Origin of the sequence: Hufsiella ginkgonis, from assembly GCF_009834915.1 — a bacterium.
Lineage (GTDB): Bacteria > Bacteroidota > Bacteroidia > Sphingobacteriales > Sphingobacteriaceae > Hufsiella > Hufsiella ginkgonis.
Genome location: NZ_WVHS01000006.1, coordinates 115,343 through 173,013, shown reverse-complemented (window position 1 = coordinate 173,013; position 57,671 = coordinate 115,343). Strand labels below are relative to the sequence as shown.

At 50.3% G+C, this 57,671-nt stretch carries 45 protein-coding genes (2 of these 45 running past the window's edge); 26 read left to right on the top strand and 19 right to left on the bottom strand.

Annotated features, from left to right (window positions below):
• From rpoB to GS398_RS21280, 4 genes are all read left to right on the top strand, one after another.
• Positions 1–801, top strand: partial view of a DNA-directed RNA polymerase subunit beta gene (rpoB, locus tag GS398_RS21295; RefSeq protein WP_160908861.1) — the 3' portion only. The gene continues 3,009 nt to the left of window position 1, outside the view; only the last 801 of its 3,810 coding nucleotides appear in the window; its start codon lies beyond the left edge, outside the window; it ends in the stop codon at positions 799–801.
• An 83-nt stretch (positions 802–884) separates the two neighbouring features.
• Entirely contained in the window at positions 885–5,171 is a 4,287-nt protein-coding gene (gene rpoC, locus GS398_RS21290) for a DNA-directed RNA polymerase subunit beta' (RefSeq protein ID WP_160908860.1), read from the top strand.
• A gap of 213 nt (positions 5,172–5,384) precedes the next feature.
• A complete protein-coding gene (locus tag GS398_RS21285; RefSeq protein WP_160908859.1) occupies positions 5,385–5,624 on the top strand; it encodes a hypothetical protein in 240 nt (79 codons plus the stop codon).
• A 30-nt stretch (positions 5,625–5,654) separates the two neighbouring features.
• The gene (locus GS398_RS21280; RefSeq protein ID WP_160908858.1) at positions 5,655–5,966 is read left to right on the top strand and encodes a DUF3467 domain-containing protein; all 312 of its coding nucleotides are present in this window, start codon (positions 5,655–5,657) and stop codon (positions 5,964–5,966) included.
• Here GS398_RS21280 and miaA read toward each other — a convergent pair.
• The 6 genes from miaA to GS398_RS21250 all read right to left on the bottom strand — a co-directional run bounded on the left by miaA (position 5,950) and on the right by GS398_RS21250 (position 11,518).
• Positions 5,950–6,870 (bottom strand): tRNA (adenosine(37)-N6)-dimethylallyltransferase MiaA, encoded by a 921-nt coding sequence (miaA, locus tag GS398_RS21275; RefSeq protein ID WP_160908857.1) that lies wholly within the window; start codon positions 6,868–6,870, stop codon positions 5,950–5,952. The genes GS398_RS21280 and miaA overlap by 17 nt on opposite strands.
• 12 nt (positions 6,871–6,882) lie before the next feature.
• Positions 6,883–7,536, bottom strand: coding sequence for an IS1096 element passenger TnpR family protein (locus GS398_RS21270; protein ID WP_160908856.1), 654 nt, complete (start codon positions 7,534–7,536; stop codon positions 6,883–6,885).
• 69 nt (positions 7,537–7,605) lie between these two features.
• The gene (locus GS398_RS21265; protein WP_160908855.1) at positions 7,606–9,024 is read right to left on the bottom strand and encodes a CCA tRNA nucleotidyltransferase; all 1,419 of its coding nucleotides are present in this window, start codon (positions 9,022–9,024) and stop codon (positions 7,606–7,608) included.
• Positions 9,021–9,587: an L-threonylcarbamoyladenylate synthase gene (locus GS398_RS21260; protein ID WP_160908854.1), complete on the bottom strand. Its 567-nt coding sequence runs from the start codon at positions 9,585–9,587 to the stop codon at positions 9,021–9,023. Before GS398_RS21260 ends, GS398_RS21265 begins: the two co-directional genes overlap by 4 nt.
• On the bottom strand, positions 9,577–10,698 hold the full coding sequence (locus GS398_RS21255; protein WP_160908853.1) for a glycosyltransferase family 4 protein: 1,122 nt from the start codon (positions 10,696–10,698) through the stop codon (positions 9,577–9,579). Before GS398_RS21255 ends, GS398_RS21260 begins: the two co-directional genes overlap by 11 nt.
• Before the next feature lies 1 nt (position 10,699).
• Positions 10,700–11,518, bottom strand: coding sequence for a 2,3,4,5-tetrahydropyridine-2,6-dicarboxylate N-succinyltransferase (locus tag GS398_RS21250; RefSeq protein ID WP_160908852.1), 819 nt, complete (start codon positions 11,516–11,518; stop codon positions 10,700–10,702).
• A 63-nt stretch (positions 11,519–11,581) separates the two neighbouring features.
• Here GS398_RS21250 and GS398_RS21245 point away from each other — a divergent pair, with 63 nt between their 5' ends.
• On the top strand, positions 11,582–11,998 hold the full coding sequence (locus GS398_RS21245; RefSeq protein WP_160908851.1) for an RNA-binding S4 domain-containing protein: 417 nt from the start codon (positions 11,582–11,584) through the stop codon (positions 11,996–11,998).
• On the opposite strand, the gene GS398_RS21240 is transcribed toward GS398_RS21245, so the two are convergent.
• The 7 genes from GS398_RS21240 to GS398_RS21210 form a co-directional block, all read right to left on the bottom strand.
• Positions 11,922–13,091, bottom strand: a complete 1,170-nt coding sequence (locus GS398_RS21240; RefSeq protein ID WP_160908850.1) for a glycosyltransferase — start codon at positions 13,089–13,091, stop codon at positions 11,922–11,924. The genes GS398_RS21245 and GS398_RS21240 overlap by 77 nt on opposite strands.
• Positions 13,088–14,287: a glycosyltransferase family 4 protein gene (locus GS398_RS21235; RefSeq protein ID WP_160908849.1), complete on the bottom strand. Its 1,200-nt coding sequence runs from the start codon at positions 14,285–14,287 to the stop codon at positions 13,088–13,090. Before GS398_RS21235 ends, GS398_RS21240 begins: the two co-directional genes overlap by 4 nt.
• Positions 14,277–15,530 (bottom strand): hypothetical protein, encoded by a 1,254-nt coding sequence (locus GS398_RS21230; RefSeq protein ID WP_160908848.1) that lies wholly within the window; start codon positions 15,528–15,530, stop codon positions 14,277–14,279. Before GS398_RS21230 ends, GS398_RS21235 begins: the two co-directional genes overlap by 11 nt.
• 6 nt (positions 15,531–15,536) lie before the next feature.
• Entirely contained in the window at positions 15,537–16,352 is an 816-nt protein-coding gene (locus tag GS398_RS21225) for a glycosyltransferase family 2 protein (RefSeq protein WP_160908847.1), read from the bottom strand.
• A 166-nt stretch (positions 16,353–16,518) separates the two neighbouring features.
• The gene (locus GS398_RS21220) at positions 16,519–17,052 is read right to left on the bottom strand and encodes a YceI family protein (protein ID WP_160908846.1); all 534 of its coding nucleotides are present in this window, start codon (positions 17,050–17,052) and stop codon (positions 16,519–16,521) included.
• A gap of 121 nt (positions 17,053–17,173) precedes the next feature.
• The gene (locus GS398_RS21215) at positions 17,174–17,590 is read right to left on the bottom strand and encodes an OsmC family protein (RefSeq protein ID WP_160908845.1); all 417 of its coding nucleotides are present in this window, start codon (positions 17,588–17,590) and stop codon (positions 17,174–17,176) included.
• A gap of 1 nt (position 17,591) precedes the next feature.
• The gene (locus tag GS398_RS21210) at positions 17,592–18,761 is read right to left on the bottom strand and encodes a trans-sulfuration enzyme family protein (protein ID WP_160908844.1); all 1,170 of its coding nucleotides are present in this window, start codon (positions 18,759–18,761) and stop codon (positions 17,592–17,594) included.
• Between the two features lie 80 nt (positions 18,762–18,841).
• On the opposite strand from GS398_RS21210, the gene leuS reads away from it, so the two are divergent.
• Positions 18,842–21,649, top strand: a complete 2,808-nt coding sequence (gene leuS, locus GS398_RS21205) for a leucine--tRNA ligase (protein WP_160908843.1) — start codon at positions 18,842–18,844, stop codon at positions 21,647–21,649.
• Positions 21,650–21,816: 167 nt separating this feature from the next.
• Positions 21,817–24,321: a TonB-dependent receptor gene (locus GS398_RS21200; protein ID WP_160908842.1), complete on the top strand. Its 2,505-nt coding sequence runs from the start codon at positions 21,817–21,819 to the stop codon at positions 24,319–24,321.
• A gap of 77 nt (positions 24,322–24,398) precedes the next feature.
• Here the strand turns inward: GS398_RS21200 and GS398_RS21195 are convergent, their stop codons facing one another.
• Complete coding sequence (locus GS398_RS21195; protein ID WP_160908841.1) at positions 24,399–26,024, bottom strand: ABC transporter substrate-binding protein; 1,626 nt, start codon at positions 26,022–26,024, stop codon at positions 24,399–24,401.
• A gap of 85 nt (positions 26,025–26,109) precedes the next feature.
• Between GS398_RS21195 and GS398_RS21190 the strand changes: the two genes are divergently transcribed.
• Complete coding sequence (locus GS398_RS21190) at positions 26,110–26,784, top strand: HAD family hydrolase (protein ID WP_160908840.1); 675 nt, start codon at positions 26,110–26,112, stop codon at positions 26,782–26,784.
• On the opposite strand, the gene GS398_RS21185 is transcribed toward GS398_RS21190, so the two are convergent.
• The 4 genes from GS398_RS21185 to GS398_RS21170 are packed head-to-tail and all read right to left on the bottom strand — an operon-like array spanning position 26,762 to position 31,181.
• A complete protein-coding gene (locus tag GS398_RS21185) occupies positions 26,762–27,937 on the bottom strand; it encodes an MFS transporter (protein ID WP_160908839.1) in 1,176 nt (391 codons plus the stop codon). The two genes, GS398_RS21190 and GS398_RS21185, sit on opposite strands and share 23 nt — an antisense overlap.
• Positions 27,934–28,776 carry an HAD-IIA family hydrolase gene (locus GS398_RS21180; protein WP_160908838.1) on the bottom strand — a complete coding sequence of 281 codons (843 nt, stop codon included), beginning with the start codon at positions 28,774–28,776 and terminating at the stop codon, positions 27,934–27,936. Before GS398_RS21180 ends, GS398_RS21185 begins: the two co-directional genes overlap by 4 nt.
• A 5-nt stretch (positions 28,777–28,781) precedes the next feature.
• Entirely contained in the window at positions 28,782–29,822 is a 1,041-nt protein-coding gene (locus GS398_RS21175; protein WP_160908837.1) for a hypothetical protein, read from the bottom strand.
• Between the two features lie 3 nt (positions 29,823–29,825).
• Positions 29,826–31,181 carry a glutamine synthetase family protein gene (locus tag GS398_RS21170; RefSeq protein ID WP_160908836.1) on the bottom strand — a complete coding sequence of 452 codons (1,356 nt, stop codon included), beginning with the start codon at positions 31,179–31,181 and terminating at the stop codon, positions 29,826–29,828.
• A 473-nt stretch (positions 31,182–31,654) separates the two neighbouring features.
• Between GS398_RS21170 and GS398_RS21165 the strand changes: the two genes are divergently transcribed.
• The 3 genes from GS398_RS21165 to recO all read left to right on the top strand — a co-directional run bounded on the left by GS398_RS21165 (position 31,655) and on the right by recO (position 33,135).
• Complete coding sequence (locus GS398_RS21165; RefSeq protein WP_160908835.1) at positions 31,655–31,909, top strand: signal peptidase; 255 nt, start codon at positions 31,655–31,657, stop codon at positions 31,907–31,909.
• On the top strand, positions 31,906–32,253 hold the full coding sequence (locus tag GS398_RS21160) for a diacylglycerol kinase family protein (protein ID WP_160908834.1): 348 nt from the start codon (positions 31,906–31,908) through the stop codon (positions 32,251–32,253). The genes GS398_RS21165 and GS398_RS21160 overlap by 4 nt, the downstream gene beginning before the upstream one ends.
• 156 nt (positions 32,254–32,409) lie before the next feature.
• Positions 32,410–33,135, top strand: a complete 726-nt coding sequence (gene recO / locus GS398_RS21155; protein WP_160908833.1) for a DNA repair protein RecO — start codon at positions 32,410–32,412, stop codon at positions 33,133–33,135.
• Here the strand turns inward: recO and GS398_RS21150 are convergent, their stop codons facing one another.
• Entirely contained in the window at positions 33,136–34,458 is a 1,323-nt protein-coding gene (locus GS398_RS21150) for an asparagine synthetase B (protein WP_160908832.1), read from the bottom strand. It abuts the gene before it with no gap.
• Between the two features lie 232 nt (positions 34,459–34,690).
• On the opposite strand from GS398_RS21150, the gene GS398_RS21145 reads away from it, so the two are divergent.
• From GS398_RS21145 to GS398_RS21080, 15 genes are all read left to right on the top strand, one after another.
• On the top strand, positions 34,691–36,208 hold the full coding sequence (locus GS398_RS21145; protein ID WP_160908831.1) for a family 43 glycosylhydrolase: 1,518 nt from the start codon (positions 34,691–34,693) through the stop codon (positions 36,206–36,208).
• A 107-nt stretch (positions 36,209–36,315) separates the two neighbouring features.
• Entirely contained in the window at positions 36,316–38,205 is a 1,890-nt protein-coding gene (locus GS398_RS21140; RefSeq protein WP_160908830.1) for a rhamnogalacturonan lyase, read from the top strand.
• A gap of 47 nt (positions 38,206–38,252) precedes the next feature.
• On the top strand, positions 38,253–40,151 hold the full coding sequence (locus GS398_RS21135) for a rhamnogalacturonan lyase (protein WP_202406169.1): 1,899 nt from the start codon (positions 38,253–38,255) through the stop codon (positions 40,149–40,151).
• A complete protein-coding gene (locus GS398_RS22370; RefSeq protein WP_202406168.1) occupies positions 40,148–40,915 on the top strand; it encodes a rhamnogalacturonan acetylesterase in 768 nt (255 codons plus the stop codon). The genes GS398_RS21135 and GS398_RS22370 overlap by 4 nt, the downstream gene beginning before the upstream one ends.
• A gap of 17 nt (positions 40,916–40,932) precedes the next feature.
• Positions 40,933–41,715: a rhamnogalacturonan acetylesterase gene (locus tag GS398_RS22365; protein ID WP_202406167.1), complete on the top strand. Its 783-nt coding sequence runs from the start codon at positions 40,933–40,935 to the stop codon at positions 41,713–41,715.
• Positions 41,716–41,873: 158 nt separating this feature from the next.
• Positions 41,874–43,121: an L-fucose:H+ symporter permease gene (fucP, locus tag GS398_RS21125; protein ID WP_160908829.1), complete on the top strand. Its 1,248-nt coding sequence runs from the start codon at positions 41,874–41,876 to the stop codon at positions 43,119–43,121.
• Between the two features lie 13 nt (positions 43,122–43,134).
• A complete protein-coding gene (locus tag GS398_RS21120; RefSeq protein ID WP_160908828.1) occupies positions 43,135–43,965 on the top strand; it encodes an amidohydrolase family protein in 831 nt (276 codons plus the stop codon).
• An 8-nt stretch (positions 43,966–43,973) separates the two neighbouring features.
• Positions 43,974–44,762 (top strand): L-fucose dehydrogenase, encoded by a 789-nt coding sequence (locus GS398_RS21115; RefSeq protein WP_160908827.1) that lies wholly within the window; start codon positions 43,974–43,976, stop codon positions 44,760–44,762.
• A gap of 13 nt (positions 44,763–44,775) precedes the next feature.
• On the top strand, positions 44,776–47,214 hold the full coding sequence (locus GS398_RS21110; RefSeq protein ID WP_160908826.1) for a glycoside hydrolase family 95 protein: 2,439 nt from the start codon (positions 44,776–44,778) through the stop codon (positions 47,212–47,214).
• A gap of 96 nt (positions 47,215–47,310) precedes the next feature.
• On the top strand, positions 47,311–48,477 hold the full coding sequence (locus GS398_RS21105) for a glycoside hydrolase family 88/105 protein (RefSeq protein ID WP_237488274.1): 1,167 nt from the start codon (positions 47,311–47,313) through the stop codon (positions 48,475–48,477).
• A gap of 24 nt (positions 48,478–48,501) precedes the next feature.
• The gene (locus GS398_RS21100) at positions 48,502–50,136 is read left to right on the top strand and encodes a M28 family metallopeptidase (RefSeq protein WP_160908825.1); all 1,635 of its coding nucleotides are present in this window, start codon (positions 48,502–48,504) and stop codon (positions 50,134–50,136) included.
• A complete protein-coding gene (locus GS398_RS21095) occupies positions 50,133–52,631 on the top strand; it encodes a glycosyl hydrolase 115 family protein (protein ID WP_160908824.1) in 2,499 nt (832 codons plus the stop codon). Before GS398_RS21100 ends, GS398_RS21095 begins: the two co-directional genes overlap by 4 nt.
• An 85-nt stretch (positions 52,632–52,716) precedes the next feature.
• Positions 52,717–55,668 carry a glycoside hydrolase family 2 protein gene (locus tag GS398_RS21090; RefSeq protein ID WP_160908823.1) on the top strand — a complete coding sequence of 984 codons (2,952 nt, stop codon included), beginning with the start codon at positions 52,717–52,719 and terminating at the stop codon, positions 55,666–55,668.
• Positions 55,669–55,679: 11 nt separating this feature from the next.
• Complete coding sequence (rhaM, locus tag GS398_RS21085; RefSeq protein WP_160908822.1) at positions 55,680–55,988, top strand: L-rhamnose mutarotase; 309 nt, start codon at positions 55,680–55,682, stop codon at positions 55,986–55,988.
• A gap of 10 nt (positions 55,989–55,998) precedes the next feature.
• Positions 55,999–57,671: the 5' portion of a glycosyl hydrolase gene (locus tag GS398_RS21080; protein ID WP_160908821.1), read on the top strand. 1,078 nt of this gene lie beyond the right edge of the window; 1,673 of the gene's 2,751 nt are visible here — the first part of the coding sequence; its start codon is at positions 55,999–56,001; its stop codon lies beyond the right edge, outside the window.

The following is a 57,671-nucleotide window of genomic DNA, read 5'->3' as shown; positions in this document are numbered from 1 at the left end:
AAGCTTAACGAAGAGCTGGGTGCTTATAAGCGTGACAAGTTCGCAATCAGCGTGGGTGACGAACTTCCATCAGGTATCGTACAGATGGCTAAGGTGTATATCGCTAAGAAGCGTAAGCTGAAAGTGGGCGATAAAATGGCCGGTCGCCACGGTAATAAAGGTATTGTGGCCCGTATCGTAAGAGACGAGGACATGCCGTTCCTGGAAGATGGAACGCCGGTAGATATCGTGCTGAACCCGTTGGGCGTACCTTCCCGTATGAACCTTGGGCAGATCTATGAAACCGTATTGGGCTGGGCCGGTAAAGAGCTTGGAATTAAATTCGCCACACCGATCTTCGACGGGGCATCCCACGAAGAAGTGGAAGAATGGGTTTCCAAAGCGAAAGTACCGACATCCGGAAGAACATACCTGTACAATGGATTAACCGGCGAGCGTTTTGACCAGCCAACCACCGTAGGTATTATCTACATGCTGAAACTGGGCCACATGGTTGACGATAAGATGCACGCACGTTCTATCGGGCCGTACTCGCTTATTACACAGCAGCCGTTGGGCGGTAAAGCACAGTTTGGTGGTCAGCGTTTTGGTGAGATGGAGGTTTGGGCACTCGAAGCATTCGGTGCTGCCAACATCCTGCAGGAAATCCTTACCGTTAAATCCGATGACGTGGTAGGTCGTGCCAAAACTTACGAGGCGATCGTTAAAGGTGAGAACCTGCCGACGCCGTCAGTTCCTGAGTCATTCAATGTATTGGTTCATGAGTTGAGAGGATTGGGATTAGATATCACGTTAGATTAATAGGTTTTACGTTTCACGTTATACGTTGTACGCTCCGGCTGCACGTATAACGTCTAACGTCCAACGTATAACATAAAAGAGCTATGTCATATAAAAAGGATAATAAAATCAAGAGTAACTTCACATCGATCACGATCAGCCTGGCTTCGCCGGAGTCGATCCTGGAGCGTTCGAGCGGTGAGGTTTTAAAACCTGAGACGATCAATTACCGTACTTACAAACCCGAGCGCGACGGCTTGTTCTGCGAGCGGATCTTCGGTCCTGTGAAGGATTACGAATGTCATTGCGGTAAGTACAAGAGGATCCGTTATAAAGGGATCGTTTGCGATCGTTGCGGGGTGGAAGTGACAGAGAAGAAAGTACGGCGCGAGCGTATGGGACACATCAACCTGGTGGTTCCTGTCGCGCACATCTGGTATTTCCGTTCACTTCCCAATAAGATCGGTTACCTGTTAGGCTTGCCTACCAAGAAACTCGACCTGATCATTTATTATGAACGTTATGTGGTGATCCAGGCAGGTATCAAAGAAACCGACGGGATATCTAAAATGGATTTCCTGACGGAAGAAGAATACCTCGATATCCTGGATACCCTTCCTAAAGAAAACCAATACCTTGACGATAAAGATCCGCAGAAATTTATCGCCAAGATGGGCGCTGATGCCCTCGAGGAGCTGTTAAAGCGCCTTGACCTTGATCAGCAGTCTTATGACCTGCGTCACCAGGCTGCCAACGAGACTTCGCAGCAGCGTAAAAATGAGGCGTTGAAACGTCTGCAGGTGGTAGAAGCCTTCCGCGGTGCGAAAACAAGGATCGAAAATAACCCTGAGTGGATGATCGTAAAGATCGTTCCGGTGATTCCGCCTGAGCTCCGTCCGCTGGTTCCCCTGGAAGGTGGTCGCTTTGCGACTTCTGACTTAAATGACCTCTACCGTCGTGTGATCATCCGTAACAACCGTCTGAAAAGACTGATTGAGATCAAAGCACCTGAAGTGATCTTACGTAACGAAAAACGTATGCTCCAGGAGGCGGTTGACTCGCTGTTCGATAACTCACGTAAAGTGAACGCCGTTAAAACCGAAGGCAACCGGGCGTTGAAATCGCTTTCTGATATCCTGAAAGGTAAACAGGGGCGTTTCCGCCAGAACTTGTTAGGTAAACGTGTGGATTATTCTGCCCGTTCCGTAATCGTCGTCGGACCGAACCTGAAGCTGCATGAGTGCGGTTTACCAAAGGATATGGCCGCTGAGCTGTTCAAACCGTTCATCATTCGTAAGATGATTGAAAGAGGAGTGGTTAAAACGGTAAAATCTGCTAAAAAGATCGTTGACCGCAAAGATCCATTAGTTTGGGATATCCTTGAAAATGTGCTGAAAGGGCACCCGGTCCTGTTAAACCGTGCGCCTACGCTTCACCGTTTGGGTATCCAGGCTTTCCAGCCGAAACTGGTGGAAGGTAAAGCCATCCAGCTCCACCCATTGGTTTGTACCGCGTTCAACGCCGACTTTGACGGTGACCAGATGGCCGTGCATTTGCCGTTAGGTAACGCCGCTATCCTGGAAGCCCAGATGCTGATGCTGGCATCTCATAATATTTTGAACCCTGCCAACGGTACGCCGATCACCGTTCCTTCACAGGACATGGTTCTTGGCTTATACTATATTACCAAAGGCCGGAAAACGGATGCCGGACGCGTAGTAAAAGGCCAGGGCCAAACATTCTATTCTGCGGAAGAGGTGATCATCGCCTATAACGAGAAAATGATCGATCTCCATGCCTTTATTAAAGTGAAAGGCAAGATCAAGGAGAAAGACGGTTCTATCGTGAGCAAGATCATCGATACCACGGTAGGCCGCGTGTTGTTTAACCAGCACGTTCCTGAAGAAGTAGGATATATCAACGAACTTCTTACCAAAAAATCACTCCGTGACATTATTGGTGAAGTAGTGAAAAATACCGGGATGGCACGTGCGGCCCAGTTCCTTGATGATATTAAGGAATTAGGTTTCCAGATGGCGTTCCGCGGCGGTCTTTCGTTTAACCTGCTGGATCTTAACATTCCTGAAGCAAAAGTTACGCTGATCGGCCAGGCTTCGAAAGAAGTGGAGGAAGTAATGAACAACTATAACATGGGTTTCATTACCAACAACGAGCGTTACAACCAGATCATCGACGTTTGGACACGTATCAACAACAGGCTTACCGCCAATGTAATGGATATCCTGTCTAACGATAACCAGGGCTTCAACTCGGTATACATGATGCTCGACTCGGGTGCGCGTGGTTCCAAAGAGCAGATCCGTCAGCTTTGCGGGATGCGTGGCCTGATGGCTAAGCCGCAGAAGTCCGGTTCCGGCGGGGAAATCATCGAGAACCCGATCCTTTCTAACTTTAAGGAAGGCCTCTCGGTACTCGAGTACTTTATCTCTACCCACGGTGCGCGTAAAGGTCTCGCGGATACAGCGTTGAAAACGGCCGATGCCGGTTACCTGACCCGTCGTTTACATGATGTTGCACAGGATATGATCGTCGGAGAAACAGATTGCGGTACCTTAAGAGGTATTTTTACCACTGCGCTAAAAGATAACGAAGACATCGTTGAGCCGCTTTATGAGCGTATCCTGGGAAGAACTTCCCTGCACGACGTATACGATCCGCTTACTAACGAGTTACTGGTTGCGGCCGGGCATGACATTGAGGAGCATATCGGGCACGCGATCGCGAACTCGCCGCTTGAAGGTATCGAAATCCGTTCCGTACTGACTTGCGAAAGCAAACGTGGTGTTTGTGCACTTTGTTACGGACGTAACCTGGCGACAGGTAAACGTGTTCAGGCAGGTGAGGCAGTGGGCGTAATTGCCGCACAGTCGATCGGTGAGCCGGGAACACAGTTGACACTTCGTACCTTCCACGTGGGTGGTACTGCCTCTAACATTGCGGCTGAGTCTGTGATCAACGCCAAGTTTGATGGGGTGATCGAGTTTGAAAACATCCGTACGGTGCCTTTCGAAACCGAAGAGGGTCCGGTGGAAGTGGTACTTGGGCGCTCGGGCGAGTTCCGTATCCTCGAGGCAAACACCAATAAGGTGATCATGACCAACAACATTCCTTACGGTTCATACCTGTATGTGAAAGAAGGTCAGCAGATAGAACGCGGCACCAGGATCTGTAGCTGGGATCCGTACAATGCGGTGATCATCTCCGAGTTTGGTGGTAAAGCGGAGTTCGAAGCGATCATTGAAGGGGTGACTTTCCGTGAAGAATCTGACGATCAGACCGGTCACAAAGAGAAAGTGATCATCGATACCCGTGATAAGACTAAAAACCCTGTGATCAGGATTGTAGATAAGGGCGAATTTATTAAGGGATATAACATCCCGGTAGGTGCCCACATTGCGGTTGACGAGAATGAAAAATTAAAACCTGGTGCTGTAATCGCCAAGATCCCACGCTCTACAGGAAAAACAAGGGATATTACAGGTGGTCTTCCGCGTGTAACCGAGCTTTTCGAAGCACGTAACCCTTCAAATCCTGCGGTAGTAACCGAGATCGACGGAGTAGTAACACTTGGTGGTGTGAAACGTGGTAACCGCGAAATCTCGATCGAGTCGAAAGACGGTCAGATCAAGAAGTACCTGGTGCCTCTTTCTAAACATATCCTCGTACAGGATAATGACTTCGTGAAAGCGGGTATGCCATTATCAGACGGCTCTATTTCTCCTGCAGATATTCTTTCTATCAAAGGACCTGCCGCAGTACAGGAATACCTGGTGAACGGGATCCAGGAGGTTTACCGCCTCCAGGGTGTAAAGATCAACGATAAGCACTTCGAAACGATCGTGCACCAGATGATGCAGAAAGTACAGATCGAAGATCCGGGCGATACCCGTTTCCTTGAGAAGGATTCTGTTGACCGTTGGGACTTTATGCTGGAGAACGACGATATCTACGATAAGAAAGTGGTTACCGAGCCGGGTGATTCTACTAACCTGAAACCGGGTCAGATAGTGTCGCTGCGTAAGTTAAGAGACGAAAACTCGATCCTGAAGCGTAAGGACCTGAAACTGGTGGAAGCCCGCGATGCAATCGCTGCAACATCCAGCCCGATCCTGCAGGGTATCACCCGTGCATCGTTAGGTACGAAATCGTTCATCTCTGCGGCATCTTTCCAGGAAACTACCAAAGTGTTGAACGAAGCCGCCATCAGCGGGAAACGTGATAACCTGTTAGGCCTGAAAGAAAACGTAATTGTTGGTCACCTGATTCCTTCAGGAACAGGTCTCCGCAGCTACGAGCGCATCATTGTTGGTTCGCAGGAAGAGTACGACAGGCTGTTGGCTTCTAAACAGGAAGAAGAAGCTGAAGCATAGTTTCCAGGAAAAGTTACTATCGGCGAGAATTCGTAGAATAGTTGCTTAACCAGAGCTTGTCAAAATAAAGTGAGTCCCTCCAGTTAAGGAGGGACTTTCTTATTTTATCAGATAATAATTAAATTAAAAAGTTTATTAACCATTATTTAAAAAATAGTATATTTGAGGTATAATAGTAACGTGATGGTTTCAGAATTACAGTTATTTATGCTTTTGAAAAATAAACTTGGTGAAAAAGCAGCCGAAGATCTCATCACTTTTGTACGAACGGAAGTGAGCGGAGAATTTAATAAGCGAAAGGAGACGCTGGCAACAAAAACAGACATTACTGAGCTTAAGCAAAATTCCCATGACCTGGAGATAAGACTTACCAGGTCTATTTATATAATGGGCCTGGTCCAGTTCCTTGCCATTATCGATGCAGTACTTGCAATCATAAATTTTAAAAACTAAAGCTTTACAGGCTGATATTAACATACAACCATGGAAGAACCACAAGACAACCAACTGAACATAGAGCTTTCCGAGGAAATAGCAGACGGTATTTATTCAAACCTGGCCATTATCACCCATTCCAATACGGAGTTTGTACTGGATTTCATTCGCGTAATGCCGGGGATTCCCAAAGCTAGAGTAAAGTCGCGAATTATTCTCAGCCCGGAGCATGCCAAGCGATTGCTGATGGCTTTAGATGATAACATAGAGAAGTTCGAAACCGTAAACGGGCGTATCCGTGTCCAGGACGGCGGACCGGGGTTGCCATTGAATTTCGGCGGACCTACCGCCCAGGCCTGATAAGCTCTTTTTCTAAAAATGAACGTATTTCCGGTAATTGTCCGGGTTCAAACCACGTGATTTTATCATTTCTCCTGAACCAGGTTAGTTGTCGTTTTGCGAACCGGCGCGTATTTTGTTTAATGAGGCTGATCGCTTCGTCGAGTGAAACATATCCATCAAGGTATTCAAATATTTCCTTGTACCCAACGGTATTAAGTGCGTTGAGCGATCTATACGGCAGCAGCCGGGTCACTTCATTGATGAGGCCATCGCAGACCATTTGATCGACGCGGAGGTTTATGCGTTCATACAATACCTCTCGTGGCAGCGTAAGGCCAATGTGGATGACGGAGAAAGGTCGCAGGTTCCCCTGGTTAAGTCTCAATGCAGAAACAGGTGTACCTGTCGACCGCCAGACTTCCAGTGCCCTGATAATGCGTTGCGGATTATGTTTATCGACCAGGCTGAAGTACTCCGGGTCGGCATTTTCGAGTTCCTGTAATAATGGATCCAAACCTTCGGCGGCGTATTGGGAGTTAAGCTCCTCTCTTATGCCTTTCCCGGGTTTGGGAAGATCGTCGAAGCCTTTACAAATAGCGTCAATATACAGCCCGGAACCGCCGGCGAGAATAACGATATCTTTGTTTTTGAATAGTTCTTCCAGTAATTGAAGTCCCTGTTCTTCGAAATCGCCAACTGAAAAAGATTCGTGAATGCTGTGGGAATCTATGAAATGATGTTTTACGGCCGTTAACTCCGGGCCGGATGGTTTGGCTGTACCAATAGACATTTCCCGGAAAAATTGCCGGGAGTCTGCCGAAATAACATCGGTATCAAACTGCTGTGCGAGCTGTATGGCCAGGCTGGTTTTACCGATGGCAGTAGGCCCTGCCACCACAATTAATTTCTTTTCACCGGGCATCCGGACTCCTGGCTAATAATCGTCCTTGGAGTGCATGTCGTCTTTATCGTAGCCTTCATTGTCTGAAAATTCATCCATGAATTCGTCCTTGTCTTCTTCTTCCTCTTCTTCATGGTCTGCCGGCGCTACTGCACGGTCATCTACCTCGTCTACTTCCTCCAGGTCATCAGCGTCTTCGGGCGCGTATTCCAGGTCATTCAGGAAGTCGAAATCATCTCCTTCTGGTGCGGCTGCGGCGACCGGGACCCCGGCAGAGGCTGGTTTCGGGGCATCGCCAATGCTTTTGAACAGGCTGGGATACTCCTTCCCTTTTTCATCATCCAGCAGAATTTTGATCAATTCAACATGAAAATCGTAAGGACGTTCGAAATTGTAGGTATAGTAAAATTTTTGGTGCGGATCGTCTATAAAGCTGCTTAGTTTAGATTTTTCCATCAAGGCGATGCCCGCGTTAACTTTTCGCTGTGACGGTAAAAACGCGATCTCATCTCCTTTAAGCCACTGGTCGTTACTTACATAGAAGGAGGAGGATTGAGAGGGGGCGTACCCGGTACTTTTGTGAATGGCATAATGCAAATCCTCGAAAGTTTGGTTTGATTTTATATCAATCTCCCTGATAATATCGTCATAATCCTCAAAAGAGACCCTAAACCTGTAAATTGCCATTGCGCTAATATATTTTATATCGTTGATTGAAATTTTAAGTAAAAATAACGTTCTTATGCGGGATAAGTTTCAATCAATTATTAAATTCTGAACAGGAGACAGGCCGATAGCCGTTCCTTTCAGCAGTAGATATTCGTACGCTTCTTTACGATTGTTGGGAATCTCGCCTTCGAGTATCGCTTCGCGGATGTGATTCTTGAGTATCCCTACCTCTTTCCCGGCGCCGATCCCGAAAGTCTGCATAATGTCTTCTCCCGTAATGGGAGGCTGCCAGTTCCTCACCTTATCGCGTTCCTCAACATCCTTCAGCTTTTGTTGCACCAACTGGAAATTCTGGCGGTACTTCTTGATCTTATACTCGTTTTTGGTGGTGATGTCTGCATGACAAAGCATCATAAGGCTTTCAGTATCTTCTCCTGCATCGAACAAAAGCCGGCGAACGGCGGAATCAGTCACAATCTCCTGTGCAAGTACAATTGGGCGCAGGTGTAACTGCACCAGCTTTTGCACGAATTTCATTTTCTCGTTAAGCGGGAGTTTTAGCTGGGTAAAGATGTGCGGCACCATTCTCGCTCCCTTATCTTCGTGTCCGTGAAAAGTCCATCCGTGCCGGCCGTCGAATTTTTTCGTGGCGGGTTTTGCGATATCGTGCAGGATTGCGGCCCAGCGTAACCACAGGTCGCCGCTTTTTTCGGCCACATTGTCGAGCACCTGGAGCGTATGGTAAAAATTGTCTTTGTGCCCCTTACCGTTAATGATTTCTACCCCGTAGAGTGCGGTCATCTGCGGGAAGAATTCATGAAGCAACCCTGTATCGAACAGCAACTTAAACCCCACAGACGGCTTCGGCGATAAAATGATCTTGTTGAGCTCGTCGGTGATCCGTTCTTTCGATACTATTTTAAGCCGATCGAGATTCAGTTTTATCGCTTCTATCGCTTCAGGAACGATGGTAAAATTTAATTGTGATGCAAAGCGAACGGCGCGCATCATCCGTAAAGGGTCGTCGGAAAAGGTCTCCGCGGGCGGCAAAGGAGTTCTTATTAATCCCGATTGCAGGTTTTCCAGTCCGTTAAACGGATCGAGTAATTTTCCGAAGGATGCACTGTTAAGCGAAATTGCAAGTGCATTCATGGTAAAATCCCGCCGGTTCTGGTCATCCTGCAGGGTGCCGGATTCTACAATGGGCTTGCGTGATTCAGAGCGGTATGATTCTTTACGTGCGCCAACGAACTCGATCTCGAGGCCATGGTAGTGAAGCATAGCGGTTCCAAAGTTCTTGAATACCGATACCTTTGTATGCAGCATTGCAGCCGCCGCCTCGGCAAAATCTACTCCGTTTCCTATTACCAGGATATCAATGTCTTTGGATGGGCGGTTAAGAAAAAGGTCTCTAACGAACCCGCCAATCACATATACCTCGATAGCAAGGCTGTCTGCGAGGCCTGATAACCTGGAAAATATGGGATCACGGAGGTGTTGTTTCATCGTCTGATAAATGAAAATTGGCCTCCGGGTTCCAGCTTCATAATGATAGAGGATCGTTTTTGGGTAAGGTCATCCTGCTCGAGATCGACCACGTAGTCTACAGCGTTGATGATGTCGTCGCTTATTTGCATAAAGTTGGCCGGAGAGGGTTGCATACTGATGTTTGCCGATGTAGAAACGATCGGCTTACGAAATCGCTTGATCAACTCTGCACAAAACTTGTGTTTTACGATACGGATCCCGATGCTGCCGTCTGAATGTCCCACATTCGGCGCCAGGTTTTTGGCCCCCGAGTACACGATGGTTAACGGATGTTCGGAATACTCGATCAGGTCGTAGGCAATTTCGGGGACATCACGGACATAGCTATCCAGTTTATTAACATCATCAAGCAGTATGATCATGCTTTTTCCACTGTCGCGGCCTTTAAGCCTGAAGATCTTCTCTACCGCTGCGGCATTCGTAGCGTCACAACCTAATCCCCAGATCGTGTCTGTTGGGTAGAGAATGATCCCGCCACTTTTCAGCACCTCAAGGGTCTTGTTTACTTCGTCATTTAACATCGTTGATTGCTTTTTGGTACACTTCCATGATCCTTCCTGCGATCCTGTCGTCTTCGAAGTTTTCGACATGTTTCTTACCCATTTCGATCATTTCTGCCCGCTTACCCGGGTTGTTGATAACTAAATTGATCAGCTCTGCAAGTTGTGGAAAATTATCGGGATCGGTATACAATGCGCCCGGTCCGCCGGCTTCTTCCAGGCACGAGCCCGTAGCGGCAATTACAGGCACCTGCGATTGAATCGCTTCCACCACCGGGATACCGAACCCTTCGTAACGGGATGGATAAATGAAAATATCCGCCAGCTGATAAATTCCCGGAAGATCGGCAAATGGTACGTTTTTAAGAAAGTGCACCCGGGCTTCAAGTCTGTTTTCCCGAATGTGCTGTCTTACCAATTCTGTGTAGGGGGTTGTTTTCCCGATAACCACCAGGTGCACGTTTTTATCGACCAGGGGTAAAGCCTTTACGAGTAATAACAGGTTCTTGCGTTCCTCGATCGTGCCGACATTCAGGAGAAATCGTGCGGGCAAACCATACTTAGCGGTCAGCGACGACTTTTCCTCCGGTGTCCACAGCTTTTTAAAAATAGGGTCGCAGTTCATGTATACCACCTCGATCTTTTCGGCAGGGGTTCCCAGGAAGCTGGTAATATCCCGTTTAGACTGTTCACTTATGGCGATGATCCTGTTTGCGGCTTTGCAAGCGTAACGGACTTTAAACTGGTAAATCATTCGGTCGATGTATGGGTAGTAGGAAGGAAACTTCAGGAAGATGAGGTCGTGGATGGTAACCACCGATGCGATTCCCGAGGACGCCATCCCGAACGGAATTTCGTTACTTAACCCATGATAAAGATCGAGATTGTCCCTTTTTAAGGCTTTGATGATGCCGAAGCTTCTCCATAGTGAACGGCCGGCACGAACAGACGGTGTTCTCACCACCGTTCCCGCCAGGTTTCCCGGCAGTGATGCCGCCGGAGTGACCGGGGAATAGATGACCAGGCGATTGCCGGGAAACGATTTACGAAGCAGTCCTACAACATATCGGCTGTAGTTTCCCAGGCCCGTAAAGTTTTTAATTAACCGTTTCCCGTCAAAGCCTATGTGCATATTAAACCGCTACATTGTGTTCGCGCAGCGCGTTATTCAAAGACGTTTTCTTGTCTGTAGATTCTTTACGCTGACCGATAATAAGTGCGCAAGGCACCTGGTAATCTCCTGCCGGGAAAGTTTTTGTGTATGATCCGGGGATAACTACCGAACGTGCAGGCACTAACCCTTTATATTCAACCGGGGTATTTTTAGTGATGTCTATGATCTTGGTCGAAGCGGTAAGCACTACGTTCGCGCCAAGTACCGCCTCACTTTCAACATGTACGCCTTCCACCACGATCGCGCGGGAGCCGATGAAACAATTATCCTCAATGATCACGGGGGATGCTTGTACGGGTTCGAGTACGCCGCCGATGCCAACGCCGCCGCTTAAATGAACGTTCTTGCCAATTTGTGCACAGGAACCTACCGTAGCCCAGGTATCAACCATGGTGCCCTCATCTACGTAAGCGCCGATGTTTACGTATGATGGCATCAGGATCACCCCTTTTGCAAGGAATGCCCCATATCGTGCCACCGCATGCGGAACAACCCGTACACCAAGTTTCTTATACCCGGTCTTTAGCTTCATTTTATCGTGGAACTCGAAGGGGCCAACTTCTATTTCTTTCATCTCACGGATTGGGAAATAAAGGATCACTGCCTTTTTGACCCAATCGTTTACGTGCCAGCGCGCGCCAATAGGTTCAGCTACACGAATTTCGCCCTTATCAAGATGTTGAATCACTCTCTCAATCGCATCCCGGTACTCTTTAAAGTTAATCAGGTTGCGGTCTTCCCACGCGTCTTCTATCAGTTGTTTAAGCTCTTGAATCATTCTGTAATTTTTTTGGCAAAGTAAACGTTTTTTGAGGATTTTTGCTCCCACGTTCCTATCTATATGTCTGAAAAAGAAAAATTACGCATCGACAAGTACCTTTGGGCGATCCGTGCATTTAAAACGCGCAGCCTGGCTACCGATGCCTGTAAAGCAGGTAGGGTAAAGCTCGGCGGACAAACAATAAAGCCTTCACATATCGTGAAACTTGGGGAGGTTTATTCCGTTCAGAAAGGGCCGGACCGTAAAGTTGTCCGCGTTACCGGGTTATTGGAACGCCGTGTTGATGCCAGGACAGCAGTTACTTTTTATGAGGACATTACTCCCCGGGAGGAAACAGCATCGTATAAGTCCATGTTCCATGCACCGGTGCTGAACCGCGACAGGGGAACGGGACGCCCGACTAAAAAGGATCGCCGCGAGATCGATACCCTGCTCGAAGGGCCTTCGCCAGCAGAGGGTTGGTTTGACGAGGACTGATTGAGCCCGTTTCGGTACACCTTGCGGCAGCTAAGAGAAGCTCGTTCCACATATAAAGATAACTCCATGCTGAGATTACTGCAGCGTTCGTTTCATCTACCAGGTTGTTGTCCAGGCTAAGTGCATCGGGAATTGCACGTGTTAAAGCGTTTATATCTCCGGAAGGATAAATAAAGCCATTTTTGCCTTGTTTTACCAGGTCGTATGCCGAGCCCACCCGGTCTGAGCAAATGATCCGGCACCCGCCGGCAATTGCTTCATGCACCGAAACGCCCCATGGCTCATCTTTCGCCGCGTGGATAAAGATGGTAGCTGCGCGAAAAAGCGCTGCCAGCTGCGTGTAGGGAAGGTAGCCGGGGAACCTGATATCGAGCCACGGAAACCTGTTTGCATAGGCTGAAAGGGCAGGACCAAGTATGCCATCTCCAACCATTATCAACCTGAGATCTTTCCTGTTTAATGCACAAAATGCCATGAGGGCTTCCATCGGGTTTTCGCGCGGGATGAACTTTGCCACCACCAATAGGACAGGTATTTTATCACGCGGATGCGGGGAAGGCTGCGTTGAAGCGAACAAGGTATGATCGATGCAGTACCCGAATATGTTAACCAGGTTATGTGCAATCCCCATTTTTTCGAGATAGTTTTTTGATGCGTTTCCGGCTGCGAGGTAGTGATCAAATTGCCTGTAAACGTGGGGGAGCAACAACCGCCTTAGGAGCAGGTTAATTCGTGATTTGTTGAACAGGACAGTATCAAGCCTGAGTGCGGCCGGTGTATGGTTCCGCCTGCATAGCCTGACGAGATCCGCGTAAGCTCCCTGGTAACCGTTCAGTATCACCATGGCAAACCCGGCACTTAGCCACCCGGCGAAATCCCGCATCGGATCTGCCGGGTCAAGCAGGTGATGATCATAGCCGGCAAAGAGATCGATTCCCCAGTTACCAACGCAGTTCGTTTCGGGATCCCGGTAGCCGAGGCCGCTATCGAGGTAAAATACCTGCAAATGGTGACCGGTTTCTATCGTAGCTACAAAACGGAAGAACGGGGCTTCGAACTGGGTTGGCCGGGAAGCTACAAAAGCGAGGTTCATAACGACTGTTCCTCCAGGATGATTGTGAGGGCTTGCGCAACTCGCTCGTAGTAGGCCTGCCAACTCATGCCTTCCGCCTGTCTGCGCACCCGTCTTCGTAATGCCGTCTTGCTTTCTGGTGATGCATACCGGTAGTAATTAACCAGTTTCGCAAGCGCAGCCGGCGTATTTTCGGGCATGATAAGGATGTTGTTACCATGCTGTAATGTCTCTCCGGCGCCAACGTTGCGGGACACGATGTTGGGAATCCCTAAACTCATAGTTTCCGGGACCACCATTCCAAATGCGTCGAACCTGCTGGGCAGGATGTGGAGGTCGACCTGTTTGTTGAGCAGGAACGCAGTAACATCATTATGCTGGAGCGGCCCGGTAAGGTAAATATTGGTCTGATCTACCTGGTGGTTAATGCAAAATCGCTTTATCCATCGTTTATTGATCTTACCTACCAGGTAAAGCTTTTTGGGTGTATCCAGCTCCTTATAGGCCAGGAGCAGCGTATCGAGCCCTTTGCGCAATTCATTGTTGGCAATACAGGCTATTTTGAGCTCGCTGCGCTTTTCGGGAATAAACATCCCGGGGCCGTTATGCCGGTAGGTCCCGGGTGGTATCACGAAGCTTTTTTTCGCGGACGTCAGGTCCTGGTAAGACGCCTTAGCAAGAGACGAGCAGAAAAACGCGTAACTGATCAGCTGCCGTTCTTTCAGCTTCACCATCTTCCCAAACGCACTCTCGTCTATTCCGTGGATAGCTGCTTCCTCGTGGCTCATAGATGGAAAGTCCATGATGACCGGGATCCTGAATTGCCTGGCGTACTTAACCAGCGGCCAGCCTGCTGTTTCGAAAAGGGCAAGAAGACAATATTTTCGCTGATACCAGATAACAGGGATCATTAACCAGTTAAATACCATTTGCCAGAGGTAATCAGGATCATTATTACCAATACAAAATGCCGCGTTGATCTTCTTATGCAGCCGGAGACAAGCCTCGATCAGCAGGAAGTTATAAACCCGGACACCAGGAGTGATGGATTTCGCACGTTTCCTGAACAGGGGGAAGCGGCATAGAAAATGGGTATCCCGGATAAGGAATCCCGTGAACAGGTAAACGCGTTTAAACTGTCCCGAATAAGAGGCCGCATTGGCGAGCTGGTACGCATGTTGGGTACCAGGGTGGACCAGGATAAAATCAAACTTCATAACGCCGGGGATAAGGATACGCCTGGTTAACGAGACAAAGACCGGAGGCAATAAAGATCCCGCCGTAAATGTTAAACACGAACGAGCTGTATATGCCAATTACCAGGAAAAGATATAGTTTGAAGAAGAACGAAAACCGGAAGAATGACAACACGTAAGCAAGCAGAAGGAAGCGTAACAGGAGTAACACGATACCACCTTCTGCGACAAGCCGGAATAACTCATTTTCATAACCGATACCCGCAAGCAGCGGGGATCGGCCAAAGGCGGCGTTGGCCCCCTGGTAGGTCGCTCCCAGGCCGATACCGGCCAGTTTAAAGGAAAACTTCTTGGTGAACGGCTCAAGCGGTCCGCTGATGATGCGATTAATGCCTTCATCCTGGTTGGCTAATGTTCTCGTATTAAATGAGTCAAAACCCGCGGCTACGGCATACTGGATATGGAACGGATCGAGTAATGCGGAATTTACCAGGGCGAGTATTACTGACGACGTAACTAGCCGGACAATATGGCGGCGATAAAATGTGAAAGTAATTTCCGTAACCAGGAAAACGGTTATCGTTAGCAGGTAGAACAATAGTGCCGCCCGCGAGCCGCTGATCAGGCAATTATAAATTCCTGTAACCAGTAGCGGCAGGATCAATGGGCTACCTGGTTTTCTTTTGATATAGTAACACGTAATAAATGCCGCAAAACTGCTGAATGAGCTAAATCCTCCCAAATAGCTAAAGGTTCCCGTAACTCTTACCGACGCCCCCGCCATAGCGACCACGCCCACGCCCTCGCCCTCGGCATACCGGTTGATGAGCGATCCGGGGGGCGAGAAATATTGAATGCTGCCAAGCGCAGTTTCGATGAGACAAAGTCCGATGAAAATGAAAGCATATCTCCCTTCAATAGGAAATTGCGGGTGGTTGAGGTAAACAAACAGGATGGTCCAGAACAGCGCATGGATAAGTATCCCGGAAAAACCATGATAGATACTTACCTGCAGCGGATGGAACGCCAGCCCGGTTAATATTGACAGGTAAGCAATACCGGTTACCCATAATGTTTTCTTTCCGGTGTAATCTCTCCCCGAAAAATACAGGAGGGCAAGCGGGAGCAGCAAATTGCCGGCGAAGATTGCACTCTTGGCCGCGGCGCCGGTAATAAACCACTTTCGCAGCACTCCTGAAAAGACGGTATACAATAACAGGGCTATCCAGGTCCTGTTTAACGCCGGTTTTTGGTTTGTTTCCATACCCGCTTAGCGTTTAATAAGGTAGTAGATGTGGACGAGGTTATCTTCGAGGTAAACCCTGAAACCCTTGAACCTGAACCTCAGTAATACCGCAGTCCTTTCCCGTATCCCTTCAATAAACTTCAGCAGGTGCCGGCGCTGGTCGAGCTCTTTTTTTAAGGAAGGATGGCGCTGGCAAAGGATCCTGACCGAGTCGACCGATCGCAAGCGCGAGAGCAGGGACCTGCGCTTTGTCCACGGGTGACATACTTTTATTTCCGGCGCGAAATAAAGCGGTATATAGTGATTTCTAAGCGTCAGGTGAAAGTCAATATCTTCCAACGCCGGAATGGATAGTTCTTCGCAAAATCCCTGGATTCCCAGGAACAGGCTTCTCTTAATGATGAGGTTACCGGACCAGAGGTTATTCCCATGAAGATTAACCGGCGCTTCTTCATCGTAACGTCTTTTTTCCCGGTCGGTGTAGGTATACCCTTCTATTAATTGGATACTCGGGTGCTCGCAGATCACTTTCGCGATATTTGCAAGGTAATCCGGATCCGGGATACAGTGGTCATCTACAAAGGCAAGCCAGTCGCCATTTGAATGGATGGACCCATTATTCCTGTTGGCCGCAGGTCCGCAATGCGGGCCCCGGACCCATTTTACCGCCGGGAATCTCTTTTCAAGGCTGGTTTTTGTATGATCCTGCAACGCATCATCCGTTACGATCATTTCTACTGAGAAAGGGATATCGCCGTTGCCTTGCCTGTGAAGCGCATTCAGACACCGTAACAGCGCATCGGTATTGCCAGCCGTGGGAATAATAACACTGAGAAACATATATGAAATATATTTTCTCTAAAATTAATAAATGTTATTAATGATCAAAAATATAATTAAAAATGTTTCTTAAATTTCTTTCCCTGTCCTGGTCGCAGGCCAGCAGGTTTACAGTAACACAAAAAGCCCCGCATGTTATCATGCAGGGCCCGGAAATTAAGTATACTTACGCTTGTTTAGCGAACTGCACGTTAATTAATAGCTTAATGTCATCGCCTACTACGATCGCGCCCGCTTCGGTAATGCCGCTCCAAACTAACCCGAATTCCTTCCGGCTGATCTTTCCCGACACTTCGAAACCTGCTTTTAAGTTCCCGTAGAAGTCGGTGGCGGTACCGCCGTGCTCAACGTCGAGGGTCACCGGTTTGGTATTGCCATGGATGGTGAGATCCCCGGTCAGGCTGTACGTATCGTCACCTGTTTTAGTGAACGAGGTAGAAGCGAAATCAATGGTAGGAAAGCTGACGGCATCGAAGAAATCAGCCGATTTAAGATGCCCGTCGCGGTCTGCCTGGTTGGTATCGATGCTGTTCACGTCGATCGAGAAGCTGATCTTTGCATCGCTGAAATCTTCGTTTTCGGTTTCCAGGCTGCCTTCAAATACTTTGAACGTGCCGGTCACGGTCGAAATCACCAGGTGTTTTACTTTAAATTGTACTTCGGAGTGGGTTGGGTCCAATACCCATTTTGTAAGTGCCATATTGTTTTCTTTTTTCGTTTTCAGTTTACAACACAAAGATGAGACAATAGTTGTTTAAACATGTAATTAGATTGTAAACAATTTACTTGCTACGTGTTAAACCTCGATACGGCGTTAATGTTTAGTTAATCAGGAGACTATAGGTGATCTCTACACCGCCCGCTGCCAGCATATCGTGCACCGAGCAGTATTTTTTTACCGCAAGTTCTGCCGCTTTTTCGGCTTTGCCGGGATCGATCTCCCCGGAGAGGGAAAATACCATGTGAATATGTGTGAATATGGTAGGGACCTGCTCTCTTCTTTTGCCTTCTATAGCCACAGAGAAGTCGTGTATAACCTGCTTCTGTTTCTTCAAAATTGTCACCAGGTCTAATGAGCTGCAGGATCCCAGCGCCATCAGCACCAGCTCCATCGGCCTTGCGCCCAATCCAAGCCCGCCGATATCCGGTGACCCGTCGATGTTTATTTTTACGTTGGGTGCTACGCCTTCTCCCTCGAAATGCACGGCATCATTTACTCGTTTCAGCTCAACTTTCATGTTATTTTGATTGATCCAGTGCGCGGGTGATGTCGTCCAGGATGTCGTTAATATCTTCGAGACCCACGGAGATCCGGATGGTTCCCGGGTAAATGGCGATATGCGCTCTTTCTTCTTCCGAAAGTTTTGAATGCGTGGTAGAAGCAGGATGCGTGGCAATGGTACGGGCATCGCCCAGGTTAGAAGTAAGGAGGATCATATCCAGGGCATCCAGGAAACGGGTTGCCCGCTCATAACCGCCTTTAACAATAAAGGTTACGATACCACCGCCCTGTTTCATCTGTCTTTTGGCGAGCTCGTACTGCGGATGCGAAGGCAGGAAAGGATAACGTACCTGCTCTACTTCCGGGTGGCGTTCAAGCAGTTCGGCCACGCGCAGGGCGTTGCTGCAATGGCGGTCCATCCGTACAGGAAGTGTTTCGAGGCTTTTGGAAAAGATCCATGCATTGAACGCCGACATAGCCGGGCCGGTATGCCTGATAAAGAACATCATTTCTTTGATGAGCTCTTTTTTTCCAACCACGATGCCGCCCAATACGCGCCCCTGGCCATCCATATATTTGGTAGCGGAGTGGCTTACGATATCCACGCCGTATTTAATGGGCTTCTGCAGATAAGGGGTTGCAAAACAGTTATCCACATTTAAAATAATGTTCGGGTACTTGTTTTTAAACTTGCCGAGCCACTCCAGGTCTACCAGTTCCAAACCGGGGTTTGAAGGTGTTTCGAGGAATATCATGCGGGTTTCGGGACGGATGGCCGCTTGCCACTCTTCCGGATGAAGTGCGTCGACATAGGTGCTGGTGATCCCCCATCGCGGGAGCAATTGTGTTAATAACTGGTGTGTAGAGCCGAAAATAGAACGGCAGGACACTACGTGATCGCCACTTTTCAGCAATCCTGCGAAGGAAGCAAACACGGCTGCCATACCCGAAGAGAAAGCAAGCCCGTCTTCTGCGCCTTCCAGCTGGCATATCTTGTCGATGAATTCGGTGGTGTTTGGATTTGAGTAGCGCGAATAGATGTTCCCATCCTCTTCCTCTGCAAAAACAGCACGGCCCTGTTCTGCATCTTCGAAAATAAAGCTCGAAGTTAAATACAGCGGAACCGAGTGTTCGCGGTTATGCGAACGACCCGCTTGGGTGCGGATCAGTTTAGATTGTTCTTTCATTGCGCGGCAAACTTACGGAATATTTCTTTCTGCTCTCCGCATGGTTTTTCGTATTTTCGCACCTCACTTTAAGAAGCGGAATGGACTATCATTTTAGAGAAATAGAAGACAAATGGCAGCGGTTTTGGGCGGAAGATAATACGTACCGGGTTGAAAACACCACGGACAAGCCCAAATATTATGTGCTCGACATGTTCCCTTATCCTTCCGGGGCGGGGCTGCATGTGGGCCACCCGCTGGGTTACATTGCGTCTGATATTTTCTCGAGGTATAAGCGTTTGCGCGGTTTTAATGTGCTTCACCCAATGGGATATGATTCTTTTGGGCTTCCGGCCGAGCAGTATGCCATCCAAACAGGGCAGCACCCGGCCATTACCACCGAAACGAACATCAACAGATACCGTGAGCAACTGGATAATCTCGGCTTTTCCTTCGACTGGAGCCGCGAGGTGCGTACCAGCGATCCATCTTACTATAAATGGACGCAATGGATCTTCATGCAGCTGTTCAACTCGTGGTACAACCTCGAAACGGATAAAGCGGAACCCATCGATGCGCTGATCGCCAGGTTTAAAAGTGATGGCAACGGATCTGTAGGCGCTGTTTGCGATGATGACGTACCCGCCGTGTCGGCTGCAGACTGGGCTTCATTTTCGGAACGCCGGCAGCAGGAGCTGCTCTTAAAGTATCGCCTCACTTATCTTCGCGAAAGCAATGTGAACTGGTGTGCTGCATTGGGTACCGTGCTGGCTAACGACGAAGTAAAGGACGGTTTCTCGGAACGCGGCGGCTACCCGGTAGAGCAAAAGAAGATGATGCAATGGAGTATGCGCATCACTGCGTACTCGGAACGCCTGCTCCGGGGGCTCGACCACATCGACTGGCCCGACCCGCTGAAAGAAATGCAGCGTAACTGGATCGGCAAGAGCGTGGGCGCGATGGTGAAGTTTGCCGTAGAGCCGTCGGCCATCAGCCACCGGCCATCAGCGGACCTGTTTATCGAAGTATTTACAACTCGTGTAGACACGATTTTTGGGGTAACGTTCCTGGTGATCGCACCGGAACATGAACTTGTTAAAACGCTCACTACCGCCGGGCAAAAAGATGCGATCGAATCCTATATCAACCAGGCAAAAAAGAAATCGGAGCGCGACCGCATGGCGGATACAAAGACCGTTTCGGGCGCCTTTACCGGGAGTTACGCGGTCAATCCTTTTAATGGAGATAAAGTACCGGTGTGGATTGCGGATTATGTATTGGCCGGTTATGGAACAGGCGCAGTAATGGCGGTCCCTTCTGGCGACCAGCGCGATTACCTGTTCGCGAAACACTTTGAGCTGCCGATCGTCCCGATCATTGATATTCAGAACATTGAAACGGAAGCCGATCCGACGAAAGAGGGGCATTATATCAATTCGGGGCCGATCAATGGCCTTACCTATAAAGAAGCGATCCCGGTGCTTCACGCCAAATTGGCGGAGTTGGGTGCCGGGTATGCCAAGGTTAATTACCGCATGCGCGATGCGATCTTTGGTCGCCAGCGTTACTGGGGCGAGCCCGTGCCTGTTTACTTTAAAGACGGGTTACCTTACCTGATCGATGAAAAGGAGCTTCCGCTGTTGTTGCCGGAGATCGATAAATACTTGCCTACCGAAACCGGTGAACCGCCGCTCGGCAGGGCCGAAAACTGGAAATACCAGGATGCGTACGAGTACGAACTGAGCACCATGCCGGGCTGGGCGGGATCGAGCTGGTATTGGTACCGGTACATGGATGCAAAGAACGACGGTGAGTTTGCTTCGAAAGAGGCCGTTGCTTACTGGAAAGACGTAGACCTCTATATCGGCGGGTCTGAACATGCTACCGGTCACTTATTATACAGCCGTTTCTGGAATAAATTCCTGAAAGACCTTGGTTACGTAAACGAGGAAGAGCCGTTTAAGAAACTGATCAACCAGGGAATGATCCAGGGACGCTCGAATTTTGTTCACCGGCTGATCGACGAAGAAGGAAGAGGAACGAATACCTTCGTTTCCAACGGGTTAAAGGATACGTACGATACTTCGGCTATCCATGTGGATGTGAATATCGTGCAAAATGACGTGCTCGATCTTGAAAAATTCAAGGAATGGCGACCTGATTTCGGGAACGCGGAATTCATCCTCGAAAATGGCAAATACGTTTGCGGCGTAGAGGTCGAAAAAATGTCGAAACGCTATTATAACGTGGTGAATCCGGATGATGTGACAGCCCGTTACGGCGCCGATACTCTTCGCATGTACGAAATGTTCCTCGGCCCTTTAGAGCAAAGCAAACCTTGGAACACCAACGGTATCGAAGGGGTCTTTAAATTCCTTCGTAAATTCTGGAAATTGTTTCACAATGATAAACTGGAGTTTTCCGTATCGGATGAAGAACCTACGGGCGCAGAGCTGAAATCGCTGCACAAGATCATCCGCAAGGTAGAAGAAGACATCGAGCGCTTCTCATTCAATACCTCCGTGTCGAGCTTTATGATCTGTGTAAACGAATTAACGGAACTTAAGTGCAATAAGCGCAAGATCCTGCGGGACCTTGTAGTTACGCTTGCCGCTTATGCACCTCATATCACCGAGGAGCTGTGGACCTTACTCGGCAATGCGCCCGGCACCCTGTCCTACGCACAGTACCCTGCGTTTAACCCGGCATATCTCGTAGAGAATGAGTTCGCTTACCCGATCTCTGTAAATGGCAAGATGAAAATGAACCTCAACATTTCGCTGAGCCTCGACGAAACGGAGGTACGAAGCGTGGTTTTATCAAATCCTGATTTTCAGAAATACCTGGAAGGCAAAGAAGCACGGAAAGTGATCTTTGTGAAGGGCAAGATCGTAAATGTGGTAGTTTAGAGAACGGGGAACAGGAAACAGGCGGGTGCCGCCCCGCTTCTATTTCCTGTTTTCATTTCCCATTTCCCCCGTTCATCCCCCAAAAACTACCGTTCGTCGAGTTACAACTGCCGGCATGTAACAATTTCCGCTCTTTTCCGACTAATTCACAAAACACGACTAAAACAATGAAACGTTTACTTTTACTTATTGCCTTTATTTCAGTTGTTGCTTCTTCGCGTGCCCAGATGGGTGGCGGGGCGCCAACGGTAACCGGCAAGATCTCCGGAACCCTGATTGACTCGCTTACCAGGAAGCCGCTGGATTATGCTTCTATTACGCTTTATCGCGCTACGGGTAAGGTGCCGCTTACCGGTGTGGTAACCGACGAGAAGGGCGGATTTAAATTCAATAACCTAAACCCGGGCTCCTATAAGATTACCGTTACCTATATCGGTTATCCTACCAAAACCATTACGCCGGTAACTACTACGCCGGATAAACCCGACAATAACCTGGGAACTTTAGTGCTGGCGCCAAGTGCAAGCGCGTTAAAAGAGATCGCCGTTACCGGAACTGCCGCTATGATCGAGAATAAGGTCGACAAGATCGTTTATAATGCGGAAAAAGACGCCACCGTTTCGGGTGGTAATGCCGGCGACGTCCTTCGCAAAGTGCCTATGGTAGCGGTTGACCAGGATGGAAACGTTTCCCTTCGCGGGAGCCAGAACGTAAGGATCCTGATTAACGGCAGACCAAGCGGGGCCGTAGCAGCCAGCACAGCGGATGCCATGAAGATGTTCCCTGCCGACCAGATCAAGAGCGTGGAAGTGATCACCTCTCCGTCTGCGAAATATGATGCGGAAGGCACCGGCGGTATCATCAACATCATCACGAAGAAAAAGGACATTTCGGGTGTAAGCGGCTCCATCAGCGGAGGCGTAGGTACCCGCCAGAACAACGGGAACGCTAACCTGAATGTTAACCAGAACAGGCTTAGCCTTACCGGGAATTTCGGAACGCAGGTGGGCTGGCCGCAAACCAGCGAGATCTCTACGGGTACCAAAACTACTTCGGGAACGGTGATCGCCCAGCAGAATGGCACCAGCGAAACACAACGACACGCTTATATCGGCTCCGGAAATCTTGCGTATGATTTCAATGCCTCTAACAGCATTTCATCAGGCATCAGGTATAATACCACCCAGTTTTCTAATGATGGCTCGACTGTGAACACAGGCAACGTTGGTAATTTCACTCAAACCAACAATCAGACCGTTAAATTTGGCGGCTTTGACTGGAATGCAGATTTCACCCATAAATTTAAAAAGGAAGGCAGCGAGCTCACCTTTGCCGGCCAATGGAGCCATGGCATAAATACTACGGATCTTACGGCAAGCTATACCGCAAAAAATCCCAACCAGTCGACCAGGAACGATGGATTGAACGATGAGTTCACCGGGCAGATCGATTACGTGCTTCCGCTTAATAAGACCGTTAAGCTGGAGGCGGGTACCAAAGCAATTTCCCGCAAGATCAATAGCGACTACGATATTTACCGTCAGCTGACCGGCGACGTCTTTAAATTCGACAACGTGGCGTCAAACGATTACGATTATAGCCAGGACGTGTATTCAGGTTACGGCGTGCTGAGCATCCAGTTAAAACATATGGTCGGGCTGCAGATCGGTGGTCGTGTAGAGAATACGCAGATAGACGGCAACGCAAGCAGTGTGAGCGCAGGTTTACAGCCTTTCTCTAATTCATACACCAATTTCGTACCTAGCCTTGCCGTATCGAAGAGCGTGGGCAGCAATACTTTCCGGTTGAGCTATACAAAGCGTATCCAGCGTCCGAGCCTGCAGTATCTTAACCCGTTCCGTAATACCAGCAATCTCCAGTACCACATGATGGGTAACCCGGGGTTGTCGCCGGAAGTTTCTCAAAGTGCGGAGCTGAACTATTCTACGTTCATTAAAAGCACTATTATTAATGCCACCCTGTATTTCAGGCATACCAGCGACGCGATCGAAAGCTTCGTAACCCGCGAAGATTATACCTCTACAGATGCATCGGGCGCTTCGGTGATCATTCCTGTCAATCTCACCAGCTTCAGGAATATCGGTACCAGCAATTCGGTGGGCAGCAGCATTTTCGCACAGGTAAACCCCGTTAAGCCGTTAACACTGCGCGGCAACGTGAACCTGTTCACTTACACGCCAAAGGCGAGCTCATCCATTCAGTCGGCCGCTGTTTACGATAGCAAAACCTATATACAGTACAATATCTTCGCAAGCGGCTCTTATGCGTTCCCGAAAGGATTTATCGCGGAAACGTTCGCCATCATTAACGCACCGAGAAGAACGCTGCAGGGCAAGAACCCATCTTTCAACATGTGGGTACTTTCTATGAATAAAGAGATCCTTAAGAAAAAAGGCAAGATCGGGTTGAATGCGATCGATCCGTTTAACGAAGATAAAATTTTCGCTTCCGAGATCAATACAGGCAGCGTGATACAATCCAGCCGCTTTGCGTTACCGTTCCGTTCATTCGGCGTAAACTTCAGCTGGACTTTCGGCAAGATGAACTTCAATGCGCAGCCGAAGAAGAAACGCGGTGTAAATAACGACGACCTGAAACAGGATGGCGGCCAGCAGGGCGGCCAGGGTACAGGTACCGGTAGCCAGCGTTAAAGACTTGATTTTAGTTTAGTGTAGTTAAAGCCTTTCCGGGAAACCGGAGGGGTTTTTTTGTTTAAAAACGCAAAGAATTATTTCTTTTTTATTCGCTTTAGTATCAGCAGGTTTTCTGCGTTTACGCTGTAGCCGCTGATGTTGTTCTGGTAGAGGTTAAATAACTGGTCATAGAATAATACCACCACCGGCGCCTGGTCCATTACGATATTGTCCATTTTTCGGTATAGCCGGAACCGTTCCTCATCATTTGTTACAAAATAAGCTTTTTCAAAAAGCGCATCGAATTGCTTGTTTTTAAAGCTGGTGTAGTTGGGGCCAACGGGGACATAATTCTTTGAGTAGAATACCGAAAGATAGTTCTCGGCGTCCGGGTAATCCGCGATCCAGGAACCGCGGAAGAAGTTAACGCTGTTTTTCGCGATCAGGTCGCGCAGGCTGCTGGTCTGGTTTACTTCAACACGGCAGTTGATGCCGATCGCGGCCAGTTCACCCTGTACGAATTCGATCAGGTCTTTATAGGTGGTGCTGGTCTGGAGCAATACCGGGGGCATGTTCTTTCCGTTGGGGTAACCTGCCGCCGCCAACAGCTCGCGTGCCTTTTCGGGGTTGTAGGAATAACCGCTCACGCTATCAGCGTTAAAGCCGGGCATCCCTTTAGGGACAAACCCCGAATGCCCGGGCGACCCGATGCTGTTACGCAGGTACTTAACCAATTTCTTCTTGTCGATGGCGTAATTAATCGCCTTGCGGATGCGTATATCTTTTAAAGGCGAATTCTTTACGATAGAAAAACTTGTATCCACCAGCATACCCAGGTATTCGGTATTGAGAAAAGGATTGGTGATCATGCGGAACTTACCCGCATATTTTTTTGTCGGTCGGCCGGATTTAGTGAGCAGGTCGTCGCGGAAGCTCCCGTCAAGACTATTAAAAAAGTCGAGGTTATTTTTGAGAAACTCCATGAATGCTGTCTGTTTATCCGAAATAAAGGATGCTTTTACCGCGTCGAGGTAGGGGAGGCGGTTGCCATTCTTGTCTTTTTCCCAGTAATTTTCATTCTTTAGCAGCACCAGGATCTCGCCTTCTTTCCAATACTTAAACTTAAAGGGTCCGGTCCCAACGGGGTGGCTCCTCAAATCTTTGCCGTAATGGTCGGCTACCTCGTGCGGAACAACCGAACAATACTGGGCGGTCAGCATACTCAGGAAAGGAGGGAACGGGTTTCGCAGGTTCACAATGAAGGTAGAGTCGTTGGGGGCCGCAAAGGCTTCCTTACCGCTTACCTTGCCGTTAAAGATCCAGCCGCCGGAAGAGGCCACGAGCGGGTCGATGATCCTTCCAAAGCTGTAAACGAAGTCGGGCCCTGTTACCCTTCGGCCTTTGCCGTTCCTGAAAAGCGGATCGTCGTGAAAATACACATCCTTCCGGAGGTGAAAGGTATATCGTTTCCCATCGGGTGACAGCTCCCAGCTTTTAGCGATGGCCGGAACTGTTTTGAGGTCGTCGTCTACCTGTACCAGCCCGTTATAAAGCTGGTTATCCATCCATATAGCAAACTGGTTGCGCGCGAACGCGGGATCGAGCGAGGTAAGGCCCTGTTCGAGGTTGATGTTAAATACTTTCCTGCTATCTGGAGAAGGAGCGCTGCACCCTGCAAAAAAGAGAGCGGAAATAAACAAAAGTCCTGGCAAACGGTGCATACGCAAGTAATTAACGGGGTGTAAAATAATGATTTTGAACGAGAGCGGCGGGATAGTTCACGGTTAAACCTTTACCTTTACCGGCATGACAACTACGCCGCTAAGCAAAGCCTTTATATTCGACCTGAACGGGACCATGATCGACGACATGGGTTTTCACACCGATGCCTGGCATGGGATCCTGACCAAAGACCTGGGCGCCGATCTGACCAAAGAAGAGGTGAAATTGCAGATGTATGGTAAGAACGAGGAATTGCTCGTGCGCGTTTTTGGAGAAGGCAGGTTTACCAACGAAGAGATGGGAAAGATTTCTATGGAAAAAGAGCATCGTTACCAGGAAGCTTTCCGGCCGCACCTGAAACTGATCGACGGTCTCGGCACGTTCCTGGAGGAAGCCCATCGGCAGCTTATCCCGATGGCGATCGGCTCTGCCGCGATCACATTTAACGTCGATTTTATCCTGGATAACCTGGACCTGCGCCCGTTTATTCCCGTGGCGGTTAGCGCCAATGACGTGCAGATCAGCAAACCTCATCCCGAAACGTTCCTGAAAGCCGCGGAAATGCTCGGCATAGATCCCGAAAATTGTATCGTTTTTGAAGACAATCCAAAAGGCGTTGAAGCCGCTTTGCGTGCCGGGATGAATTCGGTAGTACTTACCACCATGCACGAAGAGCACGAATTCGGTGATTTGCCGAATATCCTGGCTTTCGTTAAAGACTACAACGATCCGTTCGTCAGGACGCTTTTGACTGAATAAGCGCTGCGCGCGAAGCCAGTATGGTGGTACAAAAGCCAAGCATCGCGATGAATCCATAAGAATAGCGAAGGTTTGAAAGCTCTGCAATGTACCCGATAACCGGCGGCCCCAGCAGGAACCCGAAAAAGCTGACCCCCGACACCGATGCCAGCGCTATACTTGGCGGAACGAGCTTTGACCTGCCCGCCGCGCTGTAAACCGTGGGGATAACAGACGATACGCCAAACCCGGTGATGAGAAAACCAATAGTGACCGGTACGATATACGGAAACAGGATGGAGATCCCCAGCCCGGAGGCGATGAGGACCCCGCTTGCCTGGATCATTTTGCGTTGCCCGAAGCGGTGAACAAGCCGGTCGCCGGCGAACCTTCCACCTGCCATGGTCGACATAAATGCGGCATAACCGAGCGTGATAAGAGCAGTTGGCGCCATCACTACTTTCTGGAAGTAGACGCCGCTCCAATCGAACATCGCCCCTTCGGCTGCCATGCAGCAAAAGCCGATCACTCCAAGTTGGAGCAATGAGCCGTCTGGTTTGGAGAAAAGCGGCCTTTTGGCAGCCGGCGCCGGTTTGCCTTTTAATAAGTACCGGGAGGCAGTTAGCACAATAACGAACACCAGCGCCGAAATAAAATAATAGTGCTGGTGAGGTGGGAGCTTCAGGGAGATCATTAACGTGCCTAACGCGGCGCCGGTAAAGCCTGCAAGGCTCCATCCGCCATGAAACGACGCCATCAGGGGACGTCCGAAAAGCTTCTCCACCGCAACTCCCTGCGTGTTAATAGAAATGTTTGCCATATTGCCTGCCACGCCGAAGAGGAACAGCGATGCGGTTAGGTACAAGGCAGTGGAGGAAAAACCGATATTGATCAATGCCAGCGAGTACAGCGGTACGGCGAACAGCATTACCTGCCTGCTGCCGAGCCGCGCAACCAGTTTTCCCGAAAAGGGGAGCGTACATAACTGGCCCGCAGGCAGCGCGAGTAAAACGCTTCCAAGCTCGCCTTCACTTAGTTTAAGCAGTAATTTAAGATCGGGGATGCGGCTGGCCCACGATGCAAAGCAAATTCCCTGGCAAAAAAAGAAACCGAATAAGGCGAACCGTATGGTGTTTTTCGAAATAGCGGATGTTGCGGGTATTTTTGTCGTCATATCGCTGCGGTATCACAAATATAAGTCGGAACGATGCCCGTTGTTTTGATCAGGGTTTCCGCTTCTTCCGGCTGCGTGTTCCCCGAGAGCACCAATACCGTGTCGAGCCCGAATTTGTTGCCGCCGAGAATATCGGTGTACAGGGTATCGCCAACCATCAGGATCTCTTTCTTGGTGATGGTACGTGTTTCGCGTATCTTGTCATATGCGAACATGAACATCTGCGAATCCGGTTTGCCGAAATGAATAAACTCTTTACCTGCAATGTTTTCTATCATCGAGGCGATGCCGCCAATGGCGATAGATACCTCGTTTTGCATCACCGGGTAAGCGTAATCGGTGTTGGCCACGATGGCGGGAATGGTACGCTTGCGAAGCAGGTTAAGGGTCTTATTAAGGTCGTAGTTCCAGTCGAAGCCTTCATCGTCCAGAAATAACAGCGCGTTTACCTGGTCGATATTCGTTTCGTCGATCTCCCGCACCGCCAGCGGATGCAGACCCATACTTTCGATATAATGGGCAGAATTCTCGGTGCCGAGGTAGGCTACGATCCCGTCGTGAACCTTCAGGTCGAGGTATTCTTTGGCAAGCATGCCGGAGGATATGATGCGTTCGTGATCAATGTGCAGTCCAAGACGCTGGTATGATTCGGCCAGCTGCATGGGGCTGCGCGACGCATCGTTGGTAACAATGTAATATTCCTTCTGCTGCTCTAGCATCCAAGTGAAAGTTTTCTCCACACCTGGCACCATTCCTTTATAGTTCTTAATAACGCCATAACCGTCAAAAAAAATGATCGGGTATTTTTCCAACACCGTTTTAAAGCAGGTAGTTTGCATAGTCATCAGGGTTTGAGTTTCAAGGCTTCTATCAGGGTTGCGGAATTAAAATCGGTATCGACGGAAGGAAGGTAAATATCGAACGCCTCGTTCCGGAGTTTCTTTGCGTATTGATCGTTAAAGAAGTAGCTGCCGTCCTTGATCACGTAGTTAAGGATAAAGAAACGGTAAGCCTCGCCAAGAAAACCGAGCTCGTCTGCACTAAGCGGGTTGATCTTATGGTACTCTTCCAGGAAGAGGATGAATCGCTCCTCCATCATGGGGGTAACGAGGTAACTAAATACGGTGCGGTCGCCGGCGTCAGATACCACGCGGCTAAAGAAGTAGAAGTCCATCATGCGGCTGCTCATGCGGAACCAATCATAATCCCACCTGGAGAAGAACTTCTGGTTGGCGGATACCGAGAAGTTACCGATGTTCCAGTCGATAAATACCGGGATGGTTTGGAACCCGCCTGCGTTGTATTTGAGCCGGTTTTTAAGGAACAGGTCGCAATGATGCCTGATGTATTCGCCCTGGGCGACCGTACCAAAACGCTGATGGTCTTTCTCTACCTGGTCGCGAAGCGCGATGATATCCGTGCGAAGCGTTTTCGAAGACTTAGGCAGCACGTTTTTAACGCGTGAGCAGGCCTTGTGGAACTTTGCAGTTTGCTGGCCCAGTTTGCGGATCTGGCTTTCGTCCAGCCTTCGCGGCAGCCGCTGCTGCACCCGGATGGGATTATAAAAAACCACCCAGGTATCCGTTTTGCCTCTTTTATATCGGAAAGTATAAACCCGGTTGTTTTTTAACAGCGATTTGGCAAGCAGGTTCTCAAACGGGTATAACAGGTTGTTAGACAGGGTGTGGATAATGCGGTGATCTTCGCGGAAGTGTTCATATTTGCCGAAATACGAGAGCTTCGCAATTACGATGTCGCCGTCGGTAAACGTAAGCCTGAACACGTGATTAGTAGAAACCTGCGCAGAAATGTCTTCGATCTTATGGATAGATTTGGAAGCGTCGTACCCTTCCCATGCTTTTTTTATGATATTGGAGTAATCCATGCGTTAAATAATCTCAAAATACCTCTTCATCTCCCAATCCGTTACTTCGCTGGAGAACTTCTTCCATTCCCATAGCCGGGTGCGTGTAAAATGGTCGGTGAATGTTTCGCCGAAGAGCTCTTTGGCGAGGGGAGAATGCTGCATCGCGGTAGCGGCCTCATACAGGTTGGCCGGCAGCCGTTCGTTACCGGCTTGCTGGTAGGCATTGCCGCGGGTAGCCGCAAGGGTGAGCGGCAATTTGTTTTTAATGCCGTATAAGCCGGAGGCAAGCGCGGCGGCGAGCGCCAGGTAAGGATTACTGTCGGAGCCAGGCACCCGCGTTTCCAGGCGGGTATAGGCAGGCGAGGGATTGATCACCCGGTGTGCGGCGGTGCGGTTTTCTACACCCCACGAGCAGGTAGTTGGAGCCCATGCGCCTTCTACCAACCGTTTATAACTGTTGATGGTGGGGGCGTACATCGGCATAATATAAGGTAAACAATGCAGCTGTCCTGCCAGGTAATGCTTAAAGATTTCGCTCATGCAAAGCGGATCACCGGCGTCATAAAAAAGATTCTCCGTTTGATCGCTGTTCCACAGGCTTTGGTGGATATGGCCGCTGCATCCCGGGAGGTTTACGTTCCACTTGGCCATAAAAGAGGCTACGATGCCATGTACGGAAGCAATTTCCTTAACGGCATTTTTAAATAATACGGCTTTATCGGCAGCGCGCAGCACCTCGTCATGTATAATGGCGCCTTCGTAAACACCAGGTCCTGTTTCGGTATGCAGCCCTTCCAGCGGGATACCGAAAGCCGCCAGCTGGTTAAATAGTCCCAGGTAAAAATCGCTGTGCTGCGAGGTACGTATGATCGAATACCCGAACATCCCGGGCGTAAGCGTTTCGAGGCGCGAAAATCCTTTTTCCTGTAATGACGCAGGTGTTTCCCTGAAATTGAACCACTCAAATTCCTGTGCGAATTCGGTATGATAACCCATCGATCCGGCATCCGCCGCGATCCGTTTCAGTAAACTGCGCGGGCAAACCTGCGCGTTAACAGCCGACCCGCTAAAATCTGCCAGGAAAAAAGGCATGTTTTCCTGCCAGGGAATGGTGCGGAAAGTATCGGGGTCGATCCGGCAGGGCTGATCGGGGTAGCCTGTGTGCCAGCCGGTTATCTTTACATCGTCGTATAATGCGTCACCGCTGTCCCAGCCGAACACCACGTCGCAAAAACCATAACCGGATTCCAATCCATCAAGGAACTTCTTTGGATGAATGATTTTCCCTCTCAGGATCCCGTCGATATCGGCGAAGGCGAATTTTATTTTATGAATATCATTTTCCTGCAGGTAACGTATGATCTGTTCTTTATCCATGACAAAGCGGTATAATCCACGCAATTTAAGCAGGATAATGCATAAACCCGGAACTTACCCGCGAATTAAGCCGAATAAAGACTGCCAGGGGCAGCTTTTTTTGAACTTGTATAAGGTTGTAGGTTTGGGTGAGGGAGTAAAAGAGGAGGCCGTATATTTTCAAATTAGCGTATGAGAAAAAAAGTACTAGCCTCCTCTTAACAGATCTGTCATACAATGATAGCCATAGTTTTACGGGCGCGATATGTAGGAAACACCTTTAAGCTTTGCCGGGGTTTTGCCGCATCCCGGTGATTTCGAATATCGGGCCACCGCGAATATTGCACGACAACTGTTACGGGGAAGCGTTCGATTTGGTATCTTTAGGGCAGCGGGCAGCGATGGATCGGGCAACATTTAATGTTTGCAACAACCAATTTTCCGCACGCTAAAACCTATATCCTTAAATCACGTTTTAACTAAATAGACTCAACATGATTATCCGAAACAAATATATGAGGTGGGGCATCGTGCTCCTGTTAGCCGGTATTGCTTTTAACATCGTGGGATGGTTTATTATGGACCGTGAGCCGGAATTTCACCACCACAAAGTAAAATACGGCTGGGCGATGATCATCGGCGTATTGTTATTTGGAGCCGGGTTCTTATACATACTGTACAGCCTTATCCGTAAGGTTGAGCGCAATGCCCTTATCGAGGAACGCGCAGAACGTATCGAGCCGGAGTGAAAAAGGTAGTGAGAAGTTTCGGCTTCGCCGGAAAAGGTATCGCGTGGTCGTTTCGCACCCAGTTTAATTTCAGGATCCATATTATCGCGGCATTGTTGGTAACCGGTTTAGGTTGGTGGGTTCGTCTTAGCCTTACCGAATGGGTTTGCGTGGTTCTGTGTTTCGCGATGGTGATGGTAACGGAAATGGTGAATACCGCGATCGAAGTATTGGTCGACCTGGTTTCGCCCGGTTACCATTCCAAAGCGGGACTGGTGAAGGACATCGCCGCCGGTGCCGTATTGATATCGGCTATATTGGCAGCGATAATCGGGTGTGTCATATTCATTCCTAAATTGTGGTGAGGAACGTATCCTCTCGTCCCTGCACTCCACGGGAATGTTGGGGCAAGCCCGTACACCGGCCAGAAACCTTACGGAGCGGGATCGGGCTATTTTCCATTTTGTTAATCTCAACATTATCCTCCTGTAGAGGAGGCGCCGAAGGCGGAGGAGGATTTAATGCTGCATAAAACCCGTGGCATCGTATTTAAAACAACCGATTATGCCGAAAGCAGCGTGGTGGTACAGGTCTTTACGGAGAAGTTCGGTTTACAGTCGTACCTCATCAACGGCGTAAAGAAACCGAAAGCGAAGATCAAACAGCAATTCCTTCAGCCGTTATACCTCCTTGATATGGTGGTTTACCACAAACCATCGGGAAATATCCAGCGCGCTGCGGAGATCAGGCACTCACCCATTTTTCACAGCATTCCCTATAACCTGGTGAAAAGTTCGGTCGTGTTGTTTCTCAACGAGGTGCTGTACCGCTCCATAAAGCAACAAACGGCAGACGAAGTATTGTTTAACTACGTGTTTCATGCCATCGAGCTGCTCGACAGGCTCGAAACGGGCGTGGTTTATTTTCACCTAGTTTTTTTGATGCGTCTTACACAGTTCCTCGGGTTTTTTCCTGGTAAGCCGGTGTCTGGCGGCCCGTCGATGTATTTCGACCTGCGGCATGCGGAGTATACGCATCATCCGCCCGCCCATCCGTTGTCGTTGCACCCTCCTTACACCGCTAGTTGGGATATATTGGCCAGTACGAATTTCGAAACCATACAGGACCTGTACATTCCTTTAGCCGACAGGAAATACCTGCTGGAGAAGCTGCTCGGCTATTATCGGCTGCATATAGAAGGTTTCGGCGAAGTGAGATCGCTGGCCGTGCTGGAAGAGATCTGGTAACTAAGTTTTCTGTTTCTTTTTCTTGGCGGAAGGAAACAGTACATTATTCAGGATCAGCCGGTAACCCGGGGAGTTAGGGGTTAAGCTAAGGTCGGTTCCCCGACCAGGCCCGCCGCCTCCGAAGTTCCCGCCGCCGCTGCCAAAACCGCCAAAGCCTCCTCCTCCGAAACCCCCGCCTCGTCCGCCTCGTCCAAACCCGCTTTCGGGATCGTGACCACCGTAATAGGTCCATTGGCCGTTGCCAAATTCGCCGTGGATATACCTCGCCGCACCCGCAGCTTTCGTTTCGCCGAGCACCAGGGTGGATGGTTTCAGTACGGCCTTGTTAAAGGCGGTAGTTTGCCCGTTGAAGGCTTTGATCACGAACTCGTGGTCCTGGGTAAGCATGGAAGCCACGATATCCCACTTGGCAGAGAAGCTGAAAAGTGTAAAAAAGTCGCCTGAAGGATCGCCGCGTCCCGCGTTGCCGGTATTGATGTTCGAAAACCCGCGGTAATTGTTCAGCGCAAGCTGGAAATTTTGGAAGGCCAGCGCCTTGCTGAAATCGAGTTTCGATTGGGCGTTAACGTCTACATCATCGCCATCAAAGCCACTGTCGACAATATCTGCGCCGTCGGCCGCAAGGGCTACGTCGAGCGTTTCGCCCGCCGAACACATGGCAAAGAGATAGCCGCCTCCGGCTACGAATTTGCTGATCGCCCTCGCCACCGCCAGTTTCATGGCGGGAACATGCGGGTAACCGAATTTCTTTGCAATTTCCCGCTGGATGCGGATGTCGTCTTCAGACATGCGCTGCATCGAAAGCCCCAGCTGCCCGGTAAAATCTTCATGGTGAAGGTGTACCCACTCATATTTGGCAAGCTCGCCTTTTAAAACAGCTTCGTCGTAGATTACGTCGTACGGGATTTCTGCGTAATTCAGCGCGGTGATCACCGCATCGGTATAATCTTTCGTGGTAAACGTATTATTTGGCGAATACACGGCTACTTTTGCAGCTTTCTCCAGTTTCACGATCTCCATATTGGCTTCCGGGGCCGAAATTTCAGTAAGGATGGCATTTACCCGGGCATCGCTGATCACCTCGAACGAAACGCCACGTACTTTACATTCGTTCTCTACCGGCCCGGCATACTTAACCAGGAAACTGCCGCCGCGATAGTTCAGCAGCCAGTCTACCGCAAGGTCGCGTTTAAGCGTCCAGTAAGCAATACCGTACGATTTCAGGTGGTTTTTTTGCGTTTCATCCATCGGGATCAGGATGGAAGCCGCCTTGGAAACCATCGAAAAAAACACCAGGAAAGCAAGCAGGTATCCTTTAAGCATCTTAGCAGGTAAGTTAGTTAAAGCTATCGAAAATTATATACAAGTGATGTAGTGATTTTGTTACTTCTCCGTTATCATACAACATCATATGCAGGAATGTACAGGATGCCCTTCACGATAATTTTCAGTCTTTTTACCCTGCCAATTATTTATGTGCCTGGTATGAACATTAATTACGAACCTTCGCTGGGATGGCTAACCGAAACAGGCGGCGATTTATATGTGGCCTAAAATGAAGAATCCATTATTGTGCCTGGTAGCATTACTGTTGTCTTTTTCTATTGATAATGTACTTGGACAGGAAAAGTTACCGGCATATTTCAATCCTTTTGTACCCGACCATCTCGCGGACCCGTCCGTAGCTGTATTCAATGGCACTTATTACCTGTACGCCACTACCGACATCAATCACGGCCTTGCCGAAATGGGGCCGCCCGTTGCCTGGAAATCCAAAGATTTTGTAAACTGGAGTTTCGAAGGCACGCTGATCCCTTCCATCAACTGGAACAAGCCCTACGAATTTACAGATGATAAGGGGGCTAAAAGGACCGGCTATTTCAGGTATTGGGCACCGGGCAAACCGATTAAACGGAAGGGCAAATACTACCTGTTTCCAACGATTGTTACTCCCGACGAAAAAATGGGCACTTACGTTATGCTTGCTGATAAACCCGAAGGCCCCTTCCGGTTTGCCGAGGGCGCTGGGCTTTATTTCAACGACGGCCCGCACCCCGATGCCAGTAAACCGCTTGCGCCGGATATCGATGGCGAGGTATTCGTCGACGATGATGGCAGCTCCTATATCGTGTGGAGACGCAGAAATGCTTCAAAATTGAATGACGACTGGAGGTCTCTAACAGGAGAACCCGTACAGATCCCTACCAAATACGGGGGTTATTCAGAAGGGCCAATCCTATTTAAGCGGGAAGGTATTTACTATTATGTTTATACGCTTTCGGGAAACGCCAATTATTGCAACGGCTACATGATCAGTCGTAAAGGGCCGCTTGGGCCGTACGAAGCTCCCCCCGGCCCGGGTATCTTTATTTCGTCGGACCTTTCAACGGGCGTATGGGGGCCTGGCCACGGCAACGTGCTGCAAGTACCGGGTACCGGCGACTTTTATTTTCTTTACCTCGAGTACGGCGAGGGAGGCACCACGCGCCAGGTTTTTGCCGGCAAGCTGAACTTTAACGCCGATGGTTCGATCCAGCCGGTCAGGGCGGATTTTAACGGCATCGGTTACCTGGGTAAAAACCGTCAAAAAAAACCCGGCCTGGCGCTCAACGCTACGGCCGTCGCGTCCAGCGCCAAAGCCGCCAAAACAGTTACTGCGCAAATAGAAACGCAGCCGAACCTGCTCACTACTTTCGGGTCGAGGTTTACCGGCCCCAATGTAAAACCCGCCGAACGCGGGTTTACGTATACGGCGAACAACGCCGTCGATACAAAGAACGGTACCCGGTGGATGGCGGCGGACGATGATCCGCAGCCCTGGCTGATGCTCGACCTTGGCGCAATGAAAGACATCGGCGACGCGGAGATCTTTTTTGTGCTTCCTTCCTTCGGCCATGCCTGGAAACTCGAAACCTCTGCAGATGGCAAAATATGGACGACCCGCCGGGAACAGCAGGAACTGGTTGTCCGTTCCCCGCAAACGATAAAAAAGATCGGCAAAGCCCGGTTCCTGCGTATCACGGTTTTAAAAGGAATGCCGGGTATCTGGGAGCTGAAGATCCACCCGCGCTAGCCGTACTTGTAACATCTGTATTACTCCTTAACAGGGCCATGATAGAACATGACGGTGTTTTGTGCCTGCTTTTGTTATTTAGATCAACCAATTCATAAAGATCCTTCATGATCCTGCTAAACCTTTCAAAAAGAGCGATCTGCGCCCCCCTTTTCCTGGTAATCACTTTGTTTCCCGGGTTTGTCTCCGCACAGCGGATGATGGAGAAGCTCGACCGCGGGCTTATTGCCATTCACCAATCGGCGGATTCCGTGTACGTGGGCTGGCGATTGCTCGGCACCGAGCCTCACGACGTCTCCTTTAACCTATACCGCAAAACAGGCAACGGCGCGCCGGTGAAGCTCAATGCGGCGCCTATTACCGAAAGCACCAATTTTGTAGATACTAAAGCCAGGTTCAACGAAACGAATAGCTGGTTCGTGCGGGCCGTTATAAAGGGCAGGGAACAGGAACCGGGGAAAGCCTTTACACTTGCCGCGAACGCCCCGGTTCGATCGTACCTGGACATACCGATAAAAACACCTGCCGGTTTCTCGCCGAATGACGCATCAGTTGGCGACCTCGACGGCGACGGCGAGTACGAGATCATCCTGCACCAGGCAGGTCGTGGTATAGATACGCCTTCGCCGGGTATTTCCGGCATCCCGCTTTTCCAGGCCTATAAAATGGACGGTACGCTGCTCTGGCAGATCAGTCTCGGCAAAAACATCCGCGAAGGCGCACACTACACCCAATTTATGGTGTACGACCTCGACGGCGATGGTATTGCGGAGTTCGCCTGTAAAACGGCCGATGGCACCATCGACGGAAAGGGAAAAGTGATCGGCGACTCGACCAAAGACTGGCGCACCCTGGATGTTGCACCCAGGAATGTGCTTTATGGCAAGATCCTGAACGGCCCTGAATACTTTACCATCTTCAGCGGCAAAACGGGCGAAGCGCTGGCTACTACAGATTATATCCCCAATCGTTACCCGCTGGATGGTTGGAACGGACATGGCGGCAATGGCGGCGGCGACAATACGGGTAACCGCGTAGACCGGTTTACGGCGTGCGTAGCTTACCTCGACGGGGTACGTCCCAGTGTGATCATGTGCCGCGGCTATTACGGGCGCTCCGTGCTGGCCGCCTGGGATTGGCGGAACGGCAAACTAACCTCCCGCTGGGTGTTCGACAGTAAGGACGGCGAAAACCCCTATTCAGGACAAGGTTATCATGGCATCAGCGTAGCCGATGTAGATAACGATGGCAAGGACGAGGTCGTATTCGGATCGATGGTGGTAGACGATAACGGCAAAGGCCTGTTTAGCACGGGTTACCGCCACGGCGACGCCCTGCATGTAACCGATCTCGATCCCTCTAACCCGGGGCTGGAAGTGTTCGGCATCCACGAAATAGAAGAGGGTACCAAAGGCCCGGGCGTAACGGTATACGACGCAAAGACCGGGAAAACCTTGTACAAAGGCCACATGGACGAAGACGTAGGCCGTGGCGTGGCGGATGACATTGACCCCGCAAACCCGGGTGCGGAAATGTGGTATTCCGGTTCCGGCGGACTGTTAAACCTGAAGGGGGAACGGATCGGCGATGCACCGCGGGGCGTAAACTTCCTGAGCTGGTGGGATGGCGACCTGAACCGCGAAATTCTCGACGGCATCCGCATCACGAAATATAAAGGTCCCGTTTTGCTGGAAGCGGTGGGTTGCCGTTCGAATAACGGGACCAAATCCACGCCCACCCTTAGCGCCGATCTTTTCGGCGATTGGCGCGAAGAAGTGATCTTCCCCACTACTGATGGACAAAGCCTGCGTATTTATACCACCACCATTCCAACTGCCCATAAAATATATACGCTGATGCACGATCCTCAATATCGCCTGGGCATTGCCTGGCAGAACGTGGGATATAACCAGCCGCCGCATACCGGGTTTTACCTGGGCAGCGACATGAAAACGTTACCGGTACCTTATATCAGATTAGTAGAACCTAAAAAATGAGTGCCGTGAGTGATCAGGTTTCAGTTACCAATTATCAGTGGCCGGTTATGAGTTTGCTGAGAAGCGTTTTTGTAACGATGACCATCGTTTCGTGTGCGTTTATAACGTCGGCGCAACGGCAAATGGAGATGCTTAACCGTGGCGTGGTAGCCATCCGTAAGTCTGCCGACAGCGTTTGTGTGAGCTGGCGGGTGCTCGGATCCGATCCTGCTAAGGTCACATTTAACCTGTACCGCAAAACCGGCGCTGCCGGCGCAACAAAGCTTAACAGCACACCAATCGCGGTGGAAACTTTCTTTACGGATACAAAGGCCAGCTTTTCAGCCGATAATACCTACTTCATAAGGGCCGTAAATAACGGGAAAGAGGGAGCCGACAGTGATCCGTTTACCGTGAAAGCTAACGCACCTGCGCTGCCTTACCTTTCATTGCCACTACAAACACCTGACGGTTATACACCGAACGACGCCTCCGTAGGAGACCTTGACGGAGACGGCGCTTACGAGATCGTTCTTCACCAGGTGGGAAGGGGACGTGATAATTCGCAGGGCGGAATTACCACTGCCCCGATCCTGGAAGCTTATAAGATAGACGGCACCCTATTGTGGCGCATCAACCTTGGCCGGAATATCCGCGAAGGCGCGCATTACACGCAATTTATGGTTTACGACCTCGATGGCGACGGCAAGGCCGAGATCGCCTGCAAAACAGCCGACGGTTCGATCGATGGCAAAGGCACAGTGATCGGCGATTCGACCAGGGATTGGCGAAACAGGAACGGCTATGTGCTCGCCGGTCCGGAATACCTTACCCTATTTAACGGGCTAACAGGCGCCGCAATGGCCACTACTGATTTTGTGCCTCCGCGTTATCCGGGTAAAACAGATCCGACTACCGAAGAGCTGAAAGCGCTTTGGGGCGATGGTTACGGCAACCGGATGGACCGTTTCCTTGCCGGTATCGCTTACCTGGACGGCGTTCATCCCAGCCTTATCATGAGCCGCGGTTACTATACCCGTACCGTGGTAACCGCGTGGGACTGGCGCCAGGGAAAGCTTTCGCGAAAGTGGACATTCGACAGCGATAACGGTACCGAAGCCGATCGCGCTTACCGCGGACAGGGAAATCACAACCTTTCCATTGCTGACGTTGACGGTGATGGAAAAGACGAGATCGTATACGGCGCCATGACCCTCGACGACAATGGCAAAGGCCTCTATTCAACCCGCCTGGGCCATGGCGATGCCTTGCACGTAAGCGACCTGGATCCCGACCGGCCCGGCCTGGAGGTGTTTGACATCCAGGAACGTTTCGATGATGCGGGCGCCAGTTTCCGGGATGCGCGTACCGGCGAAATATTGTGGAAAAAAGCTTCCGTAAAAGCGGGAGAAGACGGGGAGGGCCCGGGACGCGGCCTGGCGCTAAACATCGATCCCCGGTACCGTGGCTCCGAATGCTGGGTAGCGGGGGCAGGAATTACCGGTATGTTCGACGCAAAGGGAAATAAGATCGCCGACCGCACTCCTGCCGTAAATATGGGGATTTATTGGGACGGTGACCTGTTAAGCGAAATATTGAACGGCGTCGACATCGATAAATGGGACTATCTCAACTCGAAAAGTCAGCGAATTTTTAGCGGCCGCCTGTATAACTGCGCTTCAAATAATGGTACCAAATCCAACCCTTGTTTGTCGGCCGACCTGTTCGGCGACTGGCGCGAGGAATTGATCTGCCGCACCGCCGACAATAAGGAGCTGCGGATCTTCACCACCACTATCCCAACAAAGTATCGTTTTACAACGTTTATGCACGACCCGCAATACAGGTTAAGCATCGCATGGCAAAATGTCGCCTATAACCAGCCGCCGCATACCAGCTTTTATATCGGCGATGATATGCGGCAGCCTGCCCGGCCAAACATCACTTTTATAACACCCAAAAAATGAAACCGAAGATCAAACTTATCACCCTGGTCGCGCTGTTTGCCGTGATCACAGGGTTTATCAACCGCGAACAACATACGCTTTACATCATCGGCGATTCAACCGTGCGTAATACCAATGGCATACAGCGGGGTTGGGGGATGTTTGTACAATCATATTTCGACAGTACACAACTCGCGGTGAGTAACCAGGCAATGGCCGGAAGGAGTACCCGTACCTTTATTAAAGAGGGCCGCTGGGAAAAAGTGCTTTCGACTCTTAAAGCGGGAGATTTTGTGATGATGCAGTTCGGTCATAACGAGGGGAGCCGCCCCGACACTTCGAAAGCCGGATACCGGGGCGTGTTAAAAGGCACCGGCGACGATGTGGCGGAACTGGTGTGGCCGGATGGAAAACCGGAAACTGTGCACACTTATGGCTGGTACATCCGCAAGTTTGTAAGAGACACCAAAGCTAAAGGCGCAACTCCTATTGTGTTGTCGATGATCCCAAGAAACGAGTTTCGCGATGGCAAAGTAATGCGTGCCGACAAAGACTACGGCTTGTGGGCACGCCAGGTCGCCGAAGAAGAGGGCGCTGTTTTCGTGGACCTTAACAAGATCACGGCAGATAAATACGATGCATTCGGGGCAGAACAAGTAAAAACGTTCTTCCCGGGCGATCACACCCACACCAACGAGGCCGGCGCAAAGATCAATGCCCAATCGGTAATCGACGGCGTAAAACTCCGGAAAGACCTGAAGCTAAACACTTACCTCGCAAAGTAATCCATTCCCTGTTTCCAATGAAAAAGCTGACTTCCATCCTCCTCCTTTCCGGGTCCTTTATCCTTTGTTCCTTCCTGCTTGCGCCAAAATCAAAACCTACGATCTTCCTGATCGGCGATTCGACCGTAAAAAATGGCCAGGATACCGGTTCGAACGGGCAATGGGGCTGGGGACATTATCTCGGTGATTGGTTCGATTCCACGAAAGTGAAGGTGGTAAATAATGCCCTTGGCGGTACAAGCAGCCGTACTTACCGCACTACCGGGCCGTGGAATAAAGTGCTGCCCGATATTAAACCGGGCGATTATGTGATCATGCAGTTTGGCCACAACGATGCAAGCGGCATCGACGAGCCTGCACGTGCCCGGGGAACCATTAAGGGTAACGGCGACGAAAGCCAGGAGATCGATAATCCTATTACCAAAAAGCACGAAACGGTTTATAGCTATGGCTGGTATCTCCGTAAATACATCGAAGAAATTAAAGCAAAAGGCGCCACCCCGATCGTTTGCTCGCTAATTCCCAGGAACAACTGGAAAGAAGGTAAAGTGAACCGCGCGACAGAAGGGTACGGCAAATGGGCCATGGAAGCCGCCGCACAGGGCGGTGCATATTTCGTGGACCTTAATGGCATCATCGCCGATAAGTACGACAAGCAAGGCCCTGAAATGGTTAAATCCTATTTCGCGTCGGATAACTTACACACCGTAGAGGCCGGCGCCCGCATGAACGCGCAATGCGTGGTGGAAGGCTTACGCGGTGTGAAGAAATTGAAGAAATTGACCCGGATGTTGAAGTAATCAGTTAAATACGCCGCAAAACGGAATTTTTGCCTGTTCAGGTGTTAATTAAAGTGAATAAAAAGGTAATTTACCCGAACGCGTTAAACAGGAAATAAGTTTCTTTGGCTAACCAAAAGCCTTCCGGGAAACCGGGTAAACCTGATTAATCATTTAGCATGACAAAGAACAAATATTTATTCCCGTTCATCCTGGTCACGTCGCTCTTTTTCCTATGGGGATTTGCTCATAACCTCGACCCGATCCTGATCCCGCATCTCCAGAAGTCGTTTACGCTTACCACCTCACAGGCTACCCTGGTGGATTCGGCCGTGTTCATCGCCTATTTCATAATGGCGGTGCCTGCGGGCATGATCATGAAGAAATTCGGGTACAAATTCGGTATCATAGCCGGCTTGCTTTTTTTCGCGATAGGTTGCTTTATGTTCATCCCGGCGGCTGATGCGCAGTCGTATAACTTTTTCCTCGTGGCGCTGTTCGTTATCGCTTGCGGCCTCACTACGCTCGAAACCGCTGCCAATCCATACGTTACCGTGTTGGGCAGTCCGGAAACCGGGCCGCAGCGGCTTAATCTTTCGCAGTCATTCAACGGCCTGGCAGCGTTCATAGCCCCGGTATTAGGGGGGAAGATCATCATGACCAAAGGATACAGCGATGCGGAATTAAACACCATGAGCGAAGCCGCGCGCAAGATCGCGTTGGCATCGGAGGCATCCTCGGTAAAAACACCCTATTTCATCCTGGGGGCGGTATTGGTTGTGATCGCGATTTTGTTCGCGCTATCCAAGCTGCCTGCCATTGAACAGGATGCCGGCGTGCCGCCTGCGGGGAAAAATATTCTCCACGCATTTAAACACAGACACCTTGCCTGGGGCGTAGTCGCGCAGTTCTTCTACGTCGGCGCACAGGTTTGCGTAATGAGCCTTTTTGTTATTTACGCCAGGAAATCTGCCGGCCTTACGGATATGGAGGCGGCCTGGTATACCGGTATAGGCGGCGGCGCGTTTCTCCTTGGTCGCTTTACCGGAACTTTTATCATGGGATTCTGGCCCGCACCGCGCTTACTGACATTATATTCGATCATCTGTGTGTCGCTTTGCGTAGTGGCTGTACTGGGACATGGAATGATCACCGTTTTCGCCGTAGTTGGCATTTATTTTTTCATGTCGATCATGTTCCCCACTATTTTTGCCCTGGGTGTGAAGGGGCTTGGCCGCGATACCGAGTTTGGCAGCAGCCTGATCATTATGTCGATCGTGGGCGGCGCAATTTTGCCACGTATTTTCGGCCTGATCAGCGATGCGACCAACGACATCCAGAAGGGATATATAGTTCCCTTGGTTTGTTTCCTCGTAGTGGCGTTGTTTGGATGGAAAGGATATCAAACAGGAACGGCAACTAACTAATATACATACAGTCGTGAAAATCGATTCTCATCAGCATTTCTGGAAATTCGACCCGGTACGGGATAGCTGGATCGACGAAAGCATGCAGGTCATTCAACGTGATTTTTTTCCGCAGGATTTGCACCCGGTACTGGCCAGGCATGGGATTTCCGGGTGTGTGGTGGTGCAGTCGGACCAGTCTCCGGCCGAAAACGTTTTCCAGCTGGAAAACGCCGCTTCATACGATTTCGTGAAAGGTGTGGTCGGCTGGGTAGACCTGCAGGCGGGAGATATTTACGATCAGCTTGCGCAACTGGCGGCCTTTAAAAAAATGAAAGGCTTCCGGCATGTATTGCAAGGCGAAACAGATCGTGCCCTGATGCTCAAGCCTTCTTTTATGCGGGGCATCAGCGCATTGAGCGCCTATGGCTTTACCTACGATATCCTTATTTTTCCCGATCAGCTCCATTTTGCGGCGGAGCTGGCAAAAGCCTTTCCCGGTCAGCCGTTCGTGCTCGATCATATCGCCAAACCGGGCATAAAAAAGGCAGAAACCGGCGACTGGAAGACGGGCCTCGAAACGCTCGCCCGCTTTGAAAACATTTCCTGCAAAGTTTCGGGAATGGTTACGGAGGCAGATTGGCAGCATTGGAAGATCAGCGATTTTACCCCCTACCTGGATGTAGTATTCGATGCGTTTGGCGCCGACCGCCTGATGTTCGGTTCCGACTGGCCGGTATGCGAAGTGGCCGGTGGATACGATAAAATGATCGGTATCGTAACGCAATACACTTCTAAATTATCCGTCACCGAAAATGAAAAGTTCTGGGGCGGCAACGCGATAAAATTCTATAATTTAGATTAACAGCAGATATGGACTTACAATTAAAAGATAAGGTAGTAATAGTAACAGGCGGCGCCAAAGGTATCGGCGAGGGAATTTCGCGCGTGTTGGCAGCGGAAGGTGCGATCGTGGTTGTGGTAGGCCGGAACGAGGCTGATAACGAGCTGTTGGTTAACGCGCTTACCGGCGAAGGGAAACAAGCTTTCCCGGTAGCTGCCGAGCTTTCGGATCCCGTCGCGTGTGAGCAAGCGGTAAAGGTCGTGGTCGCTAAGTACGGCAGGATAGACGGGCTGGTGAACAATGCCGGCGTGAACGACGGCGTAGGCCTGGAATCTGGCGACTATGCCCGCTTTATGGAAAGCTTGCATAAAAACCTGGTGCATTATTACTTAATGGCGCACCATGCCCTTCCCGAGTTAAAAAAATCAAAAGGCCCGATCGTTAATATCACCTCGAAAACCGCGGAAACCGGCCAGGGCAATACCTCGGCATATGCTGCCGGGAATGGGGGGCGCAATGCGCTGACCCGCGAATGGGCAGTGGAGCTGCTCAAATACGGGATCCGTGTAAACGCCGTGGTGGTAGCCGAATGCTGGACCCCGCAATATGCCAGGTGGATCCATACACTTTCAAACGCCGAAGAAATGTTGAAAGAGATCACCGCCAGGATCCCGCTGGAGAACCGGATGACCACCGCCGTGGAGATCGCGAATATGACGGCGTTCCTGCTCTCGGAACGTTCGAGCCATACTACCGGCCAGTTGATCCATGTTGACGGGGGCTATGTACACCTGGACCGTGCCCTCGCAAATGCCTGATTGCTATGCAGCTATGAAAAAGATCTTATTGTGCCTGTTATGCCTCCCGCTCGGTGCGTTCTGCCAGGCGAACCTTAAACTATGGTACGACAAGCCTGCAAAGGTATGGACCGAAGCCTTGCCCGTCGGCAACGGGCGCCTTGGCGGGATGATCTTCGGCGATGCGGGCAGCGAACTGATCCGGCTGAATGAGGCTACACTTTGGTCGGGAGGGCCCGTGTCAGGCAACGTAAACCCGGATGCGGCTAAATTTCTCAACCTTTCGCGCGAAGCGCTGAAAAAGGAAGACTACGCCGCAGCCGCCAGCCTGGCCAAAAAGATCCAGGGGGTATACTCTGAAGGATACCTGCCCCTCGCAGATCTGCAGATTCGCCAGGATTTTGGCACTGCTGCACCGCAAAACTATTATCGCGATCTCGATATAAGTAAGTCGCTGGCGACAACGCGCTTCACCGTAAATGGTACGACTTTTACCCGTGAAGTGATCGCTTCGTTTCCCGACCAGGTGATGGTGGTGAGGCTAACCGCCAGTAAGCCGGGTCAGTTGAATTTGAAGATCTCGGGAACCAGCCAGCTAAAGTTCAGCAAACTGGTAAAAAATGGCAACGAGCTGGTATTAAAAGGAAAGGCGCCCGCACGTGTAGATCCCAATTATGTACGGTATAACGCCCAGCCCATTACCTGGACCGATACAGCGGGCTGCCGCGGCATGCGGTTTTCATTGCACCTGAAAGCGGTTAACAAGGGAGGCGCGGTTTCGGCGGATACTACCGGGATTACCGCGCAAGGGGCTACGGAGATCCTGCTGTTCCTTTCGGCGGCCACGAGCTTTAACGGCTTTGACAAATGTCCCGATAGCCAGGGCAGGAACGAAGAACAACTTGCCACCTCTTACCTTACATCCGCGGCGGGAAAGAGCTGGACCAGTTTGTTGAACGCGCATACAAAAGACTACCAGCATTATTTTAACAGGGTATCGCTGAACTTGTCTACTGACGCGAATCAAAGCCGGCTTCCCACTAACGAGCGGCTGCTTGCCTTCTCCAAAGGGGCGGTCGATCCTTCTTTCGAAACCTTGTTTTACCAGTATGGGCGCTACCTGCTGATCTCGGCCTCCCGCCCCGGCGGCCCGCCCGCAAACCTGCAGGGGATCTGGAATGAGTCGATGCGTCCGCCCTGGAGCTCAAATTATACGATCAACATCAATACCCAGATGAATTACTGGCCGGCTGAGATCAGTAACCTGGCGGAAATGCAGCAGCCTTTGTTTGCGTTTTTGAAAGACTTGTCCGTTACAGGGAAAGTTACCGCCCGGGAATTTTACCATATGAACGGCTGGGTGGCACATCACAACAGCGATATCTGGGCATTGTCTAACCCGGTGGGCGATATTGGTCGCGGCGACCCAAAATGGGCGAACTGGGACATGGGCGCTCCCTGGCTTACCCGTCATTTATATGAGCATTACGAGTTTACGGGCGACAAAAAGTTCCTCGCCGCAACCGCTTACCCGCTTATGAAGGGCGCTGCGGAATTCTTCGTTGATTTTCTCACAGAGGATGAGAACGGTTTCCTGGTGACGGCGCCTTCGGTTTCGCCCGAAAATGATTTTATAGATGGTAACGGCCTTAAGGGCAGTGTCTCCGTTGCAACTACCATGGACATGTCCATCATCCGCGACCTGTTTACCAACGTGATCGAAGCTTCAGAAGCATTGGGTATGGACGAAGCGTTCAGAAAGTTAATTATCGCGAAAAAGGCGAAGTTATATCCCCTGCACATCGGCAAAAAAGGCAACCTCCAGGAATGGTACAAAGACTGGGAAGATGTTGACCCGTTTCACCGCCACGTAAGCCAGCTCTATGGTCTCCATCCCGGGAGGGAAATTTCGCCGGTACGCACGCCGGCGTACGGTGATGCGGCACGGAAAACCCTCGAACTGCGCGGTGATGCAGGTACCGGTTGGAGCCTGGCGTGGAAGATCAATTTCTGGGCACGCTTACTCGATGGCTATCATGCCTATAAGCTCGTGCGCGACCTGATGCGCGACTTATCCGTGTCTAAAGGCGGCGGCTTGTATCCCAACCTGTTCGATGCACACCCGCCCTTCCAGATCGACGGCAATTTTGGCGCGACTTCCGGTTTTACCGAAATGCTGCTGCAGAGCCACCTGGGCGAGATCCACCTCCTGCCCGCTATACCCGCGAACTGGATAAACGGAAGCGTACAGGGCCTGAAGGCAAGAGGTAACTTTACCGTTGCCATGACCTGGAATAATAACAAATTAGTTACCGCAAAAGTCCTTTCCGGTAACGGTGGAATTTGCAGGATCAGGTCGGCGTTGCCCGTAAACATCAAGGGCGTAGCTGCTGTCTCTAAACCGGAAGGCGCCTGGTTTGTTACTGAATTTCAGTCTCTTAAAGGCAAGACTTATGAATTGAGCGCAAGGTAGCCGAAAGTTTGCGGACCAAACAGGGCAGGACACCACAGGTTGCTCTTTCACCCAATAAGCCCGATACTAGCGGCATAACCAGTTTAAGCTACTATCATGCCCTTGTTCAGAACTTCTTTTTGGAAAGCGATGACTTTCCCTGCGATCCTCCTGGCTGCCCTGCAAACCGGCGTTTATGCGCAGAAAACACCCGATAAAAAAGAAGTATTGAATGCCATGCGAATCACCAATGCGTATTTTATGCAGAAGTGGCCGGATGTGGCGAAACCGATCGTGACGGAACGCGAACGCCCTTCGAATATATGGACAAGGGCCGTTTATTACGAAGGATTAATGGCGCTTCATGCTGTCGATAAGGATAAAAATCAAAAAAAGAAATACTATGATTACGCAGTTGCCTGGGGAGAAGCGCATAAATGGGGGCTCCGCAACGGGGTAAAAACGCGTAATGGCGACGACCAGGCCTGCGGACAAACGTATATCGACCTGTATCTGCTCGATAAAAAGAAGAACCCCGAACGGATCAAAGATATCAAGGCGTCCATCGACCTGATGGTGAGCAGCCCCAAAAAAGACGACTGGTGGTGGATAGATGCTTTCCAGATGGCCATGCCCGTTTTTACGAGGTTGGGCGTCGTTTATAACGACACTACTTATTTTCATAAAATGTACGAAATGTACGCTGACACAAAATATCAGCAGGGTGGAAAGGGGTTGTTCAACCCGGAAGATAAATTATGGTGGCGGGACAAGGATTTCGTGCCTCCGTACAAAGAGCCGAACGGGCAGGATTGTTACTGGTCGCGCGGGAACGGTTGGGTAGTGGCGGCATTGGTGCGTACACTCCAGGTGCTGCCGAAATCAGACCCGCATTATAACGAGTACCTGAAAGATTATAAAGACCTGTTAAGCGCATTGCCGGCCATCCAGCGCGAAGACGGCCTGTGGAACGTAAGCCTTCACGACCCTTCCGACTTTGGCGGGAAGGAGATTACCGGCACCTCCCTCTTTGTTTACGGGATGGCCTGGGGTATTAATAATAAACTGATCGACGAAAAAACGTATCGACCGGTGCTTATCAAGGCCTGGAATGCCATGATCAAAGATTCTGTACATCCTAATGGTTTTCTTGGATATGTACAGGGAACAGGGAAGGAGCCTAAAGACAGCCAACCCGTAACTTATGACCGGGAGCCCAATTTCGAGGATTTTGGACTGGGTTGTTTTCTCCTGGCGGGAAGCGAAGTTTATAAGATAAAATAAGTCTTAAAGTTAGTAGTTTTAACTATGAAGACACTCAACAAACTCACTTGCCTTGTTTTTGCAGGCGCCTCGCTGGCGTCATGCAACCGGCCGGAACTCACCCAGGCCCCTTTTAGTAAGGAGTCGATCGCCGCGCATATTAAAACGCTTTCTTCGGATGAGTTTATGGGCCGGAAGCCTTTTACCGCCGGTGAAACTAAGACGATCGCTTACCTCGAGGAGGAGTTTAAAAAGCTCGGCCTGGAGCCGGGTAACGGCAATAGTTTTTTACAGGATGTACCGTTGGTAGAGATCACGCCGACCGCTTCTGCAACCATGCTGGTTACTTCCCCGAAGGGAAATTTTACCCTGAAAGGCTTTGACGATTACGTGATCTGGACACAACGCACGGACGCCAAGGTTAGCCTCGATAATGATGAGCTGGTTTTTGCAGGATACGGTATTGTAGCCCCCGAATTGGGATGGAACGACTACGCAGGCCTGGATGTAAAAGGAAAGGTAGTGCTCGTAATGGTGAACGATCCTGACTTTGGTACTGAATCAGATACTACCTTATTTAAAGGCAACACCATGACCTATTATGGTCGCTGGACCTATAAATTCGAAGAAGCTGCCCGCCAGGGAGCAAAGGGCTGCCTCATTATCCACGACACCGCCGGCGCCAGCTACGGCTTTAACGTGATCCAGAATAACTGGAATGCAGCACGCCTCAACCTGGAGTCGAAAGACTACCAGTGCGCGGCCATCGGCTGGGTAACCGGTCCAACAGGCAAGAAATTATTCGAAGCCGCCGGTCTCGATACCATGCTGATGGTACAGGCAAAACAAAAAGGCTTTAAACCGGTGCCGATGAACCTGAAGTTAGCTGCGTCCATGCAGGTGAAGGTGAAAAAAGACCTGTCGCACAACGTGGTCGGTAAGATCACCGGTTCTAAACACCCCGAAGAATTGATCATCTACTCGGCGCACTGGGACCATCTCGGAATAGGGAAGCCGAACGCTAAAGGCGACTCGATCAACAATGGTGCGTTAGACAACGCCAGCGGAACGGCTTCGCTGATGGAAATCGCAAAAGTGTTTAAGTCGTTGGATCCCAGGCCGGAACGTACCATCGTTTTCCTGTCGGTTACCGCCGAGGAACAAGGATTGCTCGGTGCGGCCTGGTATTCGAAACACCCGATCTACCCGGCCTCCCAAACCGTGGCCAATATCAATATGGACGGGATGAACGTACACGGCAAGACCAAAGATATCGTGGTAGTAGGCGTCGGTCAGTCGGAGCTCGAAGATATGCTGAGAGAAGAGGCGGGGAAAAAGGACCGCTACGTGGCGCCCGAGCCGCATCCCGAAGCTGGATATTACTTCCGTTCAGATCATTTCAACTTCGCAAAGATCGGTATTCCTGCCCTGTATCTCGAAAACGGGATTGATGTGATCGGTAAAGGAAAAGAATACGGGAAACAGATGGCCGATGATTATACCAAGAATTACTATCACCAGCCGTCGGATGAATTTAATCCGGGCTGGAATTACGATGGCGCTATTGACGACCTGGAATTACTGTTTAATGTGGGCAAACGACTGGCATTTAGCGATAAATGGCCGCAGTGGAAGCCGGAATCGGAGTTTAAAGCCATCCGGGATAAAGAAAAGAAATGATGAGCTTAAAGCGGTTTGAGTGGTTGATCCTGTTTTTTTGTGTGCTTTTTCAGCGAAATGCTGCAGCCCAGGTAAATAGGATCAGCCTCTCATCTACGCTTAAAAGCGGTTATTTCCGGTTGGCATACCAGCAACGTGCAGCCGCAATTTACTATGATCAGCGCGATGCGGAGGTAGTAAGTATTGCCGCCAACGCTTTCGCGGAAGACGTGCGGCGGGTAACCGGTACGCTTCCATCTGTAAGAACGGTAAATGACCAGCCCGCTGAATACGCCGTAATTATCGGTACACTTAACAGCTCGAAACTGGTAGATGCGCTTGCTGCATCCGGAAAGATCGATGCGGAAAAGATCCGCGGGAAATGGGAAACGTTTTCTATTGCGGTGGTCGATAAGCCCTTTCCGGGGACTAAACAAGCTTTGGTGATTTCCGGAAGCGATCGGCGCGGTACAGCGTTTGGCGTTTTCGAGCTTTCGGGGATGATCGGTGTATCGCCCTGGTATTGGTGGGCCGATGTAACACCCGAACACCGGGACGGTCTCTATGTATCGCCCGGCGAAAGTATCGAGGGCCCGCCTTCCGTAAAATATCGCGGGATCTTCCTGAATGATGAAGACTGGGGCCTACAGCCATGGGCCGCAAAGAACCTCGACAAGGAGGTAAAAGATATCGGTCCGAACACCTATACCAAGATCTTCGAATTATTGCTTCGCATGAAAGCCAACTATATATGGCCTGCCATGCATCCTTGCACGAAAGCTTTTTATTATTATCCAGGTAATCCCGTTGCTGCCGATAAATATGCCATCGTAATAGGCGGCAGCCACTGCGAGCCGATGCTGCGTAACAACGTGTTCGAGTGGGCAGAGAATTTTGAAGAAGAATATCATGTAAAGCCGGGCGAATGGCGCTACGATCTTAATAAACCACAAATGGACCGGTACTGGGAAGACCGGATCCGGCAATCGAAAGGCTATGAATCGGTTTATACGGTCGGGATGCGCGGTATTCACGATGGGAGCATGCCCGGCCCGCCGGACCGCAAAGAAAAAGTTAAGCTGCTGGGAAATGTGATTAAGGGACAGCGCGAGATCTTTGCCCGTAACATGACGACACCGGTAGCACAGATCCCGCAGATCTTCTGCCCGTATAAAGAAGTATTGTCATTATACCAGGCGGGTTTGGAGCTCCCGGATGATGTTACCATCGTATGGGCCGATGATAACCACGGATATATTCGCCAGCTTTCTACTCCCGCTGAACAGAAACGTGCAGGCGGGAGCGGGGTGTACTACCATATTTCCTATTGGGGAGCTCCGAACGATTATCTCTGGCTCTCAAGCATTTCGCCATCACTGATCTCGTTTGAGCTGAGTAAAGCATATGCCTACGGGTCAGACAGGTTGTGGGTGATCAATGTCGGCGATATTAAACCGGCCGAAATGGAAACCCAGTTCGCCATGGACCTCGCCTGGGACGTGAACCGCTGGAAGCCCGAAAACGCATCCGCCTATGCGGAATATTGGGCGGGGCAGATCTTTGGAAAACCCCTCGCTAAAAGCATCAGTCAAATAAAAATGGACTACTATCGCCTGGCGCAATCGGCGAAGCCGGAACACATGGGCGTAGTATCCTTTAGCGAAAAAGAAGCCGATCAACGCCTTCTCGATTATAAGCTGATTGCCGATAAAGCAGCCTTGCTGGAAAAGCAAGTACCTAAACGGCTCAAAGATGCCTATTTTCAATTAATTACCTACCCGGTTATGGGTGCCCGGCTGATGAACGAGAAGGTCCTGTACGCATCCAAAAGCCGGATGAATGCAAGTATCGGAAGCCCCGATTCGGCTAAGTATGCGAAAATGGCAACCGCTGCGTTTAACCAGATCGGTGCTATTACGGATACTTACAATACGGAGATCAGCGGCGGAAAATGGTCGGGCATGATGAGCTGGCACCCCCGCGACCAGGAAGTATTTAAAATGCCGGAGTTAAACGGAGCAGGGAAATCACCCGTGGAAGCATTCCGCAAAACTAGCGCCGCAGATCCCGTCGTGATCCAGGCATCATCTTTTTCCTCCCGCAAAGACGCAGCGGGTACAAAGCTTATACTCATGCAAGGACTTGGCGTGGGTGGAAACGGGATCACCTTAATGCCTTTTACGTCCGCCCCGGTGAAGCCGGATGCGTTGTCGTCTGCCGCCTTCGTCGAATACAAGACAAGCTTGACGAAAGGAGAACATACTTTTGAGGTACGTTGCCTTCCCACCCAGGGCATTTTTGAGAAAAGAGGCGTAAGGTTCGCGATTGTCATTAATGGCGGCGAGCCGCAGGTATTTAACGTGGTACCCGCATCGGAAAATGCCGAATGGCGACAAAACGTTTTGAGAGGCTTTGCTTCAAAGTCGGCAAAGAGCATCGTGAGCGAAGGCGTTTCAACCATCCGGATCTATCCCCTGGATCCCGGGACCGTGATCAGCCAGGTAGTAATTTATTAGGAAATGCGCACCAGGTCCCTTGTTTAACCGGGTAAAGCCAATCGGTGATAAAAGAGTTCAATAAGTTTAATTGTAAGCTAGCAGGATGAAAAAATATTTGGTTACCGGCGTATTTGTTTTGTCGGCGATTATTAATGCGTTCGGACTTCCGCCAAGGGCGAAAATGAATTTTAACCCCGGCTGGAAAGTATTTGCGGGTGACCCGAAAGGCGCAGAAACAACCGGCTTTGACGATACAGCCTGGAAGGACATTACCTTACCGCATGCCTGGAATGAAGACGATGCCTTCCGGAAATCCATTGACCAGCTTCCTACCGGCATTGCATGGTACCGCAAACATTTCCGGGTACCGGCTTTCTATGCAAGGGGCAAGATCTTTATTGAGTTCGAAGGGGTGCGGCAGGCCGGTGAGGTCTACCTCAATGGGAAGCTGATCGGGCGTCATGAAAACGGCGTGATGGCGTTTGGCTTCGACCTGACAGGTCTGATCAAAGCAGGCGGCGATAATGTGATCGCCGTACGCACCGATAATGCATGGGACTATAAAGAAAAATCAGGCGGCTCCGGTTTTCAATGGAATGACAAAAATTTTAATGCTAATTACGGCGGCTTGTCGAAAAACGTCTGGCTGCATTTTTCGGGGAGGCTGTTCCAGACATTGCCGCTCTATACTTTCCTGGGCACTACCGGAACCTATGTTTACGCAGATAGTTTCGATATGCAAGGCGGCGAAGCGAATATCCACGCCAGCTCCGAGGTACGTAACGAACAGTCCGGTCCCGTTAACTTTATGTACCAGGTAGAAGTACGGGATTTACAAGACAAGGTAGTGCGTATCTTCAACGGGAAGCAAAAATCACTTCAGGCCGGTGAAACACAAATAGTTACCGCCTCTTCAAGGATTTCGGGGCTTCACTTCTGGAGTTGGGGTTACGGTTACCTGTATACGATAACTACAAGGCTGCTGGTAAATAACCGTCCTGTGGATGAAGTGATTACGCGTACAGGCTTCCGCAAAACGGCGTTTAAAAATGGCATGTTCTACCTGAACGACCGGGTGTTAATGGTACACGGCTACGGCCAGCGCACCAGCAACGAGTGGCCCGCCGTCGGTCTTTCGGTGCCGCCTTGGATGAGCGACTATAGTAACCGCCTGATGGTTGAAAGTAACGGAAACCTGGTTCGCTGGATGCACATTACGCCCTGGAAGCAGGATATCGAATCCTGCGACCGGGTAGGCCTGTTACAGGCGATGCCTGCCGGCGATGCGGAGAAAGACGTGGAAGGCCGCCGTTGGGAGCAACGCAAGGAGGTGATGCGCGATGCGATCATTTATAACCGCAATAACCCCAGCATCGTATTTTATGAGTGCGGGAACGAGTCAATCAGCGCAGCGCATATGAAAGAAATGAAGGCCATCCGCAATCAATATGATCCATATGGCGGCCGGGCGATCGGTTCCCGCGAAATGCTCGACATCCCCGAAGCGGAATATGGCGGTGAAATGCTTTACATCAACAAAAGCGCGACGAAACCGCTATGGGCCACCGAGTACTCCCGTGATGAGGGCCTGCGGAAATATTGGGACGAGTATAGTCCCCCTTACCATAAAAACGGGACCGGCCCGCTTTATAAAGGAACTGACGCCAGTGACTATAATCGTAACCAGGATTCGCATGCCATTGAGAACGTGGCACGTTGGTTCGATTACTGGCACGAGCGCCCGGGAACAGGCGAAAGAGTGAGCTCAGGCGGTGTAAATATTATTTTTTCAGATTCTAACACCCATTTCCGGGGAGAGGAAAATTACCGGAGAAGCGGCGAGACGGACGCCATGCGGATTCCAAAGGACGGTTTTTTTGCGCACAAAGTGATGTGGAACGGTTGGGTAGATCCCGACAATACGGGCATTCACCTGGTCGGGCATTGGAATTACCGGCCAGGTACCAGGAAAAATATTTACGTGGTAGCCGCCGGCGAAAAGGTGGAGCTGTTTGTGAACGGGAGATCATTGGGTATGGGCAATCGCAGCAGCCATTTTTTGTTCACCTTTAATGATGTTGAGTGGCAGCCCGGAACCATCAAAGCAATTTCTTACGACGGTGCCGGCAAGAAGCTGGCAGAAGCACAGCTGAAGACGGCCGGGGAACCGGCGGCAATTCGTCTTACACCCATCCAATCGCCGCTGGGCTTAAAAGCCGATGGGGCGGATCTTGCGATGGCGGAAGTAGAAGTGGTAGATGCTGCGGGCAATCGCTGCCCTACGGCAATGGATACCATCCATTTTTCCATGACCGGTCCGGCGGAATGGCGCGGGGGAATCGCACAGGGTGCAGGCAACTTTATCCTCTCTAAAGACCTTCCGGTAGAATGCGGAGTGAACCGGGTGATCATTCGTTCCCTGGCTAAAGCAGGCAAGATCGTCGTCTCTGCAACCGCAGCAGGGCTTAAACCTGCCTCAGTTAGCTGGGTTTCGGCCCCGGTAAAGGTTACCGGCGGCTTATCCGGGGAACTTCCCGCTGCCGGGTTACCGGTGAATCTCGGCCGCGGGCCTACACCTGCGGGCCAATCTTATACCGTTAGCCGGCTGCCATTAAAGATAGCTTCGGCAACCGCCGGTGCAAATGAAAGTAACGTGACGGCGAGTTTCGACGATAATGAGCTGTCTGATTGGGTGAATGATGGAAAGGCAGCTACCGCCTGGGTAAAATATGAGCTCAAGGAAGCTTCGGTGGTGAACGAAGTAGTGCTCAAACTGAATAATTTCCGTACGCGGATTTATCCGCTCCGTATCCTGGTTGACGGCCAGGAGGTATTTAACGGGAACACGGCCACTGGCCTCGGATATTTTACCGCAGTTTGTAAACCAGTAAAGGGGAAAACCATAACCATCCGGCTTACCGCGGGCAGCACCGGCGTAACTACCACTGGAACCGAGCTTTCCGGAAAGAAGCTCGATGACGGTGTAGCGCGCGGTGACCAGGACGCAAAAGGAACGCTCAGCATTATAGAAGTAGAAATATATAAAGCCAACTAACCAATGCATTCATGAAAACAGCATTTAAAATGAAACTCTTCCCGGGAATGAAAGAAGCGTACAAAAAGCGGCACGACGAGATCTGGCCTGAGCTTGCTGCCTTATTAAAGGAAAACGGGGTGAGCGATTATACCATTTTCCTGGATCAGGAAACCGATAGTCTTTTCGCGGTACAGCAACAAAGCGGTACCTCTTCTCAGGACCTCGGTACGACAGAGATTGTGCAAAAGTGGTGGGCTTATATGGCTGATATAATGGAGACTAACCCGGATAACTCGCCGGTAACAACGCCATTGGTGAAAGTTTTCCACATGGATTAAAGTCTTTTTTATGAAGAAATTGTTGTTTGTTGCGGCAACCGCCTTGCTCGCTGCCAATGTTTTTGCGCAGTCGCCTAAACCCGTGTGGCCTGCCGTAAAAAAGGAAATGAAGCCATGGACCCGCTGGTGGTGGATGGGTAGCGCTGTCGACGAAAAGAATATCGCTTCATTGCTAAAAACATACCGGGAGGCAGGTTTTGGCGGCGTGGAGATCGCACCCATTTATGGCGCGAAAGGTTTTGAGAAAAGGTATGTGACCTATCTTTCACCCGAATGGATGAGCTTACTGAAGTATACGGTTCAGCAGGCGGGTACGCTGGAAATGGGAGTAGACCTTACCAACGGTACCGGCTGGCCTTTCGGTGGCCCGCAGGTAAAAACCGAACAGGCGGCTACCAAATTGTTTGTGCAGCAATACGACATTCCCGCCGGGAAATCCGTGAAAGAAGTGCTGGATTCCGGTCCGAAGCTTCCCGACGGGCAAATGCAGGCACTTACCGTGGCGAACGACCATGGCGAAGTGCTGGATTTATGGGGGAAAGATGATCTTCAGAAGATGAAATGGACCCCGGAAAAGGGCAGCTGGAAACTGTATGCGGCCATTTCCGGCAAAACACGACAAATGGTGAAGCGTGCGGCGCCAGGCGGCGAGGGGTTCACACTCGACCACCTGTCATCCGCGTCCGTTACCACCTATCTCGACCGTTTCGATAAAGCTTTTAACGGAAAATCGCCGGGTGTGAGGTCCTTTTTTAACGATAGTTACGAGGTGTACGACGCCACCTGGTCCCCGGCTTTTTTTTCGGAATTCGAGCAAAGGCGGGGATATGACCTGCGCCTTCACCTGCCTGAATTGGTAAGCAAGGAAAAAACCGACCGGGTATCGCGGGTAAAGTCAGACTATCGCGAAACGATGGCCGAGATGCTCCTCGCAAATTTTACCGTTAACTGGACAAACTGGGCGCACCGCAACGGTGGCTTGAGCAAGAACCAGTCTCATGGCTCCCCCGGGAATTTACTGGACCTCTATGGAGCCGTAGATATCCCGGAATGCGAAACTTTCGGATCAAGCTACTTCCCCATACCTGGCTTGCGGAGAGACAGCGCCGACATCAGGAATGTGGATCCGGACCCGATGATGCTAAAATTTGCATCTTCTGCCGCACATACCCATGGTAAACCGCTTGTTTCATCCGAAACCTTTACCTGGCTGACGGAGCATTTTAAAACTTCGTTGTCACAAGCCAAACCAGAGCTCGACCAGGTATTCCTCTCGGGCGTGAATCACGTGTTCTTCCACGGCGCCACTTACTCGCCGGAAGACGTGCCATATCCCGGCTGGCTGTTTTATGCATCCGTTAATTTTGTGCCGAGCAATAGCTTCTGGCCTCATTTAAAGGGGCTTAACGAGTATATTATGCGTTGCCAGTCGGTGTTGCAGGCTGGTCGTTCAGATAACGAGTTGCTCATTTACTGGCCGGTTTACGATGCCTGGAGTAACCCGGCAGGAATGGATATGCCGCTAAAGGTGCATGATGTAGACGTTTGGTTGCATCCTACGCAGTTTTACAAAACCGCGGTTAGCCTTCAGCAATCGGGGTATTCTTTTGACTTTGCTTCAGACAAGGTGCTCGCCGGCGCTACATCAGGCGGTAGTACCGTCGTCACATCGCCCCAGGCAAA

What these genes read in the sequence shown, in the direction of transcription:
- GS398_RS21230 (WP_160908848.1), bottom strand. Translation starts at nt 15,530, where the DNA reads ATGGAAACAAACCAAAAACCGGCGTTAAACAGGACCTGGATAGCCCTG.
- fucP (WP_160908829.1), top strand. Translation starts at nt 41,874, where the DNA reads ATGACAAAGAACAAATATTTATTCCCGTTCATCCTGGTCACGTCGCTC.
- rhaM (WP_160908822.1), top strand. Translation starts at nt 55,680, where the DNA reads ATGAAAACAGCATTTAAAATGAAACTCTTCCCGGGAATGAAAGAAGCG.
- GS398_RS21170 (WP_160908836.1), bottom strand. Translation starts at nt 31,181, where the DNA reads ATGGATAAAGAACAGATCATACGTTACCTGCAGGAAAATGATATTCAT.
- GS398_RS21110 (WP_160908826.1), top strand. Translation starts at nt 44,776, where the DNA reads ATGAAAAAGATCTTATTGTGCCTGTTATGCCTCCCGCTCGGTGCGTTC.
- GS398_RS21105 (WP_237488274.1), top strand. Translation starts at nt 47,311, where the DNA reads ATGCCCTTGTTCAGAACTTCTTTTTGGAAAGCGATGACTTTCCCTGCG.
- GS398_RS21270 (WP_160908856.1), bottom strand. Translation starts at nt 7,536, where the DNA reads ATGGCAATTTACAGGTTTAGGGTCTCTTTTGAGGATTATGACGATATT.
- GS398_RS22365 (WP_202406167.1), top strand. Translation starts at nt 40,933, where the DNA reads ATGAAAAAGCTGACTTCCATCCTCCTCCTTTCCGGGTCCTTTATCCTT.
- GS398_RS21260 (WP_160908854.1), bottom strand. Translation starts at nt 9,587, where the DNA reads ATGTTAAATGACGAAGTAAACAAGACCCTTGAGGTGCTGAAAAGTGGC.
- GS398_RS21145 (WP_160908831.1), top strand. Translation starts at nt 34,691, where the DNA reads ATGAAGAATCCATTATTGTGCCTGGTAGCATTACTGTTGTCTTTTTCT.
- leuS (WP_160908843.1), top strand. Translation starts at nt 18,842, where the DNA reads ATGGACTATCATTTTAGAGAAATAGAAGACAAATGGCAGCGGTTTTGG.
- GS398_RS21280 (WP_160908858.1), top strand. Translation starts at nt 5,655, where the DNA reads ATGGAAGAACCACAAGACAACCAACTGAACATAGAGCTTTCCGAGGAA.
- GS398_RS21215 (WP_160908845.1), bottom strand. Translation starts at nt 17,590, where the DNA reads ATGAAAGTTGAGCTGAAACGAGTAAATGATGCCGTGCATTTCGAGGGA.
- recO (WP_160908833.1), top strand. Translation starts at nt 32,410, where the DNA reads ATGCTGCATAAAACCCGTGGCATCGTATTTAAAACAACCGATTATGCC.
- GS398_RS21095 (WP_160908824.1), top strand. Translation starts at nt 50,133, where the DNA reads ATGATGAGCTTAAAGCGGTTTGAGTGGTTGATCCTGTTTTTTTGTGTG.
- GS398_RS21165 (WP_160908835.1), top strand. Translation starts at nt 31,655, where the DNA reads ATGATTATCCGAAACAAATATATGAGGTGGGGCATCGTGCTCCTGTTA.
- GS398_RS21200 (WP_160908842.1), top strand. Translation starts at nt 21,817, where the DNA reads ATGAAACGTTTACTTTTACTTATTGCCTTTATTTCAGTTGTTGCTTCT.
- GS398_RS21190 (WP_160908840.1), top strand. Translation starts at nt 26,110, where the DNA reads ATGACAACTACGCCGCTAAGCAAAGCCTTTATATTCGACCTGAACGGG.
- GS398_RS21255 (WP_160908853.1), bottom strand. Translation starts at nt 10,698, where the DNA reads ATGCACATAGGCTTTGACGGGAAACGGTTAATTAAAAACTTTACGGGC.
- GS398_RS21185 (WP_160908839.1), bottom strand. Translation starts at nt 27,937, where the DNA reads ATGACGACAAAAATACCCGCAACATCCGCTATTTCGAAAAACACCATA.
- GS398_RS21210 (WP_160908844.1), bottom strand. Translation starts at nt 18,761, where the DNA reads ATGAAAGAACAATCTAAACTGATCCGCACCCAAGCGGGTCGTTCGCAT.
- miaA (WP_160908857.1), bottom strand. Translation starts at nt 6,870, where the DNA reads ATGCCCGGTGAAAAGAAATTAATTGTGGTGGCAGGGCCTACTGCCATC.
- GS398_RS21150 (WP_160908832.1), bottom strand. Translation starts at nt 34,458, where the DNA reads ATGCTTAAAGGATACCTGCTTGCTTTCCTGGTGTTTTTTTCGATGGTT.
- GS398_RS21250 (WP_160908852.1), bottom strand. Translation starts at nt 11,518, where the DNA reads ATGATTCAAGAGCTTAAACAACTGATAGAAGACGCGTGGGAAGACCGC.
- GS398_RS21175 (WP_160908837.1), bottom strand. Translation starts at nt 29,822, where the DNA reads ATGGATTACTCCAATATCATAAAAAAAGCATGGGAAGGGTACGACGCT.
- GS398_RS21195 (WP_160908841.1), bottom strand. Translation starts at nt 26,024, where the DNA reads ATGCACCGTTTGCCAGGACTTTTGTTTATTTCCGCTCTCTTTTTTGCA.
- GS398_RS21235 (WP_160908849.1), bottom strand. Translation starts at nt 14,287, where the DNA reads ATGAAGTTTGATTTTATCCTGGTCCACCCTGGTACCCAACATGCGTAC.
- GS398_RS21115 (WP_160908827.1), top strand. Translation starts at nt 43,974, where the DNA reads ATGGACTTACAATTAAAAGATAAGGTAGTAATAGTAACAGGCGGCGCC.
- rpoC (WP_160908860.1), top strand. Translation starts at nt 885, where the DNA reads ATGTCATATAAAAAGGATAATAAAATCAAGAGTAACTTCACATCGATC.
- GS398_RS21140 (WP_160908830.1), top strand. Translation starts at nt 36,316, where the DNA reads ATGATCCTGCTAAACCTTTCAAAAAGAGCGATCTGCGCCCCCCTTTTC.
- GS398_RS21265 (WP_160908855.1), bottom strand. Translation starts at nt 9,024, where the DNA reads ATGAAACAACACCTCCGTGATCCCATATTTTCCAGGTTATCAGGCCTC.
- GS398_RS21240 (WP_160908850.1), bottom strand. Translation starts at nt 13,091, where the DNA reads ATGAACCTCGCTTTTGTAGCTTCCCGGCCAACCCAGTTCGAAGCCCCG.
- GS398_RS21090 (WP_160908823.1), top strand. Translation starts at nt 52,717, where the DNA reads ATGAAAAAATATTTGGTTACCGGCGTATTTGTTTTGTCGGCGATTATT.
- GS398_RS21100 (WP_160908825.1), top strand. Translation starts at nt 48,502, where the DNA reads ATGAAGACACTCAACAAACTCACTTGCCTTGTTTTTGCAGGCGCCTCG.
- GS398_RS21135 (WP_202406169.1), top strand. Translation starts at nt 38,253, where the DNA reads ATGAGTTTGCTGAGAAGCGTTTTTGTAACGATGACCATCGTTTCGTGT.
- GS398_RS21220 (WP_160908846.1), bottom strand. Translation starts at nt 17,052, where the DNA reads ATGGCACTTACAAAATGGGTATTGGACCCAACCCACTCCGAAGTACAA.
- GS398_RS21180 (WP_160908838.1), bottom strand. Translation starts at nt 28,776, where the DNA reads ATGCAAACTACCTGCTTTAAAACGGTGTTGGAAAAATACCCGATCATT.
- GS398_RS21245 (WP_160908851.1), top strand. Translation starts at nt 11,582, where the DNA reads ATGTCTGAAAAAGAAAAATTACGCATCGACAAGTACCTTTGGGCGATC.
- GS398_RS21225 (WP_160908847.1), bottom strand. Translation starts at nt 16,352, where the DNA reads ATGTTTCTCAGTGTTATTATTCCCACGGCTGGCAATACCGATGCGCTG.
- GS398_RS22370 (WP_202406168.1), top strand. Translation starts at nt 40,148, where the DNA reads ATGAAACCGAAGATCAAACTTATCACCCTGGTCGCGCTGTTTGCCGTG.